Source organism: Okeania sp., from assembly GCF_983059655.1.
In genome coordinates this window covers 1-41927 of sequence record NZ_CEZPJD010000004.1, presented here as the reverse complement: position 1 = coordinate 41927, position 41927 = coordinate 1, and the positions used below count along the sequence as shown (strand labels likewise).

Sequence of the window (41927 nt, the reverse complement as noted above, 5' to 3'; positions counted from 1 at the left end):
CAAGAGTAACTTTTGGCTGGCTATTCTAATGCACTATTTTAGATGAAACAGTCCAGTAGGGTGCGTTAGTATTACGTAACGCACCGAAATATTTGAGATAGATGGTGCGTTACATTTCATTAACGCACCTACTTCTTTTTCCTTCTTACCGAAAAATTGTGGTTTAAAGCCTCCCCTTTTAAGGGTATAATAAGCGGTCGCTCTTCGGAGCGCACCCGTTGGGTGGGATGGCGATCTTCGGAGCGGCTCTCTCAAGAGCAAGTCTCCTCGCCATATCCAATCGACCAAGAGAAGAACAACTTTCCTTTGAGTCAATCCTATCCGCTTAAAAGGAGAGGTAATTATTAATTATTAATTATTAATTATTAAACAGCAACCTTATTAGAAAAAGGGTCATGCTCTATGACAAATACATTAGAGTAAAGATTAGCAATAATTTGCTTACCTTGCTGTGTGAGAGACAAATATTTCAGAGCATTTTTTACATAAGGATGAACTCCTTGCCAGAAAAATTGCGGGTAATTATCACGCAGATCGCTAGGATTTTTATACCCTACTTTTTGATTAAAACCTGTTTCTTCAAATTCATAATATAAAGAACAAATTTTATTGAGGTAGCGGGGGTCACTTAACTGGCCAATTAAATCTGCTGCTCGTACTAAACCAGGATGATTAACAGTATCTTGATGATCTGATTCTTTCGGAACAGGAAAGCGCGTTAGCTCAATATTATGTTTAATTATTTCCACATCAATTAGTTTATGACCGCCAAATCGCTCATTAATAAATAATTTCGCCCGATCCACATGATAAGGTGTTAAACTAGCATCCGTACAACCTAATGGTAAATTAACCATTTCATCTCCCCTACCCGTAGCGTACCATCCTTTTTTGTCTTTCTGACAAACTCCTTTTACATATCCGATGTCATGGCAAACTAAGGAGATAATATAATGTAACCAATCTTCACAGGCAACTCCTCCTTCTCGAATATGTTTTCCCCGTAGAATTTCTTGGCCTACAAGAGTCACCAGAATTGTATGCTCTACGTTATGGTAAAGGGCATCACTATTGGCAATATTTTCTAGTGCCATATTTCCTGCCCAACCAATAATTTCTTCGTAATTAGACTTATAGCCACCGTAAGTACGACGGTAGCCATCTTTAATTTTTTCGACAAATGAATTAATTAATACTTCAGTGGCATTAAACATATTTTTTTCTTAAATTTGTTTTGATTGTTTTGTTTTGATTGTTTAGACTTTTTTAAATATTGTAGTTGTTTGAGTTATTGTTTGGTTTCTGATGTCATTTACTCTTTCTTAAATATTATAAATGGAGCTAAAGATAATGATACACAGAAACCAGAATCAGAGTCATTTTTATCTCCTTTTACTTTATGGTTTAAAGAAATCTCACAAAACTATAATTTTTCTTTACAATATAAATTAAGTGTTGAGTGGTTATGGAAATGGGTGAAAGTAAATTGAAAAACGGCATTATACCAGAAAATATACTAAAAAAGCAAGATAGCGATCGTCTAGACAACTATCATCAAGCCGAGACCTATAATATAGATACTCTGACTATCTATACTCAAACAGAGGAAGACAAAGAAATAATTAGTGATAAAGTCACATTACCTCCCCAGAAAAATAGAGTTAGATGGCAAGGATTAATTGTTGGTATTGGTATCGGTGTAGCTGCTAGTTTAGTAAGTATGCAGTTAGTCTCTGGACAAAAGGACAACTCTGGGAGCGAAACTATTCAGGAAAATTCCCCCACAGAAGCAGTTGAAAATAACTTGGCCCCTACGATGAGTGTCACTGTAGCGGCCGTAGAATTAGCAACAGTAGAACGTACCTTTGATGCAACAGGCGATGTTGTTGCTTTTGATTTGTTGCCAGTATTGCCACAGGCCAATGGGTTGCAAATTCAACAGGTATTGGTAGAAGAAGGAGACAAAGTTAATTTAGGTCAGGTGATGGCAATTTTAGATGACTCTGTTTTGAAATCGCAAATTAACCAGGCCAAATCTCAAGTAGAATCTGCTGACAGTCAAGTCAAACAAAGAAAAGCTGCTCACAGCAAGGCTAAGGTAGGGGTAGAGCAAGCAATTGCTGCCCGCGAACAGGCTGAGGCAGACCGCGATCAAATTAAAGCTGCTATTGCTCAGGCCAAAGCAGGTACAGATGAGGCGATCGCTGGTTTGAAACAAACAAAGGCAAGTCGGGATGATGCTGTTGCTGCGTTGAAACAAGCACAAGCAAGTCGTAATGATGCTGTTGCTGCATTGAAACAAGCACAAGCAAGTCGCAATGAAGCTCTGGCCTCTGTAGCTCAAACGGAAGCTAGATTAGCAGAAGCTAAAGCGAACGAAGAGCAAACTATGAGAGACTTTGAGCGATATCAAACCCTGAAGTCAGAGGGAGTCATTAGTGCTCAAGAATTAGAAACTCGTAGCACCGCTGTGAAAACTGCTACGGAAGGAGTGCGAGTTGCTGAGGCTAATATTAATAGTGCTAAAGCTAGAGTTGAAATTACTGATGCTAACCTCAGTAGTGCCAAAGCCAAAATTGATATTGCTGATGCTAATGTCAGTAGTGCTGAAGCCAAAGTTGATATTGCTAGCTCGAATGTTAGCAGTGCAGAAGCTAGAGTTGAAAGTGCAGAAGCAAATGTCAGTAGTGTTATGGCTCAACTACGCAGTGCAGAAGCAAATGTCAGTAGCGCAAGTGCTAATGTGACTAGTGCTCAGGCAGAAGTTGACAGTGCTTTATCCAATATTGATAGTGCTATCGCCAATGTTAATAGTGACAAAGCGCGTGTAGAAGAGAGACAAACTCAGCTAGCACAGACTTTAGTCCGCGCACCAGCAAATGGTATAGTGGCGGAACGAATAGCTCGCGTTGGTGATGTTACTTCTGGCGGTAAAATGTTGTTTTCTATTATTAAAGATAATCAATTAGAACTACAATTAAAAGTACCAGAAACTCAATTAGCGCAAGTTAAAGTTGGCAAGAAAGTTCAAATTAGTTCTGATGCTGATAGTCGGATAAAAATGTTAGGAACAGTCAGGGAAATAGCACCATTAGTTGACCAAGAAAGTCGCGAGGCTACAGTCAAAATTGACCTTCCTAAAAGTGATTTATTACGACCAGGAATGTTTTTGCGGGCAACAATTACAACAGCAAGTAATCAAGGGCTGAAAGTTCCGGCAAAAGCAGTATTACCTCAAGCAGATGGAAAATCTATTGTTTATGTTTTGGCAGAAAATAATCTAGTTAAAGCCGTGCCTATAGAAGTAGGAAAAATCCTAAGTAAAAATAGTGATTTAGCTAATGCTAAAATTGAAATTACAAAAGGTTTAAAATTAGGCGATCGGGTCGTTGTTGCCGGTGTAGGTTATCTTAAAGATGGAGATAAAGTCAAAGTAATTGAGTAAAATTAGTACATTTTGAATTTTGGATGAAATTTTCTAGTAATAAAAAAAGGTACTTACACATTAATTTATTTCCATATTTCCACCTTTTCTAAATAACTAGAATTCAACTAAAATAACGGCGTTGCTGAATCTAGGAATAAATTTTTGCCGAACAGCTCAAATCTATCTTTTTGATCCCTCTATATCTAAGCCTAAAATTCATCCTGAAAATATGCAACGCCAGAATAGTAATTGGCTATAAAAAGGTTTTTTAGTAGTTCTGTATATGTAGTGATATTTATAAATAAAGCTCTTTTACTGTTAGGAGCGTAACTACAAAAATCACTACTCGTACATCACTACTCACAAGTTAAACTCTGTCGCAGAACCCTCCCAGATACATTAGGCGTTCCCTTCCTAAAATCATACACAGTATCACTACCTTCGACTGTTTTACGCAAATCATTGCCAGTCCATATGTGTTTTCCGTTTCTAGATTTAGCATAATAATAGAAAGTAGCACTTCTAGCAGCAATGTTCGTCAATCCGCGAGAACTCAAATTAAACCAACCTCTGGTTATCTGGTCCCCATCTCTGTCTACATAGTTTATAGCAAAATCGACAGTATCGTAGCATTTGTTAACCAATTGAATTATATAGTTATTTGATTGTGCATTTAGTGATTGTGGAGCTGATGAAAATAAAAAGAATAAGCTCCCAGAGGAGATAATTAGACTTAAAAAGGAAGAAAATTTGGCCATACTGAGTAACCTTTTTTACATTTACCAAAAAATTGGGTTTAAAGCCTCGCCCATAAGCGGGCAACTTTTTAGTTGTTTTTTTTTAATAAAAATGTTATCATACTGTTAGTTCAGATAGGAATTATGAAAGCTAGATTTAAGTATCGTATCTATCCAACACCAGGACAAAAATACCGATTAGCAAAGCTATTTGGTTGTGTCCGTGTAGTTTGGAATGATAGTCTAGCTTGCTGCCAAAAAAAGTATACTTCAGGAGAAAAGAAACCCATTAATTCTGAGCTACAAAAGCTTTTTATTACTCAAGCTAAAAAGACTGAATACAGAGAATGCTTGTCAGATGTTTCTAACATACCATTGCAGCAATCATTGAATGATTTAAACCAGGCTTATCAAAACTTTTTTAAATCAACTCAAGGCAAGAGAAAAGGTAGACCTGTTAAACCTCCTAAATTTAAAAGTAGAAAGTCAAAGCAAACTGCTAGGTTTACAAAGGGAGGATTTAAAATTGGTCAACACAAAGTTTATTTGGCTAAGATTGGAAAGCTGAAAATAGTTTGGTCAAGAGAGTTACCTGCTCCTCCATCATCAGTAACAGTAATCAAAGATTCAGCTCATAGATATTTCTTGAGTTTTGTAGTAGAAATACAACCAGAAATCTTACCTCAAACTGATAATTCAGTAGGCATAGATTTAGGTATTAAAACCTTTGCTACATTTAGTGATGGTACAAAGGTTGATGCTCCTAAGCCACTGAAGAAACGAATTAAGAAATTAAGAAAGTTAAGTAAGTCATTATCTCATAAAACTAAAGGCTCTAAAAGGTATGAAAAAGCCAGGGTTAGAGTAGCTAAATTCCATGCCAAGCTGAAAGATACAAGGACAGATTTTCTACATAAATTATCTACTGAAATAATTCGTGAAAACCAAACAGTTGTTTTAGAAGATTTGTTTGCGAAGCATTCCGAAGGAAACGTTTCTGGTATGGTTAAGAACCGTAAATTATCCAGAGCGATATCCGATTTAGGATGGAGACAATTCAGAACATTCCTAGAAGGAAAAGCAGAAAAATATGGTCGTGATTTTAGAGTAATTAGTCGTTGGGAACCCACATCTCAAACCTGTTCATGCTGTGGGTTTAAAGGTGGAAAGTTAGACCTTCAGGTGCGAGAATGGGAGTGTCTAAACTGTGGCAGCAAACATGATAGAGACGAAAACGCAGCGATAAATATATTAGTCGCCGGAGGGCATTCGGAGACGAAAAACGGACGTGGAGGCAAGCGTCAGACTAGCGTCAAGGTAGCAGCAGCCAGTGTTAGCGGCAGCTATGCGAAGCAAAACGTCAACCCGCCGAGGAGTTACGGCTCGGTAGGAATCCCCGTGCCTAACAGCTGGGGAGGATGTCAAAGAGCTTATTGTCCTATTAAATAATTACTTCTTACTTTTAACTTTTGACTTTTAACTTTTGACTTAATTACTTCTTCCTTAAAATCATGTCATTTCATATCTCAGCTTGGTCAATCAAAAAACCAGTTCCTACCATCGTAATGTTTCTAATATTAACAATAGTAGGATTAATGTCATTTTTCCAACTAGGAATAGACAACACTCCTAACATCGATATTCCAGCAGTATCAATCACAGTAACTCAACAAGGAGCAGGCCCGACAGAACTAGAAACTCAAGTAACAAAAAAAGTAGAAGATGCTGTCGCCGGTTTAGGAAATATCGACCAGTTAACCTCAACAGTCACCGATGGAGTTTCCACAACAGTCATCTCCTTCGATCTGGGAATAGATAGCGATCGCGCAATTAATGATGTTCGTAACGCCGTCGCTCAAATTCGCCAAGATCTACCTTTAGATATCAACGATCCTATTGTCAAAAGATTAGAATTTATTGGTGGAGGTCCAATAATAACCTACGCCGTCACCTCAGACAAACGTTCAGTCGAAGAACTAAGCGAACTCGTTGACAAACAAATAAGTCGCACCATTCTTGGTGTTTCCGGTGTTGCCCAAATCAACCGTATTGGCGGAGTTGACCGAGAAATTCTCATCGAAATCAATCCAGATAGACTCGAAAGTCTTGGCATCACAGCCACTCAAGTAAATGACCAAATTCGCGCCTTCAACGCTAATATACCCGGTGGACGCTCTAAAGGTGGAGGCACAGAAAAAAGTATTCGTACCCTGGGTAGCGCTGACACAGTAGAAGCGTTGAAAGAATATCGAATTATCCTACCCTCTGGTGGAGCAGTACCACTTTCCAGTGTAGGTGAAGTTATTGATGGTTTTGGCGAAACTAGACAAACAGCTTGGTTAGTAGATAAAAATAGTGGGGATGAAACTCAGAATTTAGATCTAAATTTTGACCAAAACTCAAACAGACTTGGTAAACCAGTCGTTGCCTTTGGGGTACTCCGCAGTACAGGTACTACCCTTGTTACCGTAGAAAAAGGAGTGCGGGAACAAGTTGCCGAACTGGAAAAAACATTGCCAGAAGATATAGATTTAGAAATGATTTTCACCCTGGCAACAGATATTGAAGAATCTTATCAAGCATCGGTAGACGCTTTAGTTATTGGTTCAATTCTCACTGTTATAGTTGTGGGTGTCTTTTTGCGAGATTGGCGGCCGACTCTAGTTACGGCAGTAGCATTGCCATTATCAATTCTTCCCACCTTTTTAGTAATGCAAATGTTAGACTACACTCTCAATGGGATGACCTTGTTAGCACTAGCATTAGCAATGGGAAACTTGGTGGATGATGCAATCTGTATGATTGAGAATATTGACCAACATATTAATATGGGTAAAAAGCCATTCCAAGCTGCTTTGGATGCGTCAGCAGAAATTGGTTTAGCTGTGGTGGCAACCACCGCAACTATTGTGGCAGTGTTTTTACCTGTGGCGTTTATGGGTGGAATACCCGGTCAATTTTTCCAACCCTTCGGCGTAACTGTAGCAGTTTCTACTATGTTTTCTACATTGGTTGCTTGTACGATGACACCAATGTTAGGAGCGCGGTTGTTGAAAAGAAAACAACCTCAAGTTTCTCCCTTCTTAAAAAATAAAATAGGAACAAAAAATCATAAACAACCAAAAATTAGTCCCTACAATAACTTGCTAACTTGGGCACTGCGCCATAAAATTACTACTTTAATTATTGCTATAGCTTTCTTTATTGCTAGCTTGCAACTGGTGCCACTGCTCCCCAAAGGTTTAATGGGTTCTGAGGACAATGGTGTAAGTATAGTTAATATCGAATTGCCACCAGGTGCCACTTTAGCAGAAACTGAACAAGTGGCACAACAGGCAGTGCGGTTATTGCAGGAAAATCAGATTGTCACCAGTGTGTTTGCTGATGTCGGTAGTAGGGGCAATAGTGAAACTGTGAATAAAGGCAAGTTGTATGTGAATATATTACCGAGGCAAGAGCGGGAGATTTCCCAAAAAGAATTTGAACAACAGATGCGACCACTATTTCAGGATATTCCAGGGGCACGAATTAGTTTTGCTAGTGGGGGTACAGGAAGTAGCAGTAAGGATTTAAAAATTATTTTGAAGAGTGAAAATGCTGCTGCTTTGAAGCAGACGGCTGATGATTTGGAAGCGCAAATGCGAGGAATTTCGGGTTTGGTGGATGTGAGTTCGAGTGCGAGTTTGGTGAAACCAGAGATCTTGATTAAACCATTACCTGCTAGAGCTGGAGATTTAGGAGTTTCTGTACAGGCGATCGCTCGTACAGCTTCGTTAGCGACTTTGGGAGATAATGAGGCAAATTTGGCTAAGTTTGATTTGCCAGACCGTCAAATTCCGATTCGAGTGCAGTTGGCGGAGGAATTTAGAAATGACTTGGATGCAATTAAAAATTTGCGCATTCCTAGTCAAAATGGTGGGTTAGTGCCATTGTCCGCAGTAGCTGAGATTACTATTGGTAGTGGGCCTGCTGAAATTAATCGTTTTGATCGTTATCGCCAGGTTTCGTTGGAGGCAAACTTACAAGGAATTTCTTTAGGGGATGCGGTTACTAAGGTACAAGCATTGCCAGCAATGAGTCCACTGCCAGAGGGTGTTACCGAACAGTCTGACGGTAATGCCAAGATTATGATTGATGTATTTACTCGGTTTTTAGCTGCTTTAGGGTTTGCAGTGTTGTGTATTTATGCAATTCTCGTTTTGCTATACAATAATTTTCTTTATCCAATGGCAATTTTGATAGCGTTGCCGTTATCTATTGGGGGCGCTTTGTTGGGGTTATTGGTGATGCAGAAAGAGTTGGGTTTATTTGCTTTAATTGGAATAGTTTTGTTAATGGGGTTGGTAACTAAGAATGCAATTTTGTTGGTAGACTGTTCGTTGGCAAATGAGAAGGAAGGAATGTCTCAGTTTCAGGCAGTGCGGGAGGCAGGTATTTCGCGGTTGCGACCAATTTTGATGACTACGCTTTCTACTATTGCTGGAATGTTACCCATCGCCCTAGAATTAGGAGCAGGAGGAGCTACAAGAAGTCCCATGGCGATCGCTGTAATTGGTGGATTTTCGACTTCAACGTTGTTGACATTGGTTGTGGTGCCTGTGTGGTTTACTTATATTGATAATTTTATGCATTCACTACAGAAATTATTCCGGGGTAAGCAAACTCGCCCGCAGTTAGATGTTTCTGTTAATGGTAATGGGAAAAGTCCGAATGTATTGAAAAAGAATTCTATTACTACTAGGGGCTAATTTTGTCACATCTAAAATGATGTGCTACGAAGGATTGTTAAATGCTTTTGAAACCTTTCTTTCCTTTCTGCCTTCTACCTTCTACTCTCTGCTTTTAATAAGGATAGTAGGGGCAAATGGTCATTTGCTCCTACACATTTTTTATACTTTCATACCCATTCATTAATTTTAGGAAAAATTCCAATCGGAGCAGCACGCATTGCAGCACCACTTTTATCGCTTGTATAGCATTACGCAAATAGGTTAAGGCAATTATAGACGCTCAAACTTAGTCAGGGATTACTTCTAATATCATGTTCGGTTGAATACTTACACTTTGGAGGAAGGAAGGCAGAAGGCAGAAGGCAGGAGGCAGAAGGGAAAGAAAGGTTCAAGGCCAGAAGTTTTTTTTATAACTGATTATCCGAACATGATATAACTTCTAACTTCTGACTTCTGACTTCTGACTTGCGCGTAGCGCTATACCACCTATTTTTACTAAAAATTGTTGACCGAAAAATTTGGTTTTCAAGCCTCCTCTTTTAAAAGGATAAAAAAATAATCTTCCTTATTTTCAAGCCTCCTGATTCAGCAGGAGGTACTGATAACTGATAACTTATAACTGATAACTGATAACTGAAATGACCAGTTTTCACCCGTTTTAAAAAGCCATACAATTTACTAGCTTATTCTTCTCGTTCATATCTTTTAAAAGCTTCAACAAATTTATCAGATAAATTTTGTCGCGTCCAAAGTTGCTAATAAACTATCATTTCGGTAATAGCAATACTCATTTGAGTATCATCTGTATAGGAGTCAGGAACAAATCTATGTTTTAGATGTTTCACATAACTGAAAAGATTATTATGTGCTTTAATAAAATCCATTAGAGCTTTGTAGTAGGGATTTAGCCATAGATATAGATATTTAATGGGCTAGAGCAAGACTACAAACAAAAAAAAATTTATCACTTATTATCTGCACATGATATAAGTATTTTTTTTAGGATATTTTATCGGTAATTAATAGGTAATTTAGGTTCTAAATTTAGATTTTTTTTTAAATAAGGAATAGATAAAATGTCATATAGTGACTTTGATTTGAAAAAAGTAAAAGCTGAATTTAACTTGAAAATTATAGAAACAGAAGATTTATTTTCTCAAGTTGAACCTGTAGAGATTAGTAATTTATTAGCTGAAATGTTGAAGCAAAATGTACCTATTGCTTTAGCGATCGCTACGGAAAAGGCAAGTTCTGAACTGATAATTATTAATATTTTGCTGGAGATTAAGAGACAACTTCAAATCAGTTTTTTTTCGGGTATAGATTTCTCGGTCGATCGGGATAAGGGATTAAATGGATTTTGTGATTTTATTATTAGTCAATCTCCGGAACAATTATATTTAGATACTCCTGTTATTGTTCTTGTAGAGGCTAAAAATGAAAAGATAGTTGGTGGTTTAGGACAATGTATTGCAGAAATGGTTGGGGCTGAAATATATAATCAAAAAGATGGTAAGGATGTTCCTTTTATTTATGGTGTGGTTACGACAGGTCATGTCTGGAAATTTTTGAAATTGGAAAAGAATGTAGTTTTTATTGATGTAGAGAATTACTATATTAAAGATTCGAGAAAGATTATAGGAATTTTAGTGGAAATGGTTAGATCGATTAAGTTTTTGTGAGGGTGGCGATCGCTCTTTGAAGTATGAGTGAGATAGGAGCAATTGCCTGACTAATTTTCATCTTTTTTCTGACAAAAAGTAATAAATAGGGTTAGCCAAAATGATAAACTTACTATTAATACCAAAGATGCTAACCAGTAGATAGCATTTTTCCAAGTAAGGACTCCAACGACTTCCTTTTTTCAACTTTAACTTTTTGGCTTGTCCAGTAGTCATATCATATCCGGTTGAATAGTTATACTTTGGAGAATGGAAAGCAGAGGGCAGAAGGCATAAAGGGAAGAAAGGTTTAAAGGTAAAAGGTTTTTTATCACTGATTACCGGGACATGATATCGTAGAGATTTATCCTACACTTATCACTTAATTGATATGCACCCCCCAATATATCTTTAATTTCATGACTAATAATTGCTAAAAAAATTAGTGAATCTCGCTTATTTATAAATAGCTGAAGCGTTCAAAAAATATCAGATTATTTTTAGGAATTAGTCTCATATTTATGACTATTTTTCTTTCTGCATATCATCATTTTTTTGTTTTTTGTTATTTGCCTCATTATTTGCCTCTATTTCTGCTCTTGCATTTTCTTTTTCCTCCATTTTTTCTTGCCAATCATTCAATTGATTGAAAAGTTTTTGATTAATATTAAACACTGGTTTTTCAGACATTATTTTTACCTCATATTATCTATGAAAAAAATTAAAATATATAGATACTATTTTAACCAATATCTATTGATGGTAGCTATGAAATAGTTTTCCACAGGGGCAGTAAAATTCCTACTAAAGCACCTATCAATAAAATTATACTAGCTAAATAACTAATACCAAACCCTAAAATTCGCTTCTCTGCCGCCTGATAATAACCCCAGGCAAATAAAATTCGTCCCACTACCCAAACCGTGCCAATACCAGCACCCCATAGTGGGCTAATAAACAGAGAAAAAAGCCACAAAGACGGTAAAAATAAAATTATTTGTTCTACAGTATTTTGTTGTACTCTTAATACTCGTTCAAAATTTGGCTCTCCAGTCATTTGAGGAGGCATAATTTTGTATTGTGCTCTAGCTCTACCAACATTAATAATCACAACAAAATATATGAATAAAGATACAACTGTTATTAAACTCGGCCACAGAATTCCTTGTGTTTCTAGCATAGGGATCGCTTTTGAAAAATTATTTACTAGGGCAGCTCGATCCACATAATAGTTTTGATGTTTATTTTTGACAAGTAGGCTATAATTACAATTCTATTCTGAATCTTGTAATAGAAGTCAGAAGGAAGAAGGTGATTACCTATCTAGGACATAAGGAAGAATGTTGATTATTGATATTCTGTTGTTTCTGTTGCGAAATACTGCACAAACATATATTCCAGGCGTTGGTGAATTAGTGTATGATATTCATTTTAATTACTTAGGAGTCAACGCACTACTAACCCCCAGAGCTAATTCATTGTCACGAGAGAAAAAAGAAGTAGGGGAGTGGAGAGTAAAGTCAATTCATCGTCACGAGAGAAAAATTGTATCCTTTAAAATTTTGAAATTTCGTACATCTTAAACTATAGAAATCCTAAATAGGTTGCGACAAATCAAAAAGTAGATAAAAAAACTGAAACTCTTACCTGTTCCCTGTTCCCTCTCTTGGCAAGCATTCCCTTATGCCTAACGGCGACGCGAGGTCTGACCGCTATTCCTTAAAAAGCAGTAAGATTTTTGACACGAATAAAATAGGATTGCTATAGAATTAGTTAACCAAAAATATAGGGTTGTAAATATTCTCTGACAAAAAAGAATTAGCCCTGCCCCTAACCCCTCCCAAGAGGTGTCTGTAGGGAAGAAAGAAGAAGAAACAGGAGTAGAAGGAGAAAGTTTTTTGGTCGCGTAAACGGAACGAAGTTCTATCAAGCTCTTATCCGGACTATCATACCTCTTTTCACCAATGCTATATTCAATAATTCAAGAGTAGTAATGATAGTTACGATTCAAAAGTTTAAAGCTTAGACAACCCAGTATTTTTCCTTTTCTCCTAGATAACTAAAGCCTTCTTTACTCTCCCTTCTGCTTATAGTATACTTCCTGACAATAAAAATTTTATACCAACCAATATTACTACTTTTGCCAGAATATTATTTTTCAAAATATGACATTAGTCGTAATTCTTTAATTCTGGATTGTTCGTATTTATATCCAACTAAAAGCTTCTGTAATTATAATATCTTAGTAAACTTAACCATCTAAAAATCTACTTAATTCTTAGCTTCTTCATCAAATCTTTACATAAAGTTAAGTGATTTCAGAGTAGGATTTATAGTTAAAGGAGAATATAATTTTTATACTTTATTTGATTTATCAAGATTGCTTATGGATAGGACTAAGATTCTAATAGACAAAAATCGTCAACTAGAGTGACTATTACAAACTATCATCTTTATTTCACATTTTACCTAATTCATAACATATATTTTCAGGGAAGTATGGGCATCTAGCAGATTTTTATAGTATCTAAACTTACTATTATAATCTCAAAAATATAGGTCTAATAGCATTTTAAAAAAATACTTTAACAGTTCTTTATTCTGTTGGTAGGAGTTTTGAGATTAATACTGTAGCGACCTTTTTTGAATTTGGTATAACAACTCAGTTCAAAATGTAAGCATTTCCTGCGGAATGCTCTGCAAACAGCTATTAGCTGTCAGATAGCCTCCTGCACAGGAACTGCGGACTTCAACAACAATACTCTCTCATATAGGATAGTCTTAAATTAACAACTTACTTTAAGGGCAAGGGAGCCAACTTTTGTAGTAAGAGAATTAATAAAGCTTTGATCGTCAACTAAAAGAAATAACTGAATGCGAGGGCATCTCGCAGGGAAGTGCTGATCATGCATTTCCTCCCATAAGAGGCTGGTTGACTCTTTTTGCGTTTGCGTAGCATTCCATAGGGAAGCAGTCTGCAGAAAATGCTTACTTCAAAATAGTGATTTAACTCTTATTAAAATATCTATTATATTAATATATTAAGCCAAATATAATTATCGACGACCGCAAAAATCAGCTTTATTGAAGAGCAAGTTAAATTAACTGATAATTAATTTCACGGGGGATTTTTAAGAATGTCAAATTATAATTTAAGCTCTTTATCAAATAATCATAATCATCGTAAATCTACCAAACAAGAACAGCAACTTTATCAGCATTTACAAGACTTAGCTCGTCAACAAAACCCTGAAGAGTCAATTGGTAATTTCAGAGATCTATTTATTGATGCTTCTGGATACTTTATCCCTGAAATATGGCACGCAATGGAAACAATTATTGATGCCGATCCTGATGAAGAAGAATTTCATAACATTCTCAATAGAAGTTGCTATATCTTAATTAACCGTTGGTTACAAAACCCACAACTGCAAAAATCAATTCCAGAATTAGTAAATATATTCCAGGTAAAACCAAATAACTTACCTCCTTGTTGGACTTCTAAACGTGTACGCACTTTAATTCGCAGTTTTACAGAGACTGAAAAATATATTGCCTTACAACGTTTGGCTAAGATGTTTATCAGGGAAACTCAGGAAAATACAAAAATTGTAGACCGAAAATTAGAGAAATTAATCGATCGATATCCATATCTATATGAATGTTGTTTTCTTAATGATGAGAGTACTGATGAAGAACAACAAGAAATTAAAGTTATGAGACTAAAAAAACAGCAAAAATATGAAATAAATTTATCTAAATATATTACTTATCAAAAATTATCTAGGAAAAGCAATTATGTGGAAAATCCTACTTTAATGAAAAATGAAGAATTGAATGAAGCAGTTAAGTATTTTACAACAAAAATTCATGGTTATCAAACATTACGAGACCAAGCTAAACAGTTTAAAACTTTTTGTGATTTAACTTGTTCTTATCGTACCTTTAAAGATGGGCTATATGAATACTTGACTGATACAATCGCTCCTGGTTATAGTAAGTGTCAATTTAATCGTAAATTATATCATAAATTACAAAACACTTTGCCCGATCATAATACTCAAAAACCAAATGATTCTCTAATTTTAGGTACTTGCAAAAAAATGTTAGATTTTCTAGTTATTGAGAGTCTTGAACAGCCAAAACATTTTGTTTTTTATGACCTGATTAATAATCTTGGAGCAACAATAGTAATTGGTATGTTGTTGAAGATCGTATTATTTTGTCAACAAGCTAAACCTTATTTAGAGCAAAAGTTTTCTATTCTTTTTAATCATTATCAAGGAGCTACTGCTGGTAAAGTTTGGTGGTTAGTGAAGTCCATGGAAACTCTTAATGTTGCTTTTAGCACGAACTTAGGAGGGATAAAGCGATGTTGCTTTTAATTATTTATTCTGCCTCCTGGCAATATTTACAGCGCTTTTCACTTGAGTAGACCACAAAGTCAGCCATCTAGCCATCTATATGTGAAATTTGCAGCCCATCTAAAAACTGCTGTAAAGTTATAGTAATTTATTCTATTAATTCTAATAGTTATAAAAGGTTGTAAATTAGGGCTAGCGTATCTAGTTTTTTTGACAAATGACCAAGAAGTACGCTCCAGAAATGGGCACTGTGAGACATCTGATCTCAGGCTCTACAAACGCTATTTTCTAAGAATGCGATCGTGTCCGACCTTGATCGATAACTAATACGGGAGTATTTAAGGTTTGCTGAAAAAGTCTTTTTCCTCTTCGTAGTAGTCAGTAGTCAATAGACATCTCCGGAAAAGAGGCAGTAGGCAGCTTTGCTGTAGGCAGTAGAGGAAAAGAATTGATAATTTCTGTGCGATAATTGATTTAATTTTTTATTGTCGGAGATGTCTAATAGTCAGGAGAAATGCTGGATCGCAGAATATGTAGCTGGAATAGTAGACTGATACGCCTAACGCCTAAAATATTGCAACTGATCGCTCTTGGTATAATATCATATCCGGATAAGAGCGTGATGAAAAAACTTTTTCCTCTTCTTTCCTCCTAACTCCTGACTCCTCCCTTATTATTTATCACTATTCAACTGGACATGATATGAGAACTTCTTTAATTAAGTTCCTAACATTTGTAATTTATACAAACCAGCATAAAGACCTTCTTTTTGTAATAATTCTTCGTGAGTACCAGACTCAATTAACTCTCCTCGCTTCAACACAAAAACCCGATTAACATTTCTAATAGTCGAAAGTCTGTGAGCAATAATAATAGCTGTTCTTTCTGCTAAAAGTTTTTCTAATGCTGATTGAATTAAAGCTTCTGTTACCACATCTAAACTAGCAGTTGCTTCGTCAAGTACCAAAATTCTCGGTTTACGAATAGCAGCACGGGCAAATGCTAATAACTGCTTTTGACCACCAGAAAGATTTGCTCCTCTTTCTCTTAATTGAGTATTATATCCTTGGGGTAATTCTGCAATAAATTTATCTATATTTGTATTTTTTGCTGAAGCTTGAATTTCCTCTAATGAATAATCTTCTCCTAAAGTAATATTGCTTTTTACATCTCCAGCAAATAAAAAACCATCTTGTAAAATTACGCCAATATGTTTTCGTAATTCTGTTTGAGATAAGTCTTTTATATTAATTCCATCAACTAGAATTCTGCCTTTATTAACATCATATAAACGACAAAGTAAGCGAATTACAGAACTCTTTCCTGCACCAGTCGGCCCAACCAAAGCAACTTTTTCCCCTGGTTTAATAGTAAAGTTGAGATTTTTCAGAACATATTCATTTGGTTTATAGCCAAACCAGACATTTTCAAATCTAATTTCACCAATTTTGGAATTGTTAACTTGAAGAGTAGGTAATTTTTTAATTTCTCCTTCTGGGTCTAGAATTTCAACTTCTTCATTGAGAAGATTAATAATACGTTCCACTGCAGTTAAACCTGCTTGAATAGCTGTAAATTTTTCGGCAAATTGTCGCAGAGGATCGAATAAACGTTGAGCATATAAAATGAAGGAAGATAAAGTGCCAAAATCTATATTTCCTGCTAAAACAAATTTCCCTCCCAAGAATAATACTACAGCGATCGCAACTAAAGAAATCCATTCTAAAATACCAGAGATAGCTGAGTCATAAAAAATAGTTTTATCTAGTGCTTTTACATAATCGATATTATTAGTTCTAAATAATTCTGAGTTAAATTTTTCTCGGCGAAATAATTGTACTACTCCTATACCAATTAAGTTTTCTTGTAATTGAGCATTTAAACCAGAAAGTTCATCCCTGGCTTTGTAATTAGCTTGCCTATATTTTTGCTGAAAATAAATAATAATTGTTGTTACTGGTAACATCATTAATGTCAGGATTAAACCCAGTTGCCATTGCAAACTAAACATAGTAATAGCAATTATTAAAATCGAAAATAAATCGCTCACAATACCAATAGCACCTGTGGAAAATACATCTCCTAGAGCTTCAACATCACTGGTAAGACGAGTGATTAATTTTCCCACTGGAGTACTATCAAAAAATCTGACTCCTAAAGAAAGAACATGTTTAAATAAATCGTCTCTAATATCAGCAGTAATTTTTTGTCCAACTTTTTGTACTAAGAAGCCTTGTAAAGATTGAAATATTAGTCGTATAATAATAGTTGAAATTAACATAGCTCCTAAAATATTCAATCCTTGAGATAATGATATTTGTTGGATAAATGACCAGTTTTTTTCTCCTAAAATTAGAGAAATTGCTTGCCCGATTAATAGTGGTTGAATTGCACTGGAAATTGATAATGGTAACAATAAGATCAGTGAGGCAAATACTAATTTTTTGTGACCTAGACCATAGCCGATCATTCTTTTAATTAGTTGCCAGTCTGTTTTAGTATTATTTCTCTCTTTATTTCTATTGGCTTTCGGTGAGATGCTTCTCATAAATATTTTTTGCTTAAACTATAGTTAGTCCGATGTTTTTATAAGGTAGCATATTAGCTAAATATTCACAATTAATTGCTCATAAATAATTCTAATTATTATGGTTTAAATTGAAACAGAAAGATTAAAATTAAGACAATTTATCCTTAATGATTTAGATGAATTATGTAATCTGTATCATAATCCACAGGTAATGAAGTATGTGGGAAAAGGTATTCTAACTAGGGCAGAAACAAAAGCAAAAATATTGACTACGATCAAGAGTTGGGAAAAAAATAATTTTGGAATGTGGGCTGTAGTATATAAAAGAGATAATAAAATGATTGGTCGTTGCGGGCTTTGTTTTCTCGACAATACTCCAGAAATTGAGCTTGGCTACTTATTAAATCCTGCATATTGGTATCGAGGATTAGCAACAGAAGCAGCAAAAGCAAGTTTAAGATACGGATTTGAGGAGTTAAAGTTAGAGAAAATTGTAGCGATAGCTGACGCCACGCTCCGCGAACGCTCAACCTGAAAATATTGCCTCCCGATGAGTAATAGAAAAAGTAGGAATGAAATACGAAAAAGAGGCTAATTATTATCAAACTAACATGGTATACTATACTATCTTAAACAAAGAATATCGGTCTAATAGTTAGTTGTATGTTGTACTTATAAAATATTGAAAAAATGATGAGTAAATTGACTCTAATTATCGGTAACAAAAATTATTCTTCTTGGTCTTTACGAGCCTGGTTAGCTATGAAACAAGCAGGAGTAAAATTTACTGAAATTAAAATTCCTCTAGATACACATATTACCCACCAAGAAATTTTAAAATATTCTCCTACTGGTCTAGTACCAGTTTTGTTAGACGGGGATATTAAGATATGGGAATCTCTAGCAATTTGTGAATATGTAGCGGATAAATTTGCAAATTCTTTGTGGCCGAAAAATCATGAAGCACGAGCAGTAGCGCGGGCAATTAGTGCCGAGATGCACGCAGGATTCCCAAATTTACGCCAATATATGCCAATGGATTGTCGAGGTCGTTATCCAGAGGTAGGCATAATTCCAGAGGTGAGACCAGAAATTGAGAGGATCGGCAAAATGTGGCGAGAGTGTCGCGAAAAATTTGGAGCAGAAGGTGATATGCTGTTTGGTAAGTTTACAATTGCTGATGCTATGTATGCTCCGGTAGTCTCTCGCTTTGCTACTTATCATGTGAAACTCGAACCAGTGGCACAAGCTTATGCTGAAGCAGTTTGGGCATTAGCTGATATGCAAGAGTGGTTAGCAGCAGCAGAGGTTGAATCAGAGACTATTTTTGATTCAAAATTTTAACTGATACCAATGCACTTTAAAGATGTCATTTCAGTTATCAGTATCTCTACCTATTTGCGCAGCATGACCTAGGAAAGTCAGAGGCTTGAAATATTGAACTTTATTTTTTGGTCACAAATAGTTTCAAACTTTAAATGTTAAATAATTTCCTGAAATTACTGTAGCATCAAAGTTTTGATCTTAAGTATAGCACTACAATAATTGGGTGCGGACATTTTTCAATGCTAAAACCCTTTTACAATTTGCTATTCCCTATTCCCTAGCGCGTAGCGCTATAAAATCTTACTTTTGACTTTTGACTTTTGACTTATAACTTCCGTGAAATGGTATAATGAACCTTAAATTCATCAAATGCAAATTCTTTTAGTGGATGATGAGCCAGAGTTAACTTCTCCTCTAAGTCGTGCTTTGAATCGAGAGGGGTATAGTGTTGATGTTGCTGATAATGGAAAAATTGGTAGTCAGATGGCAAGTCAGGGTAACTATGATTTGCTGATTTTAGATTGGATGTTACCTCACAAAACAGGATTAGAAATTTGTCAGGAGTTACGATCGCGCCACGACTATACACCAGTTTTATTTCTTACTGCTAAAGATACGGTAGACGATCGCGTTACTGGATTAGATGCTGGAGCAGATGATTACTTAGTTAAACCTTTCGAGTTGCGAGAGTTATTAGCAAGAGTTCGGGCATTATTACGTCGTCCCCAAAACATGGAAACAAGCACAACTGAGCAACATCTACAAGTAGCAGATTTAGAGCTAGATATAGAAAATCAAGTGGCTTATCGCGGTGGACTGATAATTAATTTATCAGAAAAAGAATGTAAATTGCTGGCATATTTTATGATCCACCCCGGTCAACTTCTAACTCATCAGCAAATCTATGAATATTTGTGGGGAGAAGGAGAAAAACCAAGCAGTAACGTTTTAGCAGCACAAGTACGTTTATTGCGACGAAAAATAGAAGTAAATGGAGAGTTGCCACTTATTTATACTGTTTATCGAAAAGGTTATCGATTTGGAGAAATTCAAGAATTTAGAATTTAGAATTTAGAATTTAGAATTACCTCTTCTTATAAACTAAGAGGATTGGATAAGAGGATTTTTTTTCTTTTTTCTCCATGAATGGAGAGGCTTTATAACTGAATTTTTCGGTAATTGCGATCGCCGATCATCGAAATAATTATTGAAGAAGGCAGAAAGTCTAATTGCTTATGGATAGTCTTCGACACGCCACTCCGTGTCTTAGTAACCCCAAACAATTGACTTCTGACTTCCGTGAAACAGTATTACAAATCGCCACCCCGAAGTGCCAGTAGTACAATAACTACAGGGCCAGCAATGACAACCATGGCCAACATTGTTAACTGGGCAATAGTTTCAAAGTTAATGTTACTGAACAAATCTGTTAAAAACCCCATATTTCCCCTAAGAATAAATCAAATATATATTGAGCTGAAAAACCGTCTTTTATTCTACCAAGCCATCGCTAATTTAATTTAAGATACTTTACAAAACTCAATAATTTAGCTGAATCGGCAGCAAATTGAATGTTTTCGATGCCCATTCAATGCTACGAAACGAGAAGCCCACACTATAGCGCAAGCTTAGTGTTAGAGTATGTCACTCTGCTACAATCAGAAGGCCGTTAATCGATAACTATTGGCTAAAAAAAAATGGCTAGTTGGCGTTGTGTAAAAAATTGTGGTGCTTGTTGTTACTTAGACCCAACAGAGCGTCCAGAATTAGAAGAATATTTATCTACAGAAGAGCTAAAGCATTATATGAGTTTAGTAGGGGCAGATGGATGGTGTATTAATTACGATAGTTTAAAGCGAGAATGCCGTATTTACCCTGAAAGGCCCCGTTTTTGTCGAGTCCAACCAGATACCTTTAAAGAATTGTATGGTATTGAACCAGAAGAACTCAATGAATTTGCTATTGAATGTTGTCAGCAGCACATTGGAGATATGTACGGCGATCGGAGTCTAGAAATGTTGCGCTTTAATCATGCAGTGGGTATTTTCAATAATTAATAATTAACAATTAATAATTAATTCTTCGGTAAGTATTTGACATTCAAAGTGATTATCTGAAACAATAAACCAGATTGAAAAAATTTACATATATTCAATTTAGTAATTTATTATAGTTGCCAGTGAAATTTTTCCAGACCAGAGAAAATACAGATAAAACCCAAATAGATTTAGAACAAAAAGAAGTTTATCAGAACTTACCTTTACAAGTTAGTTCAGAAAAAGGTGAAATTTTACCCCCTACCAGTTCTCAATCAGAACCACAAGAAACAAAGGTACAAAAAACAGGAGCATGGGCAGTATTTGCCTCAACTTTTGTGACAATACTTTTAGCAGAAATTGGTGATAAAACTCAACTGACTACTTTATTAATGACTGCCGAATCTCAATCTCCTTGGATAGTATTTGCAGGTGCAGGTAGTGCTTTAGTAACTACAAGTTTATTGGGAGTATTGTTAGGGCAATGGTTAGCTAGTCACCTCTCTCCTAAAACTATAGAAAGGTCAGCAGGAATTATTTTATTACTAATATCTTTGACTTTAATTGTAGAAGTTTTTTATGAAAATTTTCCTGGTTGAAAAATCAGGAGTCAGGAGTCAGGAGTCAGGAGTCAGAATTAATAATATGGAAGTAAGAGGTTTAAAGTAAATTATTATTCTTCATTAGAAATAAGAGATATCTATTCCTACTTATAAAATTAAATTCTGACTTCTTTCTTGATAAAAGCTCGATTTTATATAAATATTCTTCTTCCTTCTTCCTTCTTCTTCCTTCTTCCTTCTTCCTTCTCACTTATTAACTAACTATGGATTGGCAACTTTTAGGTTTAAGTTTTATCGCAGTTTTTTTATCCGAATTAGGAGATAAAAGTCAATTAGCAGCGATCGCTCTTGGTGGGTCTTCAAAATTTCCCCAGGCGGTATTTTTTGGTACTGCATCTGCTCTATTATTAACTAGCTTTTTAGGAGTTTTAGTAGGGCAAGGAGTAGCAGAAATTTTACCAACAAATATAGTAAAGATTACTGCTGCAATTGGATTTGCAATTATGGGTATTCGTCTTTTATTCTCTGGTGAAGAGGAGCCAGAAGAATCTGAAAATAGTTAAGTTTAAATATAGCATTTCTCTGTTTAATAAGGTATATTTACAATCCCCCTAAATCCCCCTTAGAAAGGGGGACTTTGAAGACTCCCCCCTTTTTAAGGGGGGTTGGGGGGGATATAAAACTGTACCTTGTGGATTAAATAACTGCTATTGAAATAGGATTGTTATACATTATTTACTGCTGATGAATTTTTCTCAGACTTATCTATTTCTGAAATAGCTTTATCGTATCGATCGCGAAGTTCTGGAGATAAATCATCTGGTTCTATTATTGTCTCTTTAATTTTGGGTTTTTGTTGATTAGTTTCATAGTGAGGAGAACCAATTTTTGTCTTTGCTTCTCGCACAAATTTGATTTCTTCAGCTAAGTCAAAAGGGGAAACTTTTTGAGCTTCTCCTTCTCTCATAAATGCGCGACTTGCTGCTGCAATTACAACATTTAAAATATCACCTCCAGCAAGTTCTTCTGATTCATTTGCTAACCATTCTGGATTAACATCTTCTGTAGTTGGCACTTCTTTTGGCAATAGATATTTCCATAGTTTAATACGACATTCTTTGTCTGGTAATTCAAATTCAATATGTGCCAAAATTCGGCGCACAAATGCACCATCATAATTTTTTGCGAGGTTCGTGGCAAAAATTACAACTCCATCAAATTTATCTAGTTGAAGTAACATTACAGAACGACTAACATTAACTCCATGGTCAGAACTTTGAGTGACATTAGTTAATCTTTTTCCCAAGATAGAGTCAGCTTCATCAAAGAATAAAACTGAGTCAGTTTCTTTAGCTTTTTCAAAAGCTGCCGTGATATTTTTTGGCGTTTCACCCACATATTTAGACTCAATTTCTGCATAATTAACTTTGATAATTTTCTTGCCTAAAAAGTGAGCGATCGCTTCTGCACAAAAGGTTTTACCTGTACCTGGTAATCCAAATAAATTAATCGCGGTACGTTTACCACGGGGGTCAATACTTTTTAAGTTCCATTGGTGATATAAAATATCGTGATCTTTAATTCTATTTAGTGCTGTATCAATTCTATTTTTAACAGTTGAGGGAATTATTAGATTGTCTAAACTTTTCTGGGGTTCTTCTGGAATAAACATTTCCATTCTGTTTATTTCAGTTGTTTTTTCAGAGGAGTTATTAGCGGGAGTTTGTTCGGTAGGTTTGTTTGGAATTGTACTTTTTGTTTCCTCTGTATTTGCATTTGTATTTGTTTGTCTTTCCCATCCTGCGGGCATAAATTAATTCTCCTTATAATAATTTGCTAAATATTGAAAAATTAAGTAGTTAGTTAAAAATTTCAACTCTTAGAAACTTTTCCCAGGCAAAAACTAATTTCTTCTTAGTCAAGTAAATCCATAATATCGCGGTCAAAATATCCTCTCTCTTTAAGTTGCTTTTTAACATCTTCATCATCTATTTCACTCATCTCATATTCAGTTTCCGAGATGATAGTTTCCCCTGTTTTTTCAGTTTTAGCAAAAATTCTAGAACGTACAGTTCCAGCAATTGAATCTAGCTTAACCCAAGCATCCATTAAAGCACTTTTTTCCAAACCTTGTTGACGTAACCATTTAGCAACTGTTTCTCGTATATCATCCCATAATTGCATAACAATTAATGTTCCTACTGCTGCTGCTACTAACATACCTACTGCTACTAACCAACGCATAATATTTACTCTCCTAAATCTATTAGTTATTCCAAGGAAAATCCCAGGGACGAGTCACGATATTACTACCACTTCTGAGAAATTCATACCTAATTGTTTCTGGTAATTCATCCCATTTCCAATTCTTAGCAACGGCAAAAGATGTACCGTTACTGTAATCTAAACTTAGACGAATTTCTACATCATTAAAAGATGATAATTTCGTAAAAGTTAATCTAGCAGAATTAACGATTTCACGAATCCTAGCAATTATTGTAGGATTTGCTGAACCCCGAAAAGTTTGTAATATTTCCTGACTCGGTATGCCTAACTTTTCTGCTAATGATATGGCTAATCTTTCCTCAAACCAGCTATCAATATTCTTGCGATTTTCTGCTTCACTTTGTTTGGTTAAAAAATAGACACCTATTCCTACTCCTACAACTGCAACGATAGAAATAGTAAGCCAGTCAACTTTAATTTGAGTCATTTTTACTTACCTTAAATACTTAATTTTTTTGAGTCAAACATACTAGGCAACTAAGCAGACATATCCATTTGATCAATTTCATCATCACGTCTTTTAGTTACATCAATTTCACTTTCACTTTTTCCTTTACTGAGAAATTCTTTACGCACATCTTCAGGTAATTCATCCCAATCTACTTCTTTTTCTGTCTCGACTTGTCTCACCACTTTTTCACCAGATTCGAGAACTTTAATTATCAAAGATGTAACTCGTCTTATCCATTTGTTTGATGATTTTCTTTCTAGTTTTACTACTTGTTTTAGCAAATATTCACGCAACTTTTCCCATGCTTGGCGAATAGTTTTGCGGATAGGAGTAGCTACTTTATCTACAGCAATAAATGCTTCTTTGACTACACCTTCAATTAAAGGAATATTACGTTTAATCCAAGGAAAAAGACTATCTTGTGCCCATTCTAAAATTTGATTCCAAAATATTAATACTAAGGCTGATGAAACCCCTAAAGCAACTGCTATAGGAATTAAAAATGGAATTGGCATAATTTTTTACTCCTTTGGATAAAGTTTAAAAGTTAATTTTTTTTCTCCCTCGCGTAACCACTCTGAACGTACATCTTCAGGTAGACTATCCCGCTTTAATTCCTGTTCTATTCTTGTTACTATTGGTTTGTTTCCTTTAATGTAATAGATTTCTGTTTGACGATTGTAAGTTTGAACGGTTGGTAGTTCAGGTTCATAATTTACTTTAGGTTCATAATGCACTTTAATAGTTAAAATTAATGCTTTTGCAGTTTCGAGAAGTTTCTGGTTAATTTCTACTCCTTCTTTTAATAGTCTTTCGTCAAATTCTCTGCAAAGTTTATGGGTAATTCCTAAACATACACGTTCTGGTTGATGTAGGTTTTCTTGAAGAAATTTAGCAATGCTTTTATAAACTTCCCGTTTGTTAGGATTATCATTGTCTGGCTCAATTTCTAAAATATCAAAAATATCGTTAACAGCATTTTTCACTTCTGGGGGTAACTCTTGTTGCTGTAGATATTTTAAAATTAGAGATAATTTATCTCGAAGTAATCTAAATAATTCCTTTTTCATAAATCAACTTAGTGACTTAATGTTTGCTTTTCTTAAATTGCAGCATAAATTTTTTCTACTGTCAGTCGGGAATAGTTGGCATAAGTAGGGAGTTTAATGATTGAAAAATCTCCTTTTCGTCATTAAATTTGATTAAAAAAATTTTTGTGTAGGATAATGTCGGACTACAATATACAAAACTTTCCTACTTACCTTATCTATGGATATCCAAGAAATATTAAATTTAGCTGACCATCTCATCTTTAATCAAACAGGAAAACATTTAGATGACCTCCAACAAGTAATATTGCGAGGTACTTTTCAAGGTAAAAAGTATTCAGAAATAGCTCAAGAATTTCAATGCACTAACGGTCATGTTAGAGATGTCGCTTCAGAATTATGGAAAACTTTTTCAGAGACTTTCGGAGAACAAGTAAATAAATCTAATCTACGCACTGCATTTGATAGATGGCAGTTCTCAATACAACATATAGAAAAAGATTTTGTAGGAACTAACTATATAAATTTTTGCCATGAAACTTCCCCCTCCTCGGAAACTATAAACCCTGAAAATTTGACTCAACCAAATATCAACAAACCCCAGACTATTCCTCGACCAAAAATAGACCTCTCAGACGCACCAGACCATAAAAAATTCTACGGTCGAACTCAGAAAATAAAAACCCTGAAAAAGTGGATTATCCAAGAACAAAAAAAATAGTGATGCTTCACGGAATGAATGGTATTGGCAAAACAACATTAGCTCTTCAACTCATCAAAAATATTCAAAATAAATTCGACTATATAATTTGGCAAAGTCTCCGAGACTCCCCATCACTCAAAACAATTCAAACCCGACTAATTCAATTTATCTCCAACCAAAATTCCCCTCTCGAAACCTCCGAAAATTCCCATCTTTTAGAAAATTTGAGAAAGTACCGTTGCCTCATAATATTAGATGACATCCAAACAATATTTAGTAGTGGCAAACTAGCAAGTTATTACGCTCCAGAACATGAAAACTACAGCCAATTTTTCCACCTTATCGCCGAACTCTCCCATCAGAGTTGTTGCCTAATAATTAGCAGAGAAAAACTCAGAGGAATTAGTACAGGTAAAAATAAATCTGTTAGTTCATTACACCTCAAAGGTTTAGATGAAGAAGCAGCTACAAAAATTCTTAAAGACCAAGACTTACAAGTAGACGAAAAATGGCAAAAATTGATTGACTTTTATCAAGGCAACCCGACTTGGTTAAATATAATTGCCACTACTATTAATGATTTATTCAGTGGAAGTGTCTCAGAATTATTTCAATATGACCCTCTATTTTTAGATGCAGAAATCAAAGAATTATTACATCAGGAGTTTGCCCGTTTATCAGAATTAGAAAAACAAGTAATCTCTCACTTAGCAACCAAAACCGAAGCAATAGCTATTGCAAATTTATTAGATAATTTACAAATACCACTTTCAGATTTATTGAATATTGTTAAATCTTTGCAGCGACGTTCCCTAATAGAAAAACAAGAAAATAATTTTACTCTTTTACCTTTGCTGAAGCAGTATGTCATATCGAATGAAGTCAGAATTTAGGTAAGCATTCAGCTATTAGCTGTCAGCTATCAGCAATAAGACTCTCTCAGATTGTGTTTATTAACAAAGCTTTTTCGTCAACTCAAAGCAATAGCTGTTTGCGTAGCATCCCGTAGGGAAATGCTGACGGCTGACGGCTGAATGTTTACTAAAAAATAGATATAATCAATGAATTAAGAAAAAAAATTCCATTGAGGTAAAATGGTTATGTTAACCTCTGTTAAATCATCCAAACAAATTAGTCTAGAAGAATTTTTATAATTGCCAGAAACAAAACCAGCAAGAGAATATATTAACAATAAAATTTATCAAAAACCAATGCCAGAAGGAGAACATAGCAGAATTCAATTTTGTTTATCATCAGCTATTAGTCAAGCAGGTGAACCACAAAAATTAGCAATGCCATTCTCAGAATTAAGATGTACTTTTAACGGACGTTCCATAGTTCCAGATATTTAAGTTTTTGCATGGCAACGTATTCCGAGAAAAGCCAATGGTAGAATCGAAAATAAATTTGAAATAACACCAGATTGAGTAATAGAAATTCTCTCGCCAGACCAAGGTACTAATCAATTAATTAATAAAATTCTTTTCTGTCTAAATAATGGTACTCAGTTGGGTTGGTTAATAGATCATGAAGATGAATCTGTGCTGATTTTTCAACCTAAGCAGCAACCAGAAGTTAGATATGATTCTGATAGTTTACCTATCCTCAATTTATTAACAGATTGGCAATTATCTGTTGCAGATTTATTTGGTTGATTATATTAGATTTATGAAGGAAGAAGAAAGAAGGAAGAAGGAAGAAATAAAAATATTGTTTTATCTGAGTATGCTACTAGCGAGCAAGATGCTCGCACTACAAAGGTTTGAATGTTAATACTTGCTTGTATCTCATCATAGTTGGAATCTACTTTAGATATCTCCAATAATAATGAATAAAATCAATTATAGTACATAAATTATCAATTATTTTCCCCTGCTCCCTACTCCCTCTACCTCTTACTAACTAACAAAACTGGTTAATATTCCTAAAATTTGCGGCAAGTTTTTGATAGAATATTCCTCTAAATCTAATATTAGAGTTTGAGCTTCTAATTCTAAAAATTGCCAAGCTGTTCCTGTGGTGATAGCCCCATAAATTTTACGAATTTCATTCCCTTTATTTTGATTAAAAATCTGGGCAGCAACCATTTCGGCAATACATTGACCAAAGCCAGATTTAATATTATCATTCTTAGCCTCTACAAGAGTAACTATTGGTGCATAAAAATATATGTTGTCTTTTAGAAGTGTAGAGTGAGCAAATATTAACTTAATTGAGATTAATTTTAGAGGATATCTGAAAAGTTTTTTGATACTCAATTTGGCTCCCCTAGCCTCCCAAATTTAGGGGGAACAATAGTCAATTTGCTTCTAAAAAGTCCCCAAAAATTGGGGGATTTAGGAGGCTTGGATGTAGCAAATAGAACTTCTCAGACAACCTCTTATCTCAACCAAAATTCACCCACCTTACTTTTTTCACCTACAACTCATTAGTTTTTTTGTTGATAACACCAACCAAGTAAAGTACCGCCAACAACTAATTTAATTACTTCTAATAACCAGTAACCGCCGTGCATTTGATTCATGGTTACAGGAAGTTCTTTCACTGATTCAAACAGATTTAGATTTATGCCCAAAGCACTCATTTGAGGAGTTAAACCGTAAGTATCAATTAGAGCGATCGCCAACAATGCTATAGAAAAAATAATTGCTGTTTTAGTATTTTTAATTAAATTATTTGGCGTAGCACTTAATACTAATAAACCTGTTAAACCTAAGCTTGCACAAATTAATTCAACTCGGTTAAATAAGGAAAACATTATTGAGCCTGCTGCTGTAAAATCTGATGTATTCATCATGCCAGAAGCATACATACTAGGCATAATTACCCCATCTAAAATTATGCAGGCGCTTAACCAGAAGCCTAAAGTTAAACAAACTATTGTTTGCCAACGTTTTTGATTAGATTCCAGATTTGGAGAAATAGTTGCCATATATTTTTACCTATTTAGATTTAATATCTGGTGAGTTACTTTCAGCTTAACTAAAATTTGCCTCAATTAGTATTAAGTATTTTTACAATCTGATCTTTAATAAGAAATGTAAAAATCACTAAAAATTCCTCAACAAAAAATCTAAGTTGGTAATTTAAGTATTAAAATCTCAAATGTCTTGAACTAGGAAATAGAGATTAAGGAATTATTTTTACATTCCAAAATTAAAGCATATTAGCTTAAGTTTATATTTTCCCTTATGGGTTTAATACCCCACCGTCTATACGGTGTTCAAAATTGTTTGGGGTGAGAATTCCCATACAATTTTCCCTTCTGCATTCTTCAAATTTTATCTAAATACTTAAACCAAGTAAAATACAATCCAATCGACAAAACAATAAATATTAATAATAAAATACCAAAATTATCCCACTGCTTCATCATCAACATAATTCCCATCAAAAATAAAACCAACTGCCAAGGAGTAGCAATCAAAGCTGCCATAATATCTCGTTGATTTTCTGCCTGAATTTTTGCCTGAATATTAGTTGGTAAGTTTTTCCTCACTACTCCCCAAAAACCAAAAGGTCTGGTCACACGATAAAAATTATTAATTGTTTCTAAGTTAGTTGCTGGAGTCAAGAATGTCCCCAAAATACATCCAACAAAAGAACAAATACTCGGCACTAAAAATAAAATATATTCCTGAATTTGGGAATTATTCACCACAGGTAAAATTACTCCTTTTGTCAAAATAGCAGCAATCAAACCCGCTCCAGTACCAATGGCAAACCCATAACCATTAAATCTCCACCAATACCATCTCAATACTAAAGGAATAAACAGCCCAGTTCCTAAGCCTAAAGTTAGCCATCCCCAGATATCATTAATATTCGTAATATTAAAACTAAAAATTAACCCTAAACCAACAATCACAATAGACGCTAAACGACCTTGATTAACTAATTGTTGATTAGAAGCTTCAGGTTGAAGATAAGCTTGATAAATATCCTTAACCCAATATGCAGCACTAGAATTAATAATAGAATCAAAAGTTGACATTGCTGCTGCAATAAAACAAGCAATTAATAAACCCTTAATTCCTACAGGAATATATTCCGCAATTACAGTAGGTAAAACTAATTCAGGGTCAGAAATTACCTGATTTTTCAGACCATAATCTATTCCTAATACTGCAAAAGCTGTAACTAGAGGCCATCGAAAAGATAACAAAAAAATCCAGAATAAAGAAAGTAATCCAGCCTCGCGATCGCTCTTCGCAGCAAAGTAACGTTGAGCTACATAACCACCCCCACCAGCAGCACCTTCGAGAAATACTTTAAAAGTATAAAATAACATTACTCCGCCAAACAAATTAAAAATACTATAATCCCCTGGCAAATCAATAGTTATTGGTGGAGTAATACTACTCCATTCTGCTAAACTCCATTGCTGTAATTGTTCCGTACCAGGAATGGAAATTGAAAAAGTCTCTGGTAGATTTTCAGTTTGAAAAGCCATAAAACAGATATATAAAATTGCTACAAAAATCAATATTCCTTGAAAAATATCTGTCAAAACTACTCCATAAAAACCACTAACAGCAGTATAAATCAAAGCCAATAAAATCAGTAAAATTCCAGCAATTCCATCATCAATACCAAAAAAATTTCCTAAAAATTTGCCACCTCCAACAGCAAAATAACTAATAGAAGCAATAGCAAAAATAATATTAGCAACTGCACTAATAATTCTGGCAATATTTCCTTCTCTACCCATACCAAAACGTAACTGCATCCATTCTGCAACAGTCATTACTTGAGCGCGACGATTCCACTTCCCAATAAATGTCATTAAACACCCTAAATATAATACTATTCCACCTCTAATTTCAATAAAAAATCCCTTAGTTCCTAAAGCATAAACTAAAGCAGTTAATATCATAGTACCGGCAAGGTCAGTATTAGAAGCCATACCAGAAGCACCCAAAACCCACCAAGGCAAATTCCGATTTCCGAGAAAGTAAGACTCTATTCCTGTGGAAGCTTTTCTTTGTAGAAAAAAACCAAAAAACAGAATAAATACCAAGTAAATTATTACAACTATATAATCAATTATTTCCATGAAAATTAATTTCTAAATCAATTATTTCAATTATCATCGATCATTTTATATCAAAGATAGCACTATAGAAATTATCATAATAATTATGATAGAGCCGACAAAATAAACTATGTGTTGATTCTGTTTTTCTATTTTTGTAGATAACATTAATCGATAATCTTGTAAAAGTATAAAAATAGGCTGATAAATCTGTTTTTTTGCTAAAAGATAAATTGCCAGAATCAGCATTTTTTTTTCACTAATTACATCGCTAATTATTAATTTTTTTTTCATCAATACAGTATCTACCCAAAATTTTCCTTCGGAATAGAAACCTGATTCTCGAATTATCTTATACCCTCTATTGCTATAAAATAGCATAGCTGTTAAGGAAGAATTAACATAGATAAATTTATGCTTTTTATGGATAGCAATTTTTTCTAGAGTTTCCAATAATTTTGTACCAATACCTTGACGTGTAAATTTTGGAGAAACAAAAAGACCATGAATTTCATATTTATTAACATTAATAGAGCTAAAACCAACAATTTGTTCATTATAAGTTGCCAAAAAAACTGCCTCGCTTTTGAATCTTAATCGTGCTTGTCCTCTGACTAAAGATTCTATTTGTGACGCTTTATAATCTTGAACACATAAAATTCTTAAAGACTCTGTTTGTAGATCAATTATTTTTTCTTTTTCTTCAATTTTAGCCAAACGAATTGAAATTTTCATTCTGATTTTCTACTTACAGGCTTTTTTCATATTAAGTTAAGTAGGCACAAATAAACCTCACTATGTAACATAAAGATAAACCAGTTATAGAAATTCCCATACTTATAAGGTACAAAGTTTTAGGTTTGAGGGAACACGGAATAAAAAGACAAAAAAAAACCATACCTCACGACTTTGGGAAACGCTATAAAACCTTTGATATTGCTTCCTTCAACTACATTCCAGTTGCAATGGCATAGTGATATTTAATTACACCAGGCTACTTAATCAATCTTACTAATTTTCAGAATTAATACGATTCATTTCCCAAGTAGTATAAGTACCAATTGGACTCCAAAATGTATAAGGTAATAATAATATTCCAGCCCAACTATTAATTTGCCAAACAGTCAAAATTAGTATCAGACTTAATACAAAACCCGTTCCTCCAATAATTGTTCCTACCTTCAAATTTTGCATCCAAAACATCACAGGTGTATAGGCTATTGTCACAATTTCTAACAATAAATATAGTGTCATTAATAGCCAAGTTTTTTGAGTTCCTGGCTCCTGTTCCCAGATAATATATGCAGACCAAGCAGCACAAATAAAAATTATCGTCCAAATGATGGGAATTGCTCTTTCAAAAGTTAACCAATGAGGCCGTTGTAGATGTCTAAACCATTGGACACCTCTAGAAGGCGTGAAAATGCTACTACTAAATGCAATTAAGAAAGTAACCGCACCAATTATCATCCAAGATTTAATCATTTCTTTTTATATAGTGTTTTGATATTCTTATTTGATATGTAAATATAAATTGAAGTTTTTTATTAGAAAAAAAGCATACTGATGCAAGTATCTTAGATTCTCCTCATACTTGCTACTATTTAATTCTATTTTCCCTTATTTACCGAAAAATTGTGGTTTAAAGCCTCCCCTTTTGAGGGGATAATAGAGAACAATTTTTCCTTTGAGCCAATCCTCTTCTTTTCAAAGAGAGTTCATTAATGGATAATGGATAATTGATTATTACCTCTGGTTAAAACCGAGAGGATTGAATATCAGGAGATATTATTTCTTTTTTTCCATTAAAAGGGGAGGCTTTAAACCTGAATTATTTAATTATTAATTGTTGAATATTCCCTAAATTATCAATTATTTCTCCTTTATTGCCCATTACCAAAAAATGAGGTCCAAAGCCTTCCCTTTTAAGGAAACGAAAAAATATTCAATTCAGTCTTTTCAAGCCTCCGACTTTAGTCAGAGGTACTGATAACTGATAACTGAAATGACCTACTGCCTTTTTTTAATGTCTATTTGCATAAACCCTAAATCATTCATCATAATTTGATTGTGTTCAACTCCCTCAAAGTCTGAAATACTTCATAAATTGAAGGAGATTGTTATCTTGAATAAGATTGCTATATTTATGATCATAACAATCTATTTCTACTCTACTATTTATGAGAAGTATTAGGTTGAACAAAAAATTAAATTAAGTTCAAAAAACTCTGATGTAAAACCCACCCCAATAACAGCAAACTATTGCTAAAAAAATCAATTAACCAAGTCGATGATTTTGTTCTAGTTCCATACTAGATTCATCGTCTTTATCTTGAGGAACAAGAAAATTACCATTTTGAGGCTGTAAAACAGCTTTAATTGTTTTCAGGAAACGATTTGATGAAACTTTGCCATTAAGTCTTTGACGTTCTTTTACCTTTTTAACAAGATGTCGCATTACAGATAGATCTAATTCATCTATAAAATGGTCAGCTATTTTTTCTCCCATTAAATCAATTGCTTCAGAATACTGTTTTTTTAACATTTCTATGGCTGCATACTCTTCATTATTAATTTCCTCTGAATTATTATTTATTGCATCATAATCATTACAAACAAAATTTTCTGTAGTTTTGTCTGTTTGTGCCGAATTACTTACATTTGTATCAATATGATTTTCCATCATATTTTTATCATTTTCCTGAGTAAATTGTTGTGGTGAAATTTGACGACGATCTATAAAACTTTGATAATCAATAATACTCATGCCAAGATTATAAATATGATGATGTACATGATCTATTAAATCTACTTCATCTGGATTGTAATAACCACGACTATTGTCAATACCATGTAATTGTGTCCAACGTTTTAAAGTTATTTCATCGTCTAAATTGTATCTCTCTAACATTTGACTGGTAGTTAGATCGCTTTGTGGTGTTACTTTAAAATCACTCATTAATTAATTCTCCTTAAAATTATTTAATTTGTGTATATTGAGATTTTATATTAACATCAAACTGTAAATTTAAACTAATCATAGCTGGATGACAACAAAAAAAATTAATTAGTGTAATAACACTCTATCAAGACTGTTGAAAATCATAATTAAGCTTAATTAATTTATCAGATTAATTTCAGATAATAAAGTATAGAGCCTCACATAGATCGCTAAGGAATAAGATAAGTATTTCCTGCGGAATACTGCGCAAATGGCTAACTCGCCGTCAGCTGTAGGTTTTTTATCTTTGCTTATGTTAATAATAATCCCTTTGGCAAAGACAATTATATTCTGTCTGTTGGAATACCCACAAGAAAAAATTTAGGAAATAGTCAGTAGGGAAAAAGGGAAAGAGTGAAAAATATTCTCGCTTCGAAAGCTATAGCAATCCTATTTTCTGGAGTTTAGACTATAGCAAAATATCCCAAGATTGTTTTGGGTGAAAAAAGAAGGTAAATTAAGCAAAATTTGAGTCTAAGTTTTCAGATTTTTTGCTTTTTTTGTGGGACTTTTTCGTTTTTTTACTACAGGATAACGGGTTCTTTTGCTTCTGATTTTACCTGTTTTCCAACCAGTGGATTTTCCATGGAGTTTGGGAATTTTAGCAGGGGTTCCAATCTCAACCAAAAGTCCGAACATTGATTATACTACCCTTCCAGGGCTTAAATTTTTCTGAGGCTTATGCCAAGGAAGATGATGTTCTTCAACTATATCTCTAGACAGCCATAATTGCCAAGTTAGTAATGGCATTAAATCACTCCTATCTTTCACATTGATGAGGTTTACTGAGTGCAGGTAATGTCCAATGTAATCTTTGCTCGATCAATCTATACCAATGGTCAACAGCGCGAAGCGTCTTAAATATTTTTTCAGTGAGTAATTCTAGGGGGAGTAAATCTAGTTTATATCTACCCATAAAAACTAACCATAAAGGTCTTTGAAGTAGCCCTTTTTTATTAGTTTTAAGCCTCTCAACTAAAATCAGGGTCATCGGAACTGATGCGGATGAGCGAAAATGTAACTCAGACCATTTTCTGACGCGTGATTTTACCTAGTTTATCCTCATCTAATTCCACTGTTTCTGTTGCATTCCACCAAGTAGATTTCTCCTGAAGTTTAAATTTATCCCCATGTTTTCTTGGTCGTCCTCGACCACTATATTTTCCAGGGTCACCATATAAACAGCAATTTGAGCGAATTCTGATCAAACAATCTACTTCGATATCTACTGTTTGATTAGCCCAAGAACCATTACCATATTCACTATAAGCGTAAAGCTAAAATGGGAAATTTTGTACTTTTTCTTACTTATTTTAATTGCCAAGTAGCTTTATTAATTGGTGTTTCAAAACTACTGATTCTTTCATGTCTTAATGGTAATGCCTAACTTCCTTGTTCTTCTGGAATCCAAGCTATGGTGCTATAGATATGCCCCTCAGTTACTTTTTGAAAGTTATTAGGTGAATGATGATAAACTCGGTCTTTTAAAGTAAGAGAATCTAATAAGCGGATAAGCGGTATGATCTATAGCAAGAGTAACATATGAACCATCAGTTCCAGGAATTTATTGGATGTATCTATTCATTAATTTGGAGCGGTTTGGACGACAATCTTGTAAGGATTTATAGGTAGAATACCATTGTCTTTTAAACAAAGGTGAAAGAGAAAAATCAGCCAATAAATTGGCTGTTCTAGTGGTTAAAAATGCATCCATTTAGACATAATTTTTAGCCTTTTTTTTTGGTGGATTTTTTTTTAATTGGTATATTGTATAGATAGTTTTTATAGATGAGTTGTAGATGTTAGCCTATAATTTTTTCCTATCAAAAACTTTCTTGATTCATTCTCACTATTCTTACAATCTCTCAAAATTTGAATTTTCTGTTCATAATCCATGGAAATGCTTTAGCATCATCTATAATTAAAATTCAAGTCTTTTACTGCCAGTAAGGATTACTATGCCTGTATACGATTATTTTTGTCCAACTAATCAGCAAAAACTAGAAGTTTGGCACAGTATAAATGAAAATATTACAACTTGGGGCCAGTTATGCAAATTAGCTAAATGCGATATGGGTGATACCCCAGAAGACACTCCTGTTAAACGTATGATTAGTGCCCCTAGAGTAATAGTAGAAACAGGTATAAGTGATTTAAAAAGTCAAGGATTTAGTAAATTAGTAAAAAGAGACCAAGGAATCTATGAAAATTTAACAGCAACAGGTGATGAAAGTCGCATAGTCAATATCAACGACCATAGTACCTATCCAAATTTTAAGCAAAAACTAGGAGACTAATATATAACAAAAAAGCTTTCTAATTTTTGATTCCAATAATTTTATCCAAAAATAAAAATTAGAAAATCATGGTTTATTAAATCAACAAGCTGCTGCTATTATAAAAATTTTGATAGTTGCTGAACATTCATACATAGTAATTCCCAAAAACCGTGAGGTACAAAATTAGTAATTTTTAGGGAGTAGGGAGCATTAATTAGAGAAACAAGGAATAAAAGATCGGAAAAACTACTGTACCTCAGTAAATTTATCGGCACTATATAGTGTTCTTATTTGAGATGTATAGTAATTCTGAAAAAGTAAGAAACCCTTGTCTCAATCTTAACTGGAATGACTATAAATCTAGATTGAGCTAGAATTGATGTTTTTTATAAAAAAAGCGCGCCGATCAAGTAGCTTGTCTCCTCGTATTTGCTACTATTTAGAATTTGCTGAAAAAGTCTGATGGTGATGATAGGCAATAGGCAACAGGCAACAGTTTAGACTATCTACTACGGCCAAATTTTCTGATACTCAAAGGAAAAGTATTAGTATTTTGAGGCTACAACAGCCAAAAACCTTGTACTTTTTCATAATAAAAAACCCTGGAGACCTTTACAGGTATTGATTACAATTTTATTCAACAAGCCCTATTTAGTGCTGTTTTCCACCCTTAACTATTCCCTCCATAACTTTTTCGTAGCACTGGGTTTCCACATCCCAGACCAAAATCCTATATGTAGCCGAATAATGTATTAATAGGTGTTTTTTTCTCTTTAATTTATGACTAATTCAAATTCTAGTCTTTTATTCCTATTAAAAAAACACAATTTTCAACTTTATTTACAGCGTTTTTTGCAACTACCAATAGTCAATATTACTATTGGTATAATTATAATTTTGTCAGTTATACTAACCATAGTAGAATTATCTATACCTGAAAAATCACCCTATCTATTATTATGTAATATCCTTAGTAGAATATTCACTATATTATTTGTTATAGAATTAAGTTTCCGGTTTATCGTTGCTCCTAATAAAAAAGTTTATTTCCAAGAATACTGGTTAGATATACTAGCTATATTACCATTACTAAGAGTATTCAGGACAATTAGAGCTTTACAACTATTACGTTTACTAAGAATACTTAGATTACCTGGTTTTTTCCACCGTTATGCCAGCACATTTCCCTATATCTTACAAAGAGGAATAAAAGAATACCTAATAGTTGTTGGACTACTGGTACTTACTATTATGTTTAGTAGTGTCTCTATCTTAGTATTTGAAGGTAGTAATAACCCAAACTTCACTTCCTTAGAAGCAGGATTTTGGTTTAGTGTTTATTCTCTATTTGCTGGCGAACCAATTCCAGCTTCACCATCCTCATTAGGAGGAAAAATAGTTGGAGTATTTGTCATGTTTATGAATGTTACTATTTTTGCTATGTTCACTGGAACAGTATCAGCATTTATGGTAGATCGAATACGTAGAGAGGATGATATTGTGGACTGGGAAAGTTTTAGTAATCATACAATTATTTGTGGTTGGAACCGCAAAGCTGAGATTATAGTTAGAGAATTTAAAGCTGCTGGTAAAAGCGAAAAAATACCAATTATTGTAATAGCTGAATTTGATGATGAACCTAATTTTATTACCTCAGATTTAGAATCGCGGATACAATTTCTCAAAGACGATTTTACCAAAGTTACTGCTTTAGAAAAAGCAGGTATAAGTCGAGCTGAAACTTGTATTATTTTGTGTGATAAAACTCATGGTCGTAGCGATCAAGATGCAGATGCTCGGACAATTTTAGCTGCCTTAACAGCCGAAAAATTAAATCCAAGTGTTTATACCTGTGCTGAATTACTTAATCGTGAATATGGTTCTCACTTAGATATGGGTCATGTCAATGATTATATAGTTAGCCAGGAACAAAGTGGTTTTTTATTAGCTCAAGCTGCTTTGAATAGAGGATTAATGGGTGTATTTTCAGAATTACTAACTTATGAAAGGGGAAATCAGTTTTATCGGATAACTATTACTGCTGAATGGGTAGGGAAAACTTTTTTAGATTTGTTTGTACATATTAAGCAAAATCATAACGCTATTCTAATAGCAGTTTCTCAACCTCAAGGTAAATTTGAAATTAATCCCGAGCGCTATATTTTTCAGGAAAAAGACAATTTAATTGTTATAGCTGCTAGAGAAATAAAATTATAAATTTGATGATTTTTAAGCGATCGCTTGGATTTTTTTTACATTAATAGCAGTCTGATAAAAATAGCTGATAACTTAGTACAGTAATCCTGAATAGGTTACAGTTAAATCAAAGATACGACATATTTTATAAGTAAGTGAAGTACACCAGTACCCGGTAAAACACTTGCACCACAAAAGTATTATTATGAATTTTTTTAACCTTATACACTCACAATTTACTGAAAATAGAAATAATTGCCATATCTTAAAGAATAAATAACTTAAAACTTCACAGCTTTTTCTGGTGTCGTTAAAAACTCTCGCAAGCGAAGTAAACTAAAAGTCTGACCTAAATTTAGAGGCAACATAGATATTCCTTCTAAACGAGATTGTATCCAACCATCTCCCCAATACCACTCGTGAAATCCATCAATACCTTGACTAAGTAGCAACCTCAAACAATTCGGTCCTACTACATCAACATAATGTTTAATTTCTATTAGACCAACCATACTTTTAAACTCTAAACCTTCAGATAATTGTTCTGGTAGTCCAGGAGAAAACTGTTGAGGCCACAACCATATTTGTAACTTGGATGAACGTAGCAAACTTTCTCCGATCATAGCTTCGGTAGCTTCAATCTCAATCCGCAAATGGCTTTTTTGGAAAGTACCTAACATAACAATATAGTAATAGAATTTTTGAATTTATATTTAGTATCTTTTTCTCAAACAAAACTAGAAAATCACAAGTATCTAGGATAACATTATTTCCAGATAATTAGGAATTAAGTGAAGCAAATTTTGGATGCAAATTGATTGATTTTTATAATTTATAACTATGTATTATAGGAGTAAATTTTTTCTAAAAATAATATTCATCTTTAGTTTTATAACTAAAGAATACTATCTATAATATATCATTATATCTAAAAACTTAGACTAACACAATAAACATAAAACTAGCACAAAAACTAGGAAATAAATTATGTATAGCTATCACTTACATCTATTAAATTTCTGACCAACTTAACAGGAATATTGCAACAGAGTTATGATAAAGACAATCAGAATTATTAAGAAATGTAAGGACTTCAATGGCAGATCGACTAATTAGAGCTACAGCAGCAGAAGGTGGCATTCGTGCTGTTGGTGTAATTACCACCCGCTTAACTGAAGAAGCAAGACAACGACATAAACTTTCTTGGGTGGCCTCCGCTGCTCTTGGCCGCACAATGGCTGCTGGACTATTATTAGCTTCTAGTATGAAAACCCCAGAATCAAGAGTCAATATTCACGTCCAAGGAAATGGTCCTCTAGGAGGAGTACTTGTAGATGCAGGACTAGATGGAACAGTAAGAGGCTATGTAGACAATCCTACAATTGAACTGTCACCAAATAAAATCGGCAAATTGGACGTAGGAAAAGCTGTAGGTAATCAAGGCTTCTTATATATAGTGAAAGATGTAGGTTATGGCTATCCATATTCCAGTACAGTAGAGCTAGTATCTGGAGAAATTGGAGATGATATTGCTAATTACTTAATTACATCAGAACAAACACCATCCGCTTTAGTGTTAGGAGTATTTGTAGATAAAGAGGGTATACAAGCAGCAGGAGGACTGTTGTTACAAGTTCTGCCCAAAGCAGCCATAGATGAAGAGTTAGTTCAAACCTTAGAATCTCGTATAGCCTCCCTATCAGGGTTTACTCCATTGCTTCGAGCTGGCAAAACATTACCAGAAATTTTGCAACAACTTTTGGGAGACATGGACTTAAATATATTTCCCGAAAGTCAGATAGTTCGTTTTCACTGTGGTTGCTCTTTTGAAAAAGTGTTAGGAGCATTAAAAATGTTTGGTGTTGATGAACTAAAAGATATGATTGAAAAAGACAGTGGTGCCCAGGCAGTCTGCGAATTTTGTGGAGAAGTATATCAAGCTAGTCAAAAAGATCTTATGCAACTAATTGAAGACTTAAAACAACCATTCACAGAAATTCCAGTTGGACAGCTACGCAAATCATCTTCATAAGTCTATTCTAAGAATTCAGAACACATAATCGATCATTGTATTCTGAATTCATAGCTGCATAGAATTATATCTTGGAAGAATAACATAGCTGTTAGTTCGGCAGTTAAAATCAAATTTGAGAGCTAATTTTTCAGTCAAAATTGATGCTCAAGATATAGTCATTCTGAATAAGATTGGAACACTTTTTCAGCTAAAACTCTTTCAAGGTAAGAAATCCTTGTCTCAATCTTAACTGAAATGACTATAATGACTATTTGTAATTATAAATTTATTTATCTAGTATTTTTATAGATAAATGTTAAATAGGTTTTATCGGGTGCATTTCAATTTTGAATAAAGCCAAAAAATTATCGCTTTTAGAGCACAGGGAATATATTAGGAAAAAAAGTATTTTTGCAAATATGGGATGCACCCATTTTATCTTAATTATTGAATATGGATTTTCCAGATTTGTAAGAAGATAAAAAAAGAATATTCTTTATTTTCTTGCCTCCTTATTCCAAGAGATACTATATACTAAGCATTGTAAGGGCTAAAGCCCAACTACAAACAAAAAGTTTATTATAAGTAATTATCCGAACATGATATAAGTTAGTCAAAAAAACTTTGTCCAGAAAATATCGACCAGGCATAGTGTTAGTGGATGGAGGTTATGGTAATAATTCTTCATTCTTACAGGCGTTAGAAAGTCTAGAACTTAAGTTATATAGGAGGTTTAGCTAAAAATCGTCAGGTGAGTGTTATTCATCAAAAAACAGGAAAGAAACAGTCACAAAAAAGGTTAGATGAAATTATATTTTCTTTGGAGCAAAAAGATTTTACTGAAGTTACTATCAAACAAAATATACCTAAAAAAGTTTGGGTAGCTACCATAAAAGCAGAAATCAAAGGTCTGGATGGTCAAAGAACTATAGCGATCGTCATGAATATTAGTTCTGTAGAATCAGCGACTGAAATAGATTATTTAATCACAAACAAACAAGATGAAAGTGTGACAGGAGAATGGATAGTTACAACATTTTCTTGTGAGAAACTATATTGAAAAGTTTTATAGAGAAACTAAAGGATGGTTAGGATTAAAAGAATATCAAATGAGAAATAAAACCAGTTTCATACGTCATTTTATATTATTTTTTGTGGCCTATACTTTCATTAATTTATCAACAATTAATGGGAGGGCTAAGAACAGGTTATGCTCATAAACCTTTGACAAATTTTACTGAAACTTTGGAAGCATTTCTCACAGCTATTTCTTACAACTTTTTTTGTGGGCTGCGAGACCATGAATAGGTTTTTATGAAGCATAAAGCTAATAAGCGGATTTGTTTGGGGGTAGGCTTAAGTATAACCTCATGAATATAAAGGATTAAAGTGATTTAATTTGACTTTTTTCAAAAGTCCAGATAACTGAAATTACCCTTCTCTCAAATATTTGATTTTCTGTTCAGAACTCAAATATAATTATTGTACACATCAAGGTTGCATCTTTACCCAAAATAGTGTATACATAGAAACCGCAGA

General features: G+C 34.0%; 38 protein-coding genes and 1 pseudogene. 19 read left to right on the top strand and 20 right to left on the bottom strand.

The window, feature by feature from the left end:
* Positions 1 to 365: 365 nt before the first annotated feature.
* A complete protein-coding gene (locus tag AC3DU7_RS00905; protein ID WP_488037486.1) occupies positions 366 to 1214 on the bottom strand; it encodes an Npun_R2479 family HD domain-containing metalloprotein in 849 nt (282 codons plus the stop codon).
* 257 nt (positions 1215 to 1471) lie between these two features.
* On the opposite strand from AC3DU7_RS00905, the gene AC3DU7_RS00900 reads away from it, so the two are divergent.
* The 4 genes from AC3DU7_RS00900 to AC3DU7_RS00885 all read left to right on the top strand — a co-directional run bounded on the left by AC3DU7_RS00900 (position 1472) and on the right by AC3DU7_RS00885 (position 10576).
* On the top strand, positions 1472 to 3445 hold the full coding sequence (locus tag AC3DU7_RS00900; protein WP_488037485.1) for an efflux RND transporter periplasmic adaptor subunit: 1974 nt from the start codon (positions 1472 to 1474) through the stop codon (positions 3443 to 3445).
* A gap of 863 nt (positions 3446 to 4308) precedes the next feature.
* Positions 4309 to 5613 (top strand): RNA-guided endonuclease InsQ/TnpB family protein, encoded by a 1305-nt coding sequence (locus AC3DU7_RS00895; protein WP_488037484.1) that lies wholly within the window; start codon positions 4309 to 4311, stop codon positions 5611 to 5613.
* 62 nt (positions 5614 to 5675) lie between these two features.
* Positions 5676 to 8912 carry an efflux RND transporter permease subunit gene (locus tag AC3DU7_RS00890; RefSeq protein WP_488037483.1) on the top strand — a complete coding sequence of 1079 codons (3237 nt, stop codon included), beginning with the start codon at positions 5676 to 5678 and terminating at the stop codon, positions 8910 to 8912.
* A 1058-nt stretch (positions 8913 to 9970) separates the two neighbouring features.
* The gene (locus AC3DU7_RS00885; protein ID WP_488037482.1) at positions 9971 to 10576 is read left to right on the top strand and encodes a hypothetical protein; all 606 of its coding nucleotides are present in this window, start codon (positions 9971 to 9973) and stop codon (positions 10574 to 10576) included.
* Between the two features lie 57 nt (positions 10577 to 10633).
* On the opposite strand, the gene AC3DU7_RS00880 is transcribed toward AC3DU7_RS00885, so the two are convergent.
* The 3 genes from AC3DU7_RS00880 to AC3DU7_RS00870 form a co-directional block, all read right to left on the bottom strand.
* Positions 10634 to 10792 (bottom strand): hypothetical protein, encoded by a 159-nt coding sequence (locus AC3DU7_RS00880; RefSeq protein WP_488037481.1) that lies wholly within the window; start codon positions 10790 to 10792, stop codon positions 10634 to 10636.
* A 288-nt stretch (positions 10793 to 11080) separates the two neighbouring features.
* Positions 11081 to 11245, bottom strand: a complete 165-nt coding sequence (locus tag AC3DU7_RS00875; RefSeq protein WP_488037480.1) for a hypothetical protein — start codon at positions 11243 to 11245, stop codon at positions 11081 to 11083.
* Between the two features lie 76 nt (positions 11246 to 11321).
* Positions 11322 to 11735: an MAPEG family protein gene (locus AC3DU7_RS00870; RefSeq protein ID WP_488037479.1), complete on the bottom strand. Its 414-nt coding sequence runs from the start codon at positions 11733 to 11735 to the stop codon at positions 11322 to 11324.
* A gap of 160 nt (positions 11736 to 11895) precedes the next feature.
* Between AC3DU7_RS00870 and AC3DU7_RS00865 the strand changes: the two genes are divergently transcribed.
* Positions 11896 to 12138: a hypothetical protein gene (locus AC3DU7_RS00865; RefSeq protein ID WP_488037478.1), complete on the top strand. Its 243-nt coding sequence runs from the start codon at positions 11896 to 11898 to the stop codon at positions 12136 to 12138.
* A gap of 1554 nt (positions 12139 to 13692) precedes the next feature.
* Positions 13693 to 14940 carry a hypothetical protein gene (locus tag AC3DU7_RS00860; protein ID WP_488037477.1) on the top strand — a complete coding sequence of 416 codons (1248 nt, stop codon included), beginning with the start codon at positions 13693 to 13695 and terminating at the stop codon, positions 14938 to 14940.
* A 697-nt stretch (positions 14941 to 15637) separates the two neighbouring features.
* On the opposite strand, the gene AC3DU7_RS00855 is transcribed toward AC3DU7_RS00860, so the two are convergent.
* Complete coding sequence (locus AC3DU7_RS00855; protein WP_488037476.1) at positions 15638 to 17467, bottom strand: ABC transporter ATP-binding protein; 1830 nt, start codon at positions 17465 to 17467, stop codon at positions 15638 to 15640.
* A gap of 109 nt (positions 17468 to 17576) precedes the next feature.
* Between AC3DU7_RS00855 and AC3DU7_RS00850 the strand changes: the two genes are divergently transcribed.
* The 3 genes from AC3DU7_RS00850 (at position 17577) to rppA (ending at position 19843) form a co-directional block, all read left to right on the top strand.
* Entirely contained in the window at positions 17577 to 17984 is a 408-nt protein-coding gene (locus tag AC3DU7_RS00850) for a GNAT family N-acetyltransferase (RefSeq protein WP_488037488.1), read from the top strand.
* Positions 17985 to 18139: 155 nt separating this feature from the next.
* A complete protein-coding gene (locus AC3DU7_RS00845; RefSeq protein ID WP_488037475.1) occupies positions 18140 to 18793 on the top strand; it encodes a glutathione S-transferase family protein in 654 nt (217 codons plus the stop codon).
* 351 nt (positions 18794 to 19144) lie between these two features.
* Entirely contained in the window at positions 19145 to 19843 is a 699-nt protein-coding gene (rppA, locus tag AC3DU7_RS00840; RefSeq protein WP_488037474.1) for a two-component system response regulator RppA, read from the top strand.
* Positions 19844 to 20085: 242 nt separating this feature from the next.
* On the opposite strand, the gene psb30 is transcribed toward rppA, so the two are convergent.
* On the bottom strand, positions 20086 to 20217 hold the full coding sequence (gene psb30 / locus AC3DU7_RS00835) for a photosystem II reaction center protein Ycf12/Psb30 (protein WP_124144053.1): 132 nt from the start codon (positions 20215 to 20217) through the stop codon (positions 20086 to 20088).
* Positions 20218 to 20472: 255 nt separating this feature from the next.
* On the opposite strand from psb30, the gene AC3DU7_RS00830 reads away from it, so the two are divergent.
* The 3 genes from AC3DU7_RS00830 to AC3DU7_RS00820 all read left to right on the top strand — a co-directional run bounded on the left by AC3DU7_RS00830 (position 20473) and on the right by AC3DU7_RS00820 (position 21937).
* The gene (locus AC3DU7_RS00830) at positions 20473 to 20832 is read left to right on the top strand and encodes a YkgJ family cysteine cluster protein (RefSeq protein ID WP_488037473.1); all 360 of its coding nucleotides are present in this window, start codon (positions 20473 to 20475) and stop codon (positions 20830 to 20832) included.
* Between the two features lie 122 nt (positions 20833 to 20954).
* Positions 20955 to 21410 carry a TMEM165/GDT1 family protein gene (locus tag AC3DU7_RS00825; RefSeq protein ID WP_488037472.1) on the top strand — a complete coding sequence of 152 codons (456 nt, stop codon included), beginning with the start codon at positions 20955 to 20957 and terminating at the stop codon, positions 21408 to 21410.
* Between the two features lie 227 nt (positions 21411 to 21637).
* The gene (locus AC3DU7_RS00820) at positions 21638 to 21937 is read left to right on the top strand and encodes a TMEM165/GDT1 family protein (RefSeq protein WP_488037471.1); all 300 of its coding nucleotides are present in this window, start codon (positions 21638 to 21640) and stop codon (positions 21935 to 21937) included.
* A gap of 161 nt (positions 21938 to 22098) precedes the next feature.
* Here the strand turns inward: AC3DU7_RS00820 and AC3DU7_RS00815 are convergent, their stop codons facing one another.
* From AC3DU7_RS00815 to AC3DU7_RS00795, 5 genes are all read right to left on the bottom strand, one after another.
* A complete protein-coding gene (locus AC3DU7_RS00815; RefSeq protein ID WP_488037470.1) occupies positions 22099 to 23184 on the bottom strand; it encodes an ATP-binding protein in 1086 nt (361 codons plus the stop codon).
* A gap of 104 nt (positions 23185 to 23288) precedes the next feature.
* Positions 23289 to 23618: a hypothetical protein gene (locus AC3DU7_RS00810; RefSeq protein WP_488037469.1), complete on the bottom strand. Its 330-nt coding sequence runs from the start codon at positions 23616 to 23618 to the stop codon at positions 23289 to 23291.
* A 22-nt stretch (positions 23619 to 23640) separates the two neighbouring features.
* The gene (locus tag AC3DU7_RS00805; protein ID WP_488037468.1) at positions 23641 to 24087 is read right to left on the bottom strand and encodes a hypothetical protein; all 447 of its coding nucleotides are present in this window, start codon (positions 24085 to 24087) and stop codon (positions 23641 to 23643) included.
* A 50-nt stretch (positions 24088 to 24137) separates the two neighbouring features.
* On the bottom strand, positions 24138 to 24626 hold the full coding sequence (locus AC3DU7_RS00800; protein WP_488037467.1) for a hypothetical protein: 489 nt from the start codon (positions 24624 to 24626) through the stop codon (positions 24138 to 24140).
* 6 nt (positions 24627 to 24632) lie between these two features.
* Positions 24633 to 25181 (bottom strand): hypothetical protein, encoded by a 549-nt coding sequence (locus AC3DU7_RS00795; RefSeq protein ID WP_488037466.1) that lies wholly within the window; start codon positions 25179 to 25181, stop codon positions 24633 to 24635.
* 199 nt (positions 25182 to 25380) lie between these two features.
* On the opposite strand from AC3DU7_RS00795, the gene AC3DU7_RS00790 reads away from it, so the two are divergent.
* The 3 genes and pseudogenes from AC3DU7_RS00790 (at position 25381) to AC3DU7_RS00780 (ending at position 27518) form a co-directional block, all read left to right on the top strand.
* Positions 25381 to 25881, top strand: a complete 501-nt coding sequence (locus AC3DU7_RS00790; protein ID WP_488037465.1) for a helix-turn-helix domain-containing protein — start codon at positions 25381 to 25383, stop codon at positions 25879 to 25881.
* A gap of 2 nt (positions 25882 to 25883) precedes the next feature.
* The gene (locus tag AC3DU7_RS00785; protein WP_488037487.1) at positions 25884 to 26756 is read left to right on the top strand and encodes an NB-ARC domain-containing protein; all 873 of its coding nucleotides are present in this window, start codon (positions 25884 to 25886) and stop codon (positions 26754 to 26756) included.
* Between the two features lie 261 nt (positions 26757 to 27017).
* Positions 27018 to 27518: pseudogene (locus AC3DU7_RS00780) on the top strand (Uma2 family endonuclease).
* Positions 27519 to 27761: 243 nt separating this feature from the next.
* Here AC3DU7_RS00780 and AC3DU7_RS00775 read toward each other — a convergent pair.
* From AC3DU7_RS00775 to AC3DU7_RS00740, 8 genes are all read right to left on the bottom strand, one after another.
* Entirely contained in the window at positions 27762 to 28121 is a 360-nt protein-coding gene (locus AC3DU7_RS00775; protein ID WP_488037464.1) for a hypothetical protein, read from the bottom strand.
* A 170-nt stretch (positions 28122 to 28291) separates the two neighbouring features.
* Positions 28292 to 28795: a DUF4149 domain-containing protein gene (locus AC3DU7_RS00770; protein WP_293075921.1), complete on the bottom strand. Its 504-nt coding sequence runs from the start codon at positions 28793 to 28795 to the stop codon at positions 28292 to 28294.
* Between the two features lie 342 nt (positions 28796 to 29137).
* Positions 29138 to 30919, bottom strand: coding sequence for a sodium:solute symporter family transporter (locus AC3DU7_RS00765; RefSeq protein WP_488037463.1), 1782 nt, complete (start codon positions 30917 to 30919; stop codon positions 29138 to 29140).
* A 45-nt stretch (positions 30920 to 30964) separates the two neighbouring features.
* Positions 30965 to 31633, bottom strand: a complete 669-nt coding sequence (locus tag AC3DU7_RS00760; RefSeq protein ID WP_488037462.1) for a GNAT family N-acetyltransferase — start codon at positions 31631 to 31633, stop codon at positions 30965 to 30967.
* Positions 31634 to 31909: 276 nt separating this feature from the next.
* Complete coding sequence (locus AC3DU7_RS00755) at positions 31910 to 32383, bottom strand: TspO/MBR family protein (RefSeq protein ID WP_488037461.1); 474 nt, start codon at positions 32381 to 32383, stop codon at positions 31910 to 31912.
* Positions 32384 to 33176: 793 nt separating this feature from the next.
* Positions 33177 to 33857 carry a hypothetical protein gene (locus AC3DU7_RS00750; protein WP_488037460.1) on the bottom strand — a complete coding sequence of 227 codons (681 nt, stop codon included), beginning with the start codon at positions 33855 to 33857 and terminating at the stop codon, positions 33177 to 33179.
* A gap of 802 nt (positions 33858 to 34659) precedes the next feature.
* Positions 34660 to 34890, bottom strand: a complete 231-nt coding sequence (locus AC3DU7_RS00745; protein WP_488037459.1) for a hypothetical protein — start codon at positions 34888 to 34890, stop codon at positions 34660 to 34662.
* Between the two features lie 31 nt (positions 34891 to 34921).
* On the bottom strand, positions 34922 to 35107 hold the full coding sequence (locus AC3DU7_RS00740) for a hypothetical protein (RefSeq protein ID WP_488037458.1): 186 nt from the start codon (positions 35105 to 35107) through the stop codon (positions 34922 to 34924).
* Between the two features lie 750 nt (positions 35108 to 35857).
* Between AC3DU7_RS00740 and AC3DU7_RS00735 the strand changes: the two genes are divergently transcribed.
* Both AC3DU7_RS00735 and AC3DU7_RS00730 read left to right on the top strand, forming a co-directional pair.
* A complete protein-coding gene (locus tag AC3DU7_RS00735) occupies positions 35858 to 36196 on the top strand; it encodes an FmdB family zinc ribbon protein (protein ID WP_488037457.1) in 339 nt (112 codons plus the stop codon).
* 762 nt (positions 36197 to 36958) lie between these two features.
* Positions 36959 to 38395: an ion transporter gene (locus tag AC3DU7_RS00730; RefSeq protein ID WP_488037456.1), complete on the top strand. Its 1437-nt coding sequence runs from the start codon at positions 36959 to 36961 to the stop codon at positions 38393 to 38395.
* 260 nt (positions 38396 to 38655) lie between these two features.
* Here AC3DU7_RS00730 and AC3DU7_RS00725 read toward each other — a convergent pair whose 3' ends face one another.
* Positions 38656 to 39054 (bottom strand): hypothetical protein, encoded by a 399-nt coding sequence (locus AC3DU7_RS00725; protein WP_488037455.1) that lies wholly within the window; start codon positions 39052 to 39054, stop codon positions 38656 to 38658.
* Between the two features lie 416 nt (positions 39055 to 39470).
* Between AC3DU7_RS00725 and hslO the strand changes: the two genes are divergently transcribed.
* Positions 39471 to 40406, top strand: coding sequence for an Hsp33 family molecular chaperone HslO (gene hslO, locus AC3DU7_RS00720; protein WP_488037454.1), 936 nt, complete (start codon positions 39471 to 39473; stop codon positions 40404 to 40406).
* A 733-nt stretch (positions 40407 to 41139) separates the two neighbouring features.
* The gene (locus AC3DU7_RS00715) at positions 41140 to 41448 is read left to right on the top strand and encodes a hypothetical protein (RefSeq protein WP_488037453.1); all 309 of its coding nucleotides are present in this window, start codon (positions 41140 to 41142) and stop codon (positions 41446 to 41448) included.
* The last annotated feature ends 479 nt before the right edge of the window (positions 41449 to 41927 follow it).

What these genes read in the sequence shown, in the direction of transcription:
- rppA (WP_488037474.1), top strand. Translation starts at nt 19,145, where the DNA reads ATGCAAATTCTTTTAGTGGATGATGAGCCAGAGTTAACTTCTCCTCTA.
- AC3DU7_RS00800 (WP_488037467.1), bottom strand. Translation starts at nt 24,626, where the DNA reads ATGCCAATTCCATTTTTAATTCCTATAGCAGTTGCTTTAGGGGTTTCA.
- AC3DU7_RS00755 (WP_488037461.1), bottom strand. Translation starts at nt 32,383, where the DNA reads ATGATTAAATCTTGGATGATAATTGGTGCGGTTACTTTCTTAATTGCA.
- AC3DU7_RS00735 (WP_488037457.1), top strand. Translation starts at nt 35,858, where the DNA reads ATGCCTGTATACGATTATTTTTGTCCAACTAATCAGCAAAAACTAGAA.
- AC3DU7_RS00795 (WP_488037466.1), bottom strand. Translation starts at nt 25,181, where the DNA reads ATGAAAAAGGAATTATTTAGATTACTTCGAGATAAATTATCTCTAATT.
- AC3DU7_RS00765 (WP_488037463.1), bottom strand. Translation starts at nt 30,919, where the DNA reads ATGGAAATAATTGATTATATAGTTGTAATAATTTACTTGGTATTTATT.
- AC3DU7_RS00865 (WP_488037478.1), top strand. Translation starts at nt 11,896, where the DNA reads ATGTTGATTATTGATATTCTGTTGTTTCTGTTGCGAAATACTGCACAA.
- AC3DU7_RS00900 (WP_488037485.1), top strand. Translation starts at nt 1,472, where the DNA reads ATGGGTGAAAGTAAATTGAAAAACGGCATTATACCAGAAAATATACTA.
- AC3DU7_RS00785 (WP_488037487.1), top strand. Translation starts at nt 25,884, where the DNA reads ATGCTTCACGGAATGAATGGTATTGGCAAAACAACATTAGCTCTTCAA.
- AC3DU7_RS00745 (WP_488037459.1), bottom strand. Translation starts at nt 34,890, where the DNA reads ATGACCCTGATTTTAGTTGAGAGGCTTAAAACTAATAAAAAAGGGCTA.
- AC3DU7_RS00855 (WP_488037476.1), bottom strand. Translation starts at nt 17,467, where the DNA reads ATGAGAAGCATCTCACCGAAAGCCAATAGAAATAAAGAGAGAAATAAT.
- AC3DU7_RS00760 (WP_488037462.1), bottom strand. Translation starts at nt 31,633, where the DNA reads ATGAAAATTTCAATTCGTTTGGCTAAAATTGAAGAAAAAGAAAAAATA.
- hslO (WP_488037454.1), top strand. Translation starts at nt 39,471, where the DNA reads ATGGCAGATCGACTAATTAGAGCTACAGCAGCAGAAGGTGGCATTCGT.
- AC3DU7_RS00875 (WP_488037480.1), bottom strand. Translation starts at nt 11,245, where the DNA reads ATGTCTGAAAAACCAGTGTTTAATATTAATCAAAAACTTTTCAATCAA.
- AC3DU7_RS00890 (WP_488037483.1), top strand. Translation starts at nt 5,676, where the DNA reads ATGTCATTTCATATCTCAGCTTGGTCAATCAAAAAACCAGTTCCTACC.
- AC3DU7_RS00885 (WP_488037482.1), top strand. Translation starts at nt 9,971, where the DNA reads ATGTCATATAGTGACTTTGATTTGAAAAAAGTAAAAGCTGAATTTAAC.
- psb30 (WP_124144053.1), bottom strand. Translation starts at nt 20,217, where the DNA reads ATGGGGTTTTTAACAGATTTGTTCAGTAACATTAACTTTGAAACTATT.
- AC3DU7_RS00805 (WP_488037468.1), bottom strand. Translation starts at nt 24,087, where the DNA reads ATGACTCAAATTAAAGTTGACTGGCTTACTATTTCTATCGTTGCAGTT.
- AC3DU7_RS00820 (WP_488037471.1), top strand. Translation starts at nt 21,638, where the DNA reads ATGGATTGGCAACTTTTAGGTTTAAGTTTTATCGCAGTTTTTTTATCC.
- AC3DU7_RS00895 (WP_488037484.1), top strand. Translation starts at nt 4,309, where the DNA reads ATGAAAGCTAGATTTAAGTATCGTATCTATCCAACACCAGGACAAAAA.
- AC3DU7_RS00810 (WP_488037469.1), bottom strand. Translation starts at nt 23,618, where the DNA reads ATGCGTTGGTTAGTAGCAGTAGGTATGTTAGTAGCAGCAGCAGTAGGA.
- AC3DU7_RS00905 (WP_488037486.1), bottom strand. Translation starts at nt 1,214, where the DNA reads ATGTTTAATGCCACTGAAGTATTAATTAATTCATTTGTCGAAAAAATT.
- AC3DU7_RS00830 (WP_488037473.1), top strand. Translation starts at nt 20,473, where the DNA reads ATGGCTAGTTGGCGTTGTGTAAAAAATTGTGGTGCTTGTTGTTACTTA.
- AC3DU7_RS00725 (WP_488037455.1), bottom strand. Translation starts at nt 39,054, where the DNA reads ATGTTAGGTACTTTCCAAAAAAGCCATTTGCGGATTGAGATTGAAGCT.
- AC3DU7_RS00750 (WP_488037460.1), bottom strand. Translation starts at nt 33,857, where the DNA reads ATGAGTGATTTTAAAGTAACACCACAAAGCGATCTAACTACCAGTCAA.
- AC3DU7_RS00730 (WP_488037456.1), top strand. Translation starts at nt 36,959, where the DNA reads ATGACTAATTCAAATTCTAGTCTTTTATTCCTATTAAAAAAACACAAT.
- AC3DU7_RS00860 (WP_488037477.1), top strand. Translation starts at nt 13,693, where the DNA reads ATGTCAAATTATAATTTAAGCTCTTTATCAAATAATCATAATCATCGT.
- AC3DU7_RS00880 (WP_488037481.1), bottom strand. Translation starts at nt 10,792, where the DNA reads ATGACTACTGGACAAGCCAAAAAGTTAAAGTTGAAAAAAGGAAGTCGT.
- AC3DU7_RS00845 (WP_488037475.1), top strand. Translation starts at nt 18,140, where the DNA reads ATGATGAGTAAATTGACTCTAATTATCGGTAACAAAAATTATTCTTCT.
- AC3DU7_RS00870 (WP_488037479.1), bottom strand. Translation starts at nt 11,735, where the DNA reads ATGCTAGAAACACAAGGAATTCTGTGGCCGAGTTTAATAACAGTTGTA.
- AC3DU7_RS00815 (WP_488037470.1), bottom strand. Translation starts at nt 23,184, where the DNA reads ATGCCCGCAGGATGGGAAAGACAAACAAATACAAATGCAAATACAGAG.
- AC3DU7_RS00790 (WP_488037465.1), top strand. Translation starts at nt 25,381, where the DNA reads ATGGATATCCAAGAAATATTAAATTTAGCTGACCATCTCATCTTTAAT.
- AC3DU7_RS00770 (WP_293075921.1), bottom strand. Translation starts at nt 28,795, where the DNA reads ATGGCAACTATTTCTCCAAATCTGGAATCTAATCAAAAACGTTGGCAA.